55 protein-coding genes (1 of these 55 cut by a window edge) are annotated in these 55,162 nt (G+C 75.5%); 19 read left to right on the top strand and 36 right to left on the bottom strand.

Features of this window, described 5'->3' with window-relative positions; translation table 11 throughout:
• Positions 1-49 carry the final stretch of a histidinol-phosphatase gene (locus tag V1L54_RS26920; RefSeq protein ID WP_330120746.1) on the top strand. The gene continues 875 nt to the left of window position 1, outside the view, so 49 of the gene's 924 nt are visible here — the last part of the coding sequence; its start codon lies off the left edge, out of view; the stop codon is at positions 47-49.
• A 4-nt stretch (positions 50-53) separates the two neighbouring features.
• Here V1L54_RS26920 and V1L54_RS26915 read toward each other — a convergent pair whose 3' ends face one another.
• Positions 54-1,115, bottom strand: a complete 1,062-nt coding sequence (locus tag V1L54_RS26915; RefSeq protein ID WP_330120745.1) for a hypothetical protein — start codon at positions 1,113-1,115, stop codon at positions 54-56.
• Between the two features lie 329 nt (positions 1,116-1,444).
• Here V1L54_RS26915 and V1L54_RS26910 point away from each other — a divergent pair, with 329 nt between their 5' ends.
• A complete protein-coding gene (locus V1L54_RS26910) occupies positions 1,445-1,663 on the top strand; it encodes a hypothetical protein (RefSeq protein WP_330120744.1) in 219 nt (72 codons plus the stop codon).
• Positions 1,664-1,682: 19 nt separating this feature from the next.
• Here V1L54_RS26910 and V1L54_RS26905 read toward each other — a convergent pair whose 3' ends face one another.
• The 9 genes from V1L54_RS26905 to V1L54_RS26865 all read right to left on the bottom strand — a co-directional run bounded on the left by V1L54_RS26905 (position 1,683) and on the right by V1L54_RS26865 (position 9,147).
• The gene (locus V1L54_RS26905; protein WP_330120757.1) at positions 1,683-2,558 is read right to left on the bottom strand and encodes a phosphotransferase enzyme family protein; all 876 of its coding nucleotides are present in this window, start codon (positions 2,556-2,558) and stop codon (positions 1,683-1,685) included.
• A 274-nt stretch (positions 2,559-2,832) separates the two neighbouring features.
• Positions 2,833-3,423 carry a hypothetical protein gene (locus tag V1L54_RS26900; protein WP_330120743.1) on the bottom strand — a complete coding sequence of 197 codons (591 nt, stop codon included), beginning with the start codon at positions 3,421-3,423 and terminating at the stop codon, positions 2,833-2,835.
• On the bottom strand, positions 3,420-4,814 hold the full coding sequence (locus tag V1L54_RS26895) for a hypothetical protein (RefSeq protein WP_330120742.1): 1,395 nt from the start codon (positions 4,812-4,814) through the stop codon (positions 3,420-3,422). The genes V1L54_RS26900 and V1L54_RS26895 overlap by 4 nt, the downstream gene beginning before the upstream one ends.
• Positions 4,811-5,620 (bottom strand): ABC transporter ATP-binding protein, encoded by an 810-nt coding sequence (locus tag V1L54_RS26890; RefSeq protein ID WP_330120741.1) that lies wholly within the window; start codon positions 5,618-5,620, stop codon positions 4,811-4,813. Before V1L54_RS26890 ends, V1L54_RS26895 begins: the two co-directional genes overlap by 4 nt.
• Before the next feature lie 20 nt (positions 5,621-5,640).
• Positions 5,641-6,459, bottom strand: coding sequence for a zf-HC2 domain-containing protein (locus V1L54_RS26885; RefSeq protein ID WP_330120740.1), 819 nt, complete (start codon positions 6,457-6,459; stop codon positions 5,641-5,643).
• Complete coding sequence (locus V1L54_RS26880) at positions 6,456-7,016, bottom strand: RNA polymerase sigma factor (RefSeq protein WP_330120739.1); 561 nt, start codon at positions 7,014-7,016, stop codon at positions 6,456-6,458. Before V1L54_RS26880 ends, V1L54_RS26885 begins: the two co-directional genes overlap by 4 nt.
• A gap of 99 nt (positions 7,017-7,115) precedes the next feature.
• Positions 7,116-7,880, bottom strand: coding sequence for an alpha/beta fold hydrolase (locus tag V1L54_RS26875; protein ID WP_330120738.1), 765 nt, complete (start codon positions 7,878-7,880; stop codon positions 7,116-7,118).
• Positions 7,881-8,118: 238 nt separating this feature from the next.
• On the bottom strand, positions 8,119-8,538 hold the full coding sequence (locus V1L54_RS26870; RefSeq protein WP_330120737.1) for a CBS domain-containing protein: 420 nt from the start codon (positions 8,536-8,538) through the stop codon (positions 8,119-8,121).
• 219 nt (positions 8,539-8,757) lie between these two features.
• On the bottom strand, positions 8,758-9,147 hold the full coding sequence (locus tag V1L54_RS26865) for an ArsR/SmtB family transcription factor (RefSeq protein ID WP_330120736.1): 390 nt from the start codon (positions 9,145-9,147) through the stop codon (positions 8,758-8,760).
• Positions 9,148-9,242: 95 nt separating this feature from the next.
• Here V1L54_RS26865 and V1L54_RS26860 point away from each other — a divergent pair, with 95 nt between their 5' ends.
• Entirely contained in the window at positions 9,243-11,234 is a 1,992-nt protein-coding gene (locus V1L54_RS26860; protein ID WP_330120735.1) for a heavy metal translocating P-type ATPase, read from the top strand.
• Complete coding sequence (locus V1L54_RS26855; protein ID WP_330120734.1) at positions 11,231-11,674, top strand: (2Fe-2S) ferredoxin domain-containing protein; 444 nt, start codon at positions 11,231-11,233, stop codon at positions 11,672-11,674. Before V1L54_RS26860 ends, V1L54_RS26855 begins: the two co-directional genes overlap by 4 nt.
• A 152-nt stretch (positions 11,675-11,826) precedes the next feature.
• Here V1L54_RS26855 and rpsN read toward each other — a convergent pair whose 3' ends face one another.
• A complete protein-coding gene (rpsN, locus tag V1L54_RS26850) occupies positions 11,827-12,132 on the bottom strand; it encodes a 30S ribosomal protein S14 (RefSeq protein WP_330120733.1) in 306 nt (101 codons plus the stop codon).
• Positions 12,132-12,368 carry a 50S ribosomal protein L28 gene (gene rpmB / locus V1L54_RS26845; RefSeq protein ID WP_330120732.1) on the bottom strand — a complete coding sequence of 79 codons (237 nt, stop codon included), beginning with the start codon at positions 12,366-12,368 and terminating at the stop codon, positions 12,132-12,134. The genes rpsN and rpmB overlap by 1 nt, the downstream gene beginning before the upstream one ends.
• Before the next feature lie 69 nt (positions 12,369-12,437).
• On the opposite strand from rpmB, the gene rpmG reads away from it, so the two are divergent.
• Genes rpmG through V1L54_RS26830 form a run of 3 tightly spaced genes read left to right on the top strand, consistent with a single transcriptional unit; the run spans position 12,438 to position 14,051 of the window.
• A complete protein-coding gene (gene rpmG / locus V1L54_RS26840) occupies positions 12,438-12,602 on the top strand; it encodes a 50S ribosomal protein L33 (protein WP_330120731.1) in 165 nt (54 codons plus the stop codon).
• A 43-nt stretch (positions 12,603-12,645) separates the two neighbouring features.
• Positions 12,646-12,900 carry a type B 50S ribosomal protein L31 gene (locus V1L54_RS26835; protein WP_330120730.1) on the top strand — a complete coding sequence of 85 codons (255 nt, stop codon included), beginning with the start codon at positions 12,646-12,648 and terminating at the stop codon, positions 12,898-12,900.
• Positions 12,900-14,051: a CobW family GTP-binding protein gene (locus V1L54_RS26830; RefSeq protein ID WP_330120729.1), complete on the top strand. Its 1,152-nt coding sequence runs from the start codon at positions 12,900-12,902 to the stop codon at positions 14,049-14,051. The genes V1L54_RS26835 and V1L54_RS26830 overlap by 1 nt, the downstream gene beginning before the upstream one ends.
• A gap of 105 nt (positions 14,052-14,156) precedes the next feature.
• Here the strand turns inward: V1L54_RS26830 and V1L54_RS26825 are convergent, their stop codons facing one another.
• The 5 genes from V1L54_RS26825 to V1L54_RS26805 all read right to left on the bottom strand — a co-directional run bounded on the left by V1L54_RS26825 (position 14,157) and on the right by V1L54_RS26805 (position 21,849).
• Positions 14,157-15,770, bottom strand: a complete 1,614-nt coding sequence (locus V1L54_RS26825) for a peptide chain release factor 3 (protein ID WP_330120728.1) — start codon at positions 15,768-15,770, stop codon at positions 14,157-14,159.
• Positions 15,771-16,426: 656 nt separating this feature from the next.
• A complete protein-coding gene (locus V1L54_RS26820) occupies positions 16,427-17,164 on the bottom strand; it encodes a spermidine synthase family protein (RefSeq protein WP_330120727.1) in 738 nt (245 codons plus the stop codon).
• A 51-nt stretch (positions 17,165-17,215) separates the two neighbouring features.
• Positions 17,216-18,901: a ribonuclease J gene (locus V1L54_RS26815; protein ID WP_330120726.1), complete on the bottom strand. Its 1,686-nt coding sequence runs from the start codon at positions 18,899-18,901 to the stop codon at positions 17,216-17,218.
• Between the two features lie 489 nt (positions 18,902-19,390).
• Positions 19,391-20,503, bottom strand: a complete 1,113-nt coding sequence (locus V1L54_RS26810) for a Ppx/GppA family phosphatase (protein WP_330120725.1) — start codon at positions 20,501-20,503, stop codon at positions 19,391-19,393.
• 182 nt (positions 20,504-20,685) lie between these two features.
• Positions 20,686-21,849 (bottom strand): glycoside hydrolase family 12 protein, encoded by a 1,164-nt coding sequence (locus tag V1L54_RS26805; protein WP_330120724.1) that lies wholly within the window; start codon positions 21,847-21,849, stop codon positions 20,686-20,688.
• A 334-nt stretch (positions 21,850-22,183) separates the two neighbouring features.
• Between V1L54_RS26805 and V1L54_RS26800 the strand changes: the two genes are divergently transcribed.
• Both V1L54_RS26800 and V1L54_RS26795 read left to right on the top strand, forming a co-directional pair.
• Positions 22,184-22,561: an STAS domain-containing protein gene (locus V1L54_RS26800; RefSeq protein WP_330120723.1), complete on the top strand. Its 378-nt coding sequence runs from the start codon at positions 22,184-22,186 to the stop codon at positions 22,559-22,561.
• A 41-nt stretch (positions 22,562-22,602) separates the two neighbouring features.
• Positions 22,603-23,064: an SLATT domain-containing protein gene (locus V1L54_RS26795; RefSeq protein WP_330120722.1), complete on the top strand. Its 462-nt coding sequence runs from the start codon at positions 22,603-22,605 to the stop codon at positions 23,062-23,064.
• Positions 23,065-23,102: 38 nt separating this feature from the next.
• On the opposite strand, the gene V1L54_RS26790 is transcribed toward V1L54_RS26795, so the two are convergent.
• Positions 23,103-23,636, bottom strand: coding sequence for a sugar O-acetyltransferase (locus V1L54_RS26790; RefSeq protein ID WP_330120756.1), 534 nt, complete (start codon positions 23,634-23,636; stop codon positions 23,103-23,105).
• Between the two features lie 390 nt (positions 23,637-24,026).
• Between V1L54_RS26790 and V1L54_RS26785 the strand changes: the two genes are divergently transcribed.
• Positions 24,027-24,338: an STAS domain-containing protein gene (locus tag V1L54_RS26785; RefSeq protein WP_330120721.1), complete on the top strand. Its 312-nt coding sequence runs from the start codon at positions 24,027-24,029 to the stop codon at positions 24,336-24,338.
• 163 nt (positions 24,339-24,501) lie between these two features.
• Positions 24,502-24,918 (top strand): ATP-binding protein, encoded by a 417-nt coding sequence (locus V1L54_RS26780; RefSeq protein ID WP_330120720.1) that lies wholly within the window; start codon positions 24,502-24,504, stop codon positions 24,916-24,918.
• An 81-nt stretch (positions 24,919-24,999) separates the two neighbouring features.
• Here the strand turns inward: V1L54_RS26780 and V1L54_RS26775 are convergent, their stop codons facing one another.
• Entirely contained in the window at positions 25,000-25,560 is a 561-nt protein-coding gene (locus V1L54_RS26775; RefSeq protein WP_330120719.1) for an NAD(P)H-dependent oxidoreductase, read from the bottom strand.
• A gap of 113 nt (positions 25,561-25,673) precedes the next feature.
• Between V1L54_RS26775 and V1L54_RS26770 the strand changes: the two genes are divergently transcribed.
• Complete coding sequence (locus V1L54_RS26770) at positions 25,674-26,321, top strand: TetR/AcrR family transcriptional regulator (protein WP_443076804.1); 648 nt, start codon at positions 25,674-25,676, stop codon at positions 26,319-26,321.
• A 36-nt stretch (positions 26,322-26,357) separates the two neighbouring features.
• Here the strand turns inward: V1L54_RS26770 and V1L54_RS26765 are convergent, their stop codons facing one another.
• The 3 genes from V1L54_RS26765 to V1L54_RS26755 form a co-directional block, all read right to left on the bottom strand.
• Positions 26,358-27,257 (bottom strand): LLM class flavin-dependent oxidoreductase, encoded by a 900-nt coding sequence (locus V1L54_RS26765; protein WP_330120718.1) that lies wholly within the window; start codon positions 27,255-27,257, stop codon positions 26,358-26,360.
• 117 nt (positions 27,258-27,374) lie between these two features.
• Complete coding sequence (locus V1L54_RS26760; protein WP_330120717.1) at positions 27,375-28,004, bottom strand: MBL fold metallo-hydrolase; 630 nt, start codon at positions 28,002-28,004, stop codon at positions 27,375-27,377.
• Positions 28,001-29,089, bottom strand: coding sequence for an S-(hydroxymethyl)mycothiol dehydrogenase (locus V1L54_RS26755; protein WP_330120716.1), 1,089 nt, complete (start codon positions 29,087-29,089; stop codon positions 28,001-28,003). The genes V1L54_RS26760 and V1L54_RS26755 overlap by 4 nt, the downstream gene beginning before the upstream one ends.
• 161 nt (positions 29,090-29,250) lie before the next feature.
• Between V1L54_RS26755 and V1L54_RS26750 the strand changes: the two genes are divergently transcribed.
• Both V1L54_RS26750 and V1L54_RS26745 read left to right on the top strand, forming a co-directional pair.
• Positions 29,251-30,252: a phosphotransferase enzyme family protein gene (locus tag V1L54_RS26750; protein WP_330120715.1), complete on the top strand. Its 1,002-nt coding sequence runs from the start codon at positions 29,251-29,253 to the stop codon at positions 30,250-30,252.
• Between the two features lie 247 nt (positions 30,253-30,499).
• A complete protein-coding gene (locus V1L54_RS26745) occupies positions 30,500-31,363 on the top strand; it encodes a putative protein N(5)-glutamine methyltransferase (RefSeq protein ID WP_330120714.1) in 864 nt (287 codons plus the stop codon).
• A gap of 110 nt (positions 31,364-31,473) precedes the next feature.
• Here the strand turns inward: V1L54_RS26745 and V1L54_RS26740 are convergent, their stop codons facing one another.
• The 3 genes from V1L54_RS26740 to V1L54_RS26730 form a co-directional block, all read right to left on the bottom strand.
• Entirely contained in the window at positions 31,474-34,143 is a 2,670-nt protein-coding gene (locus V1L54_RS26740) for a glycoside hydrolase family 9 protein (protein WP_443076803.1), read from the bottom strand.
• Between the two features lie 252 nt (positions 34,144-34,395).
• Positions 34,396-35,664, bottom strand: a complete 1,269-nt coding sequence (locus tag V1L54_RS26735) for an NAD(P)-binding domain-containing protein (protein WP_330120713.1) — start codon at positions 35,662-35,664, stop codon at positions 34,396-34,398.
• Positions 35,665-35,735: 71 nt separating this feature from the next.
• Positions 35,736-37,073: a carboxylate--amine ligase gene (locus tag V1L54_RS26730; protein WP_330120753.1), complete on the bottom strand. Its 1,338-nt coding sequence runs from the start codon at positions 37,071-37,073 to the stop codon at positions 35,736-35,738.
• Between the two features lie 247 nt (positions 37,074-37,320).
• On the opposite strand from V1L54_RS26730, the gene V1L54_RS26725 reads away from it, so the two are divergent.
• Positions 37,321-38,496 carry a glycoside hydrolase family 26 protein gene (locus V1L54_RS26725; protein WP_330120712.1) on the top strand — a complete coding sequence of 392 codons (1,176 nt, stop codon included), beginning with the start codon at positions 37,321-37,323 and terminating at the stop codon, positions 38,494-38,496.
• 86 nt (positions 38,497-38,582) lie between these two features.
• Here V1L54_RS26725 and V1L54_RS26720 read toward each other — a convergent pair whose 3' ends face one another.
• The 9 genes from V1L54_RS26720 to V1L54_RS26680 form a co-directional block, all read right to left on the bottom strand.
• Positions 38,583-39,713 carry a GNAT family N-acetyltransferase gene (locus tag V1L54_RS26720; protein WP_443076805.1) on the bottom strand — a complete coding sequence of 377 codons (1,131 nt, stop codon included), beginning with the start codon at positions 39,711-39,713 and terminating at the stop codon, positions 38,583-38,585.
• A 74-nt stretch (positions 39,714-39,787) separates the two neighbouring features.
• Positions 39,788-40,687, bottom strand: a complete 900-nt coding sequence (locus V1L54_RS26715) for a YveK family protein (protein ID WP_330120711.1) — start codon at positions 40,685-40,687, stop codon at positions 39,788-39,790.
• Positions 40,684-41,961: a glycosyltransferase gene (locus tag V1L54_RS26710; protein WP_330120710.1), complete on the bottom strand. Its 1,278-nt coding sequence runs from the start codon at positions 41,959-41,961 to the stop codon at positions 40,684-40,686. The genes V1L54_RS26715 and V1L54_RS26710 overlap by 4 nt, the downstream gene beginning before the upstream one ends.
• Complete coding sequence (locus tag V1L54_RS26705) at positions 41,958-42,779, bottom strand: polysaccharide deacetylase family protein (RefSeq protein WP_330120709.1); 822 nt, start codon at positions 42,777-42,779, stop codon at positions 41,958-41,960. The genes V1L54_RS26710 and V1L54_RS26705 overlap by 4 nt, the downstream gene beginning before the upstream one ends.
• On the bottom strand, positions 42,769-44,463 hold the full coding sequence (gene murJ, locus V1L54_RS26700) for a murein biosynthesis integral membrane protein MurJ (RefSeq protein ID WP_330120708.1): 1,695 nt from the start codon (positions 44,461-44,463) through the stop codon (positions 42,769-42,771). The genes V1L54_RS26705 and murJ overlap by 11 nt, the downstream gene beginning before the upstream one ends.
• Positions 44,460-45,998 carry an O-antigen ligase family protein gene (locus V1L54_RS26695; protein ID WP_443076802.1) on the bottom strand — a complete coding sequence of 513 codons (1,539 nt, stop codon included), beginning with the start codon at positions 45,996-45,998 and terminating at the stop codon, positions 44,460-44,462. Before V1L54_RS26695 ends, murJ begins: the two co-directional genes overlap by 4 nt.
• 1 nt (position 45,999) lies before the next feature.
• Positions 46,000-47,556, bottom strand: a complete 1,557-nt coding sequence (locus tag V1L54_RS26690; RefSeq protein ID WP_330120707.1) for an exopolysaccharide biosynthesis polyprenyl glycosylphosphotransferase — start codon at positions 47,554-47,556, stop codon at positions 46,000-46,002.
• Entirely contained in the window at positions 47,553-48,827 is a 1,275-nt protein-coding gene (locus tag V1L54_RS26685; RefSeq protein WP_330120706.1) for a glycosyltransferase, read from the bottom strand. Before V1L54_RS26685 ends, V1L54_RS26690 begins: the two co-directional genes overlap by 4 nt.
• Before the next feature lie 71 nt (positions 48,828-48,898).
• The gene (locus V1L54_RS26680; RefSeq protein WP_330120705.1) at positions 48,899-50,002 is read right to left on the bottom strand and encodes a DUF3344 domain-containing protein; all 1,104 of its coding nucleotides are present in this window, start codon (positions 50,000-50,002) and stop codon (positions 48,899-48,901) included.
• Positions 50,003-50,294: 292 nt separating this feature from the next.
• Here V1L54_RS26680 and V1L54_RS26675 point away from each other — a divergent pair, with 292 nt between their 5' ends.
• Positions 50,295-50,540: a chaplin gene (locus V1L54_RS26675; protein ID WP_330120704.1), complete on the top strand. Its 246-nt coding sequence runs from the start codon at positions 50,295-50,297 to the stop codon at positions 50,538-50,540.
• A gap of 110 nt (positions 50,541-50,650) precedes the next feature.
• Here the strand turns inward: V1L54_RS26675 and V1L54_RS26670 are convergent, their stop codons facing one another.
• Positions 50,651-51,238, bottom strand: a complete 588-nt coding sequence (locus V1L54_RS26670) for a copper chaperone PCu(A)C domain-containing protein (RefSeq protein ID WP_330120703.1) — start codon at positions 51,236-51,238, stop codon at positions 50,651-50,653.
• Positions 51,239-51,394: 156 nt separating this feature from the next.
• Here V1L54_RS26670 and V1L54_RS26665 point away from each other — a divergent pair, with 156 nt between their 5' ends.
• On the top strand, positions 51,395-51,598 hold the full coding sequence (locus V1L54_RS26665) for a hypothetical protein (RefSeq protein ID WP_330120702.1): 204 nt from the start codon (positions 51,395-51,397) through the stop codon (positions 51,596-51,598).
• Between the two features lie 146 nt (positions 51,599-51,744).
• On the opposite strand, the gene V1L54_RS26660 is transcribed toward V1L54_RS26665, so the two are convergent.
• Positions 51,745-52,173, bottom strand: coding sequence for a hypothetical protein (locus V1L54_RS26660; protein ID WP_330120701.1), 429 nt, complete (start codon positions 52,171-52,173; stop codon positions 51,745-51,747).
• 114 nt (positions 52,174-52,287) lie between these two features.
• Here V1L54_RS26660 and V1L54_RS26655 point away from each other — a divergent pair, with 114 nt between their 5' ends.
• Both V1L54_RS26655 and V1L54_RS26650 read left to right on the top strand, forming a co-directional pair.
• Positions 52,288-53,166, top strand: a complete 879-nt coding sequence (locus tag V1L54_RS26655; protein ID WP_330120700.1) for a DUF72 domain-containing protein — start codon at positions 52,288-52,290, stop codon at positions 53,164-53,166.
• A 547-nt stretch (positions 53,167-53,713) separates the two neighbouring features.
• Positions 53,714-55,093 carry a transglycosylase family protein gene (locus V1L54_RS26650; RefSeq protein WP_330120699.1) on the top strand — a complete coding sequence of 460 codons (1,380 nt, stop codon included), beginning with the start codon at positions 53,714-53,716 and terminating at the stop codon, positions 55,091-55,093.
• Positions 55,094-55,162 lie beyond the last annotated feature (69 nt).

The raw sequence follows: 55,162 nt of genomic DNA, 5'->3' as shown, positions 1-55,162 counted from the left end.
GCCCGACCCGGACGACGACGGCGACTGGCCGCCGCCGGACGGTGCGTGAGCCGTCAGGCGGCCAGTCCCACGCGGACGGCGCCGCGCACCACCGGCGTCAGGACCGCGGCGGCCGTGGCGAACAGGGAGCGCGGTACGCGGTTGCGCAGCGCGCCCAGCGCCATGGTGCCCAGCGCACGGCGCCCCACCCGGGTGTCCATGCCTTCCGCCGCCTCGGACGCCCCGGCAGCGGCGGCACAGACGCCGAGTCCGTATGCCGCGAGCCACAGCTCCGACAGCAGATGTTCACCGATCAGCCGCCGAGCGCGCTCCGCGCGGGGCTCCCGGCTCAGGACGTCGCCGGCAAGCCGGAGGACGTGGTCCGCGTCGAAGCCGAGATCCGCGAGCGCCGCCAGGGCCGGCACCTTGCGCCAGCCCTCGTCCGCCGTCGGGTCGCGGAACCGGAAGTAGGCGCCGGGCTCGCCCCACCAGGCCAGTACGGGAACCGCGTCGATCCCCGTGACCGACCGCCGCAGGTCGACCCCGGACAGGGAGGTGGCGCCCGCGGTCCAGCAGGTGGCACAGCGCATGCCGTGACGGCTGTTGCCGGTCAGGCTGGCTGCGTCCCGGTGCTCGACCGCGTTGGGCACGGCGACCTGCGGGGTCAGGCCGGCCGAACGGAGGTAGCGGCGCAGCGTGACGTCGTCGGGCTCGTCCCCGCCCAGCGCCTCCTCGAACCAGGCGCTGACGTCCTTCGCGAGGGCCACCGGCATCACGACGGCCTGCGTCGGCACGTAGTCGTCGACAACCTCGGCCCAGCCCGCCCCGCAGAGCGCCGCGACGCGCGCCACGGAGGCGGTCCAGGACCCCCACTCGACGAAGAGGGAGGACACACCGTCCGGGCGGTGCTCGATCAACTCGCCCACGACGTCGAGGAAGTTGCCGGTCAACCGGACGTCGTCCTGCAGCACCAGATGATGGGTCGCCCAGGGCGCCGCCACGGCCCACGCCCTGCGGGCGGACCGCAGTGAGCCGCGCTCGCCCTGCGGACCGCTGTCGCAGACGACACGGATGTCGAGGTGCGGGTGAACGTCCCGCAGCCGTTCGGCCATGCCCAGCCGCAGCTCGTGGGTCATGACCGCGATGGATAACCGCCAGTTCCGCTCGGGCAACTGTCCAGCCTTTCGAGAGTGAACGACACCGGACGACCTCCTGATTATCGTGGCTCGGACCGTACCGGTGAAGGCGTGGCCGTGTACGCCGAGCCGGCCCGGCCTCCTCGGCCCGGAAGGAGGACTGTTCAACGCTGCCTTGGTCCCGGGTCTGGCACAGCTCCTGCCGCAGCCCCGACGACGACCGGCTCAACCGGGTCACCGACCGCCGGCGCGCCGTCCGCGCCCGCGTCCTCACCGAGGCCCTCGGTGTGGACGCGAGCATGGTGCGGGCCCGGCTCTGAGGCAGCGCCGTGGACGAGACGCCGAGCAGACCCGGCGAACCGGCCGACCGGTCCGGGAGGTGGCCGGCCCGGTTCGCCGCCGCGGCCGAACAGTACACCGCGGCTGTGGTCGCGGACCCCTTCGGCCGGGTCGCGTGGCTCGATGTGTACGGGCAGTCGGCCGGGCTGCGCGAGCCGGGCCGGCAACGGGCCTGGGCCACCGCCACGAGCACACCACCGGCCTGCTGACGGACGTGTTCCTCGCCGCCTACCGGACCGCCCCGCGACTGCGTGACCGCGCTGAGATGTCGTCCTCCCGATCGAGTGCCGCCCGGATCCGGCCAAGCCACTGTGTGCCCAGCCGGCGCCCGTCAGGGAGCTGGTCCTCCCGGTCCCAGCGCCAAGCCGTGACCACCGCCAGCACGAGGATCCGGCACTGGCGCAGCATGTCCTGGTCGGCCCCCGGGTAGTGCTCGCCGACTTCTTCGGGCGCGTGGGCGAGGTCGAACTCGACGGGCCCGCGGCAGCACGTCTCGAGGTCGACGAACAGCGGCCCGTTCTCCGTGCCGAGCACGTTGCCCGGGTGCGGCTCGCCGTGCAGCAACTGCTCGGCGCCGCCGCGCCCGTCGATCACCCGTCCCAGGCCTCGCAGCGTGTCGCCGAGCAGTTCCCGGTCCGCGTCGGCGAGTGCCGGAGTGCGGTCGCGGTCCGCCACGAGCCGCCGGGCCTGCCCGACCCGGTCCGTGAAGCGCGGCACCGGGACATCGACCTCGCGCATGCCGGCGTGCAGCCGCCCGAGCGCGTCGGCGTAGTCGGCCGGCGGGACCTCCCGGGGTGCCACGGGTCCGTAGTAGGTCCACAGCGTGACCACGAAGCCGTCCCGCTCATGGACGCGTGGCTCCACCCGGGGCTCGAGAGCGGCCACCGGGCACCCGGCTCCGGCGAGCCGCCGAGCGAGTTCGACCTCCAGCCGCGCGACCTGATCCGCCACAGGCGCCACCCGGGCCACGACATCACAGGGCAGCAGACGCAGCGTGAGCTTGTTCGAGTCCTGCAGAACGACCGTGTCGTCGGCTGCCAGGCCGAGCGACGCGGCGGTCGCCATGGCCGCGGCCACCGCACGCGGGACCTCGGATGCCTGCATCGTCGCCCGGCCCCTCTCTTCGGGCACCGCCGTGACTCCCCAAGTGGTGAGCCCGCGCACCCTACCAAGTTGTCGACGGGGAGAAGCCGCGGTCGGCCCGGCCTGCGTCACCCCGGCGGTGTGCCGGCGCCGGGGCGCCTCGCGGCGGGTGCGCCGGCCGCCGGCGCGGAACGCGAACGGCCGCAGAGAGGCGACGGAGAGGGAGCAGCGGCTCCGGTCACGCCCGGGCTCGCCAGTGCCACGGGCAGCGGCCTTCCGCTCGCCGCGGGGACGGTCAGCGGCCGGTTCCCGGGCCGTTCGGTCCCGCCGCCGCGTAGAGCAGGGTGCCGGTCACCGTCAGGGCCAGCGCGGTCCAGGTGGCCGCCGCCGTGCCGGGCGGTACGAGCAGCCAGCCGCTCACCTGCCCCGGAACGCCGGACGGGGGCGGGGCGAGGAGGGTGAACGCGAGCCAGCCGACCGGCAGGATCCACGCGTACGCCGCCCCGAACGCCGCCGCCCCGAGCGCGGCCAGACCCGCCAGGCCCGCGCTGTCCCGGACGACGAACGCGGCCGGGGCGAGTTCCGCCCCCAGCGCGTGCATGGCCAGCAGCACCGCGCCGACGAACGCGCCGATCGCCAGGACGTGTGCCGCCCGGCGGGGCGCCCACCGGATCGCGGCCGTCCGGTCCAGGGCGGTGTCCTGCCCGCCGAGCCCCGCGGCGGCGGCCGCCACCCCCGCGGCGAGGACCAGGGCCGGGACACGCGGGTCCGCCGGCTCCGCCCCGCCGCCCCCGGTGAGGGCCCACGCCGCCGACGCGGTGAGCACGACGGCGGCGACCGACGCCGGCACCTGCCGGGAGCGCGCGTACAGCATCAGCCATCTCATCGGGACGCGTCTCCCTTCAGGATGTCGAGCTGGTCGTACGAGCAGGACAGGGCGGCGGCGCGCATCCGGGCGATCCGTGCGCGCTGCTCGGCCGGCGGCAGCGCCGTCAGCCGCTGCCAGGCGACTTCGGCCTCCTTCCAGGCCTTGCGCGAGTACTCGTCGGCCTCGGGCTTCTCCAGCGGCTTCATCTCGGACTCGCCGAGGGCCCAGCTCGCGGCGATGCTCTGCACGACGACCTCGTGCTGTGTTCCGCTCTCCCGCTCGCTGCGCGGGTAGCAGTGGGGTGCCAGGCCCTGGGAGACCAGGACGCGGGTGAGCCGTTCACCCTCCGCACGGGCGATCAGCGGGTCGTCGAAACTGACGAGCACCGTGTCGCCGGAGAGTTCGCGTTTCTCGCCGATCGCGCGCAGCGCGGTCTCCTCCCGCACCGCGTCCGGCGCCCGGTCGCCGAGGGCGTCGTGCAGGACGCGCAGCGCCTCCTTGCCGCGCGGCGCGAGTTCGGACAGCCGCGACCGGTGGATCTGTGCCACGCACACCGGGCCGTCGCAGGCCGGGGCGGCGGCGGCCCGGTCGACGACGTAGGTGTCGCGCGCGTGGGCCGGGAGGACGAGCAGCGCGAGGGCCGCCCCGGCCAGCACGGGAACCGTCGCGAGCAGGCGTGCCCGGGGGGTGGCGGCGACCAGCAGCGCGAAGCCGGTGGCGAGCAGGCCGAGCAGCCAGATCGTCTGGCCGAGGTGCACGGTGCCGGAGAGGGTCAGCAGCACCTGCCGGGCCTCCGGGGTCGCCGGCGACAGCAGGGAGAGCCGGTTCGGGGCGAGTCCCGACGGCAGCCGGTCGTCCGTGTGCCGCACCAGCAGGACGGTCGCCGCCAGACCGGCCACCACCAGGGCCGGCGGGGTGAGGGCCGAGGGCAGCGCCCGTGCGACGCCCATGCCGAACAGGGCGCCCGCGACCAGGGCCAGCGCCCCCACCAGGGAGATCGGCAGCCAGCCGAGGTGCGTGTAGGCGGTGGGCCCCAGGGCCACCTGGACTCCGCCCCAGAGGACGAGGAGACCGAAACCCGATGCCAGCGTGATCGCCGTGGCGCCCGCGGGCAGCGCCGCGCGGCTCCAGGCCGGCCGCGGCGTGGTCGTCAGCAGCTCGGTCATCCGCGAGCGGGAGTCGCGCAGCCCCTGCAGCGCCCCGATCCCCACCGCGACCGGCCACAGGTAGAACAGCAGAGTACGAGTCAGCAGCGCCATCGACGTCCACTGCGACGTCCACCGGACGGTGCCGCGCCACCACATCCCGTCGATCAGGTAGAGGAACGCCAGAGCGCCTCCCGCGATGACGACGCCGGCCCACGGGGCGGCGGAGCGCCTGAGTTCGGTACCCAGTACACGACCGTTCACCAGGTGCCCCTCTCCTGGCCGGAGCCGTTGAGCAGCGCCGAGTAGCCGCGCTCCAGCGGACTGTCGCCCGGGTCCTCGGGGCCGCCCGCCGCGGCCAGGTCCCGCGGGGTGCCCTGGAAGACGAGCCGGCCCTCGGCGAAGACCACCACGTCGGAACAGGCGGCCGCGACGTCCTCGACCAGGTGGGTGGAGACCACCACGCAGGTGTCCCGCCCCAGTTCCTGCAGCAGTTCGCGGAACCGCATCCGCTGGGCCGGGTCCAGGCCGACCGTCGGCTCGTCAAGCAGCAGCACCGCCGGGTCGTTGACGATGGCCTGGGCGATTCCGGCCCGCCGGACCATGCCTCCGGACAGGGCCTTCATCCGCTCGTCGGCGCGGTCCGCCAGGCCCACCCGCTCCACGGCCCGCTGGACGGCCGCGGGGATGTCCGCCTTCGGCACCTCCTTCAACCAGGCCATGTACTCGACGAACTCGCGCACCGTGAAGCGCTTGTAGTAGCCGAACTCCTGCGGCAGGTAACCGATCCGGCGGCGCACGGACCTGAGGTCGCCCGCCCCGTCCACGGAGGTGCCGAACAGCTCCAGCTCGCCCGCGGCGGGGCGCAGCACGGTGGCCAGCGCCCGGATCAGCGTGGTCTTTCCCGCCCCGTTGGGTCCCAGGAGGCCGTGGGTGCCGGTGCCCAGCGAGAGGCTGAGCCCGTCGACGGCCGTCTTCTTCCGTCCGGCCCGCACCGTGAGGCCGGTGGCCCGGATCTCCCAGGCGTAGGTCTTCGGCGCGATGTCGGCCGCGCTCGGCGCAGACGTCATGCGGTGGTCCTTTCCAGTGGTCAACGAGAGCTCCCCAGCACCGAGTACGCGCTCCTGCGGACGGTCACCACGGCGGCGCCGAGCACGAGGAGCAGTCCCCAGGCGGGCAGCCGGTCCGGCTGCAGGGCGAACGGAGTGCGGCCGGCGGCCAGGGCCGGCGCCAGGATCACGGCCGCCCACCCGCCCCCCAGCGCGAGGACGGCGCGGCCGACGCCGATGACGCCGCCCAGCGCCAGGGCCGCCGTGGTGAGGGCCAGGGCGGGCAGCAGCCACTGCGCGACCATCACCCCAGTCAGCCATCCGCTCACCAGCAGCGCGGGAACGAGCACGGCGAGCACGGACGCGGTGCGGCACAGCAGCAGGTACAGCCCCGCCCGCGGGGCGGAGGCCGTCAGTTCGTGCGCCGGGTCCAGGCCGCGCGACCAGGCCCCGGCGACACCGAGCAGCGGCAGTACGGGAGCCAGCAGCAGCACCGGCGACACCTCGCCGGTGTCCGGGGCGGCGAGATCCAGCAGCAGCGCGATCAGGGTCAGGCCGACGGTCATGGCCAGCCACGGGGCCATCGCCGGTGTCATCCAGAGCGACAGCCGCGTCCGGCGCCGCCGCCGCGACGGTACCGGCGCCATGGTGTCCAGCCGGGCCGCCAGGCCGGACCGCACGGTGTCGAGGAGGGAGGTGACCGCGGGCGCCTCGGCGGCCACCGCCTCGGCCAGCCGGCCGCGGCAGGTCCCGCAGGTCTCCAGGTGGGCCTCCAGGGCCCAGACCTCGTCGGCGGCGATGCCGGTGTCACCGCGTACGTAGCCGTGGACGAGTCGCGCCGAGGCGTGTTCCGGGTTCATGTCAGTGCCTTTCGCATCGCGATCCGGGCCCGGCGGGCGCGGGTCTTGACCGTGCCCTCGGGCAGCCCGAGCAGGACGGCGGTCTCCCGGACGGAGAGCCCGTCGAGGACCGTGGCCTGCAGCACCTGCCGCAGTTCCGGTGCCAGCCGCCGCAGGGCGTCACCCACGTCGCCGCCGACCGCCCCGGCCAGCGCCACCTCCTCGGCGGCGGGCACCACCGCGCGCTCGGCGGCGGCGGTCGGCGGCTCGGCGTGGTGGGCGCGGCGCCGGAACGCGTCGACGAGGCGGCGTGCCGCGATCGTCCAGAGCCACCCGACGGCCGTGCCGCCCACCGCGCTCCCGGCGAACGCGCCCGCCGCGCGCCACACCGCCAGATACGTCTCCTGCATGACCTCGGCGACGATCTGCTCGTCCGCGCAGCGGCGGCGCAGCCGCACCGCCAGCCACGGCGACGTGCGCCGGTACAGCTCGTCGAACGCGCCGCGGTCACCCTTCGCCACCAGCCGGAGGAGGCGTTCCTCGTCCAGCTCGTGCGGTGCTCTCCTGCGTGATCTCACACCCGCCAGACGTCCGGCCCGGCGCACGGGTTCTCGGTTCTCCGTGACACGCGTCACAGCCGGGCGCCCGGGTGTCGGCGGTCCCCGGCCCGCGCGCCCTCAGCCGGTGCGGTCGGCCCGGCGGGCCGCCTGCGCGACCAGCGCGGCAGTCGGTCCGCCGCGCCGGAACGGGAAGTTGTGCGCGCCCGGCACGGTGGTGGACCACGCGTGGGGCGCGGCTGCCGCGAGCCGGTGCACCCATTCCCGCGGCGCGAGCGCGTCATGCTCACCCCGGACCAGCAGCACCGGGCAGCGGACCCCGGTGATGGTCCGTTCGGGTTGGTCGCGCCGGGCGGAGCGGATCAGCCGGGTCAGCTCGCGACGGCCGCCGCGCAGGTAGTACGGCACGGTCACCGGGAGCAGCCCGAGCGGCTCGTGCCGGGCGACGCGGACGGAGCCGCGCAACAGACCGGGGAGCCGCCGCTGTTCCGGCGGGAACGTCGGCCCCATCAGCACCAGGGCCCGTACTCGGCCGGGCTCCCGGGCGGCGACCCGAAGGGCGGCCTGGGCTCCGGTGGAGTGGCCGACGAGGACGACCGGCGCGTCACCGACCACCGCGTCCAGCCACCCCGACACCGTGTCGGCGATCGCGGGTATCTCGGCGGCACAGGGGCGCGGCGGCCGGTGCCCGAAGCCGGGCACGTCAAGTAGGAAGGAGCGTGCCCAGCCGGCGCATCCGGCCAGTGTGTCCAGCAGGTAGCCCAGCGCCCCGAGCCCCGGCACCAGGACCACGGCCGGGCCCCGGGCACGTTCCGGTCCCGCCTCCAGGCTCCGCACCCCGCCGTCCCATCGCAGGCGGTACGGCTGTCGTCGGCCATCCGGCACCGAGGCGCTCCCTTCCCCGTCCCCTCCGGAAGGGCTACCGCCCGCGGCCGGGCCCAAACCCGGCCGGGTCCGCCGCGCGGTGCCGGGTGACGGGGCCGGACGGGGGCGCGGCGGGAGCAGGTGCCGCGCTTGCGGGACCGGTGGCGGCCGCCGCGCGGCCCGGCGCGGAACCCGCCGTCCGGTCCCGGGACCTGTCGTCCCCGGCCCCCGTGCCGGTGGCTCCGCCCGGTGGCCGTGGTCAGCGGTTCGGCTCGGCGGCGCTGATGTCGCCCAGTGCGGAGCCGCGGTCCTGCTCCACGGCGAGGTCGCCGAGGCTGACCACTCCCACCAGGACGTCGCCGTCCAGCACCGGCAGCCGGCGCAGCGCGTGCTCCCGCATCAGCCGGACCGCCTCGGAGACGTCGTCGTGGGGGGAGCAGGTGACCAGGTCGGTGCTGCCCACGTCCTGCGCCGCGGTGGCCTCGACGTCGCGGGCGTCCGCCACGGCCCGCACGACCAGGTCACGGTCGGTGACCAGACCGCGCAGGTGGTCGTCCTCGGCGATCAGCACCTCGCCGATGTCCTCCTCCCGCATCAGCCGGGCGACCTCCACGATCGGGGTCTGCGGTGTGACGGTGGTGGGGTCGGCCGTCATGATCTCGTTGATCTGCTGGGCCATCGTTTCCTCCGGGCGATTCGCGGAACGGCCCGGCGGCTCGCACCGCCGGCGGGCCAGAGGTACCCGGCGGACGTTCCGGCCATGTCCGGGCCACTCCTTTCCCGGTCCGTTCGGGTGGCCGCGTCCGCGCCGCCGGGTGAGGCGGGGTCCGGCCGCACCCGGCGGCGCGGACAGCGGTGCGCTCCTCCCCCGCACCCGGCCGGGCGGCGGCGCGGCCGTTCAGGAGGCGGCGGTCGGCGCGGCCGCCCCGGCGGGAGGGTCGGCGAGGCCGAGCCGCAGGTGTTCTACGTGGTAGAGGGCCTGGTCGAGGAGTTCGGCGACGTGGTCGTCGTGCAGGGCGTAGACGACGGAGCGCCCCTGGCGGGTGCCGGTGACCAGGCCGAGGGTGCGCAGGACGCGCAGCTGGTGGGAGCAGGCGGACTGCTCCATGCCGACGGCGGCGGCCAGTTCGGTGGCGGGGCAGGGGCCTTCGCGCAACCGGGCCAGGATCAGCAGCCGGGAGGGGGTGGCCAGGGCCTGGAGGGTCTCGGCGACCTTCGGCGCGTTCCGCGCGGTCAGCCGGGCGCGCGGAACCGCGCTGTTCTCGGGGGGTTTCGCGCCATGGCCCATGGGGTCATCCTACGGAACCTTTCACATGAAAGACTGTTCAAGTGTTCCTGTATGGTGAGGGGCCGGAATCCCGCTCCACCGGAGGCCCTCCGCCGATGACCACCACACCGACCACGTCGGCCGCCCCGGCCGCCCCGGAACCGCCCGGAGAGCGCGCCGCCGGTGCCGCGCCGCGCCGGCGCACCCGGATCCTGGCCCTGTCCGAGGCCCGCTGGGCACTCGCGGCCCTGGCGCTGTTCCTGACCGCCCTCCCGCCGTACCTGCTGGGAGCCCCCGCCTGGCTGTGGGGCCCGCTGTTCGCCGCCGTCTACGTCACCGGCGGCTGGGAACCGGGCCTGGAGGGGCTGCGGGCGCTGCGGGACAGGACCCTGGACGTGGATCTGCTCATGGTGGCCGCCGCGCTCGGTGCCGCCGCCATCGGCCAGGTCCTCGACGGGGCGCTGCTGATCGTCATCTTCGCCACCTCCGGCGCCCTGGAGGCGGTGGCGACCGCCCGCACCGCGGACTCCGTGCGCGGTCTGCTCGACCTCGCCCCGGCCACCGCCACCCGGCTGCTGCCCGGCGGGGCGGAGGAGGACGTCCCGGCCGGGGAACTGGCGGTCGGGGACACCGTCCTGGTCCGGCCCGGCGAGCGGATCGGGGCGGACGGCCGGGTCGTGGCCGGGGAGAGCGAGGTGGACCAGGCCACCATCACCGGCGAGCCGCTGCCGGTGGGCAGGCGGGCCGGGGACGAGGTGTTCGCCGGCACGATGAACGGCACGGGAGCGCTCACGGTGCGGGTGGAGCGGGATCCGTCGCAGACGGTGATCGCCCGGATCGTGCGGATGGTCGAGGCGGCCTCCGAGACCAAGGCCCCCACCCAGCTGTTCATCGAGAAGGTGGAGCAGCGGTACTCCATCGGCATGGTGATCGCGACGCTGGCGGTCTTCGGCGTCCCGCTCCTCCTCGGCGAGGAGCTGCGGCCGGCGCTGCTGCGCGCGATGACCTTCATGATCGTGGCCTCCCCGTGCGCGGTGGTGCTGTCCACGATGCCGCCGCTGCTGTCCGCCATCGCGAACGCGGGCCGCCACGGTGTGCTGGTCAAGTCCGCGGTCGTCATGGAACGTCTGGGCCGGGTCGACACGGTCGCGTTCGACAAGACCGGCACCCTCACCGAGGGCACCCCGCGCGTCACCGAACTGCGTCCGCTGCCCGGCAGCGGTCTGGCGGAGGACGGGCTGCTGGCCCTGGCGGCCGCGGCCGAACGCCCCAGCGAGCATCCGCTGGCCCGTGCCGTCACCGGCGCGGCCCGCGAACGGGGCCTTCCCCTCCCCGGGGCGACCGGTTTCACCGCCGCCCCCGGCCAGGGGGTGAGCGCCGTCGTCGGCGGCCGTACCGTCCGGGTCGGCTCCCCCGCCCGGATCCTGCCACCCGGCACCGGCCCGGTCCACGCCACCGTGCGGGAGCTGGAGGAGGCCGGACGGACCGCGGTCGTGGTGCTCCGCGACGGGAACCCGGTCGGCGTGCTGGGGATCGCCGACCGGCCGCGGCCGGACGCCACGGCCGCCGTCGCGGTGCTGACCGGGTCGACCGGACGGCCGCCGGTACTGCTGACCGGCGACAACGAGCGCGCCGCGAAACGGCTGGCCGCGCAGGTCGGCATCACCGACGTCCGCGCCGGGCTCCTCCCGCAGGACAAAGCCGCCGCCGTCCAGGCGTGGGAGCGGCAGGGCAGGAAGGTGCTGGTCGTCGGGGACGGCGTCAACGACGCCCCAGCGCTGGCCGCCGCGCACTGCGGCGTCGCGATGGGCGAGGCCGGTTCCGATCTCGCCCTGGAGACGGCCGACGCCATCGTGGTCCGCGACGAACTCGCCGCCGTGCCCGCCGTGGTGGAACTGTCCCGGGCCGCCCGCCGGCTGGTGATCCAGAACCTCGTCATCGCCGGCACGTTCATCGCCGTCCTCGTGGCCTGGGACCTGATCGGTACCCTTCCCCTGCCGCTCGGGGTCGCCGGGCACGAGGGGTCCACCGTCGTCGTCGGCCTCAACGGTCTGCGCCTGCTGCGCGAGACCGCCTGGAAGAACGCCTCCGCGGAAGGACTTCGATGAGCAGGCGCAACCGCCGCACCGCCACCGCTCCGCCGACGGGAACGGGAACGGGGGCGGGAGCGGGAGCGGCACGGTGCACCGTCACCGTCTGCCGCGGCTGCTGCTGCGGCAGCGCCAAGGTTCCCGGCCTCGACCACGGCGCCCAACTGCGCGATCTGCGCCGGGCCCTGGACGGCATCGCAACGGTGCGGGTCACCGACTGCCTGGACGCCTGCGAGCAGGCCAACGTCATCGTCGTCCAGCCCTCTCCCGCCGGACGCGCGGCAGGCGGACGGCCGGTCTGGCTCGGCCTGGTCAACGGCCCCGGCACCGCCGACGACATCACCGACATCACAGCCTGGGTCGAGCGGGGCGGCCCCGGCCTCGCCGATCCGCCCGGCATCCTCGACCTCCACGCCTTCACACCCTCCCGCCGGATACGGGGACGGCTGACGGACTGAGACGGCGCGGCAGCCGACCCGCACGTCCCCGCGCCGGGGCAGGACCGCGGCCCACCCGCCCGGCTTCCGGACGGTCCGGGGCCTGCCGGAGGATTTCCGTCGGCCGGTCCTTCGCGGCGGGGCGGCCGGCCGCCCCGCCGCGAGGAGGCGCGTCACCAGGAGGACTTGGTGACCCCGGGCAGGAAGCCGGCGTGCGCCTGCTCGCGCATCCGCACCCGGGACAGCCCGAACTTGCGCAGATGGCCGCGCGGCCGGCCGTCCACGGCGTCGCGGTTGCGCACCCGGGTCGCGCTCGCGTCGCGCGGTTGGCGCCGCAGCTCGGCCAGGGCGGCGGCGCGCTCGTCCTCGGTGGAGGACGGGCGGCGGACGATCTCCTTCAGTTCCGCGCGCCGGGCCGCGTACCGCTCGACGGTCGCCCGGCGCTTCTCGTTCTTCGCGGTCCTGCTCTTCTTCGCCATCAGACCTTCCCTCCCCGCGCCCGGATGCGGGCCACGGCGGCCTCGATCCCGATGACGTCGACGGTCTTGATGCCCTTCGTGCTCAGGGTGAGCCGGACATGGCGGCCCTCACTCGGCAGCCAGTACCGCCTGCGCTGGATGTTGGGGTCGAAGCGGCGGGAGGTGCGCCGGTGGGAGTGGGAGATCTTCTTGCCGAAGCCCGGCGTGGCGCCGGTCAGCTGACAGTGGGCGGACAAGGCGGGTCCTCTCTCGCGGGGAACGGCTCCCTTTTTGATAATGGAAACCATTGTCATATACTAGTGGGCATGGCACGCAACGAACTGCGCCCGGTCATCAAGCTCCGCTCCACCGCGGGGACCGGCTACACCTACGTCACCCGCAAGAACCGCCGCAACGACCCCGACCGCATGGTGCTGCGCAAGTACGACCCCGTCACACGGCGACATGTCGACTTCCGCGAAGAACGCTGACCCCCGGCACCCGCCCCGACCGCACGACCGGAGGAACACCACCGTGAAACCCGGAATCCACCCCCCGTACGGCCCCGTCGTCTTCCGCGACAAGAGCGCCGGCTTCGCCTTCCTCACCCGCTCCACCATGAGCAGCGACAAGACGATCGAGTGGGAGGACGGAAACGCCTACCCCGTGATCGACGTCGAGGTCTCCTCGGCGAGCCACCCCTTCTACACCGGCACCCAGCGGGTCCTGGACACCGCCGGACGCGTCGAGCGCTTCGAGCGCCGCTACGGAACGCGCGGGGCACACTGATGGCGGCCGGCCGCGCGCTCCCCGTGGTGATCGTCGCCGGGCTGCACTCCGACGCCCGCCGGCAGACCGTGGCCGGGCTGCTGCGCGCCCTGCCGGACAGTGTCGCGCTCCACCACGACCTGTCCGGCGCCGCCGACGGCACGGTACGGCGCACCGTGCGCGACGCCTCCGGCGAGCTGGGCTCCGCCTCCGTGCCGCTGGTCCACGACTGCGCGTGCTGCGCGCTGCGCGAGGACCTCGTCCCCGAGCTGGAGCGGCTGGCCGACGGCGGTGCGGCCCGGGCGGCGGTGGTCGAACTGTGGGACTCCGTCGAGCCGAGGGGCATGGCCGAGGTGATCGCCGCGCACGGCGGCGACACGCTGCGGATCACCGCCGTGCTGACCGCCGTCGATCCCGCGCTCGTCCTGCCCTGTCTGGCCAACGGGGACGACCTGGCCGACGCCGGTCTCGCCGCTGCCGCCACCGACCGGCGCACCGTCGCCGACACCTGGGCGCGGCAACTGGAGTACGCCCCCGTGCTCGCCCTCGCCGACAGCCCGGAGGCCGACGAGGCCGATCACGCGCTCCTCGCCCAGCTCCACCCCGCCGCACGGCGGACGGCCGTCGGCTCGGCGGAACTGGCCCGGGCCGCCCTCGCCGGTTTCGACGTGGCGATGGCCGCCGCCGCGCAGCACCCCGCCTGCGCCCGGCTGCCGCACGAGGCGGACGAGGCCGGGGTGGGCACTCTCGTCTGGCGCCGCCACCGCCCCTTCCACCCCGAGCGGCTCCACGCGGCCCTGGAGGACCTCGCCTGCGGCGCCGTCCGCAGCCGCGGCCGTTTCTGGCTCGCCGACCACCCCGACACGCTGCTGTCCTGGGACGCCGCCGGCGGCGCGCTGTGCGTCGAAAGCGCAGGCCCCTGGCTGGCCGCGCTGCCGGACGCCGCCTGGGAGATGGTGGACCCCCTCCGCAGGGCGGCCGCCGCCCTGGACTGGCATCCCGAGCACGGCGACCGCTGCCAGCACCTGGTCTTCACCTCGCCCGGCCTGGACCGCGAGGACCTGGTAAGCCTGCTCGACTCCTGCCTGCTGACCGACGCCGAGTACGCCGCCGGGCGCGAGGCGTGGCGGCGCCTCCCGGCCGCCTTCGACCCGCTGCTGGACCTCGCCTGAGCCGCCGGGCCGGGCCGTCGTCCGGTCCGGCCGTTCTTCAGGTGCCGGGCAGCCGGTGCCCGGCGGGCGGGGACGGCCCGTCGGCTTCCCGGTGTCCGCCCGGGGTCATTCGTGGGCGGCGATGAGGGTCTCCAGGCGGGTGCCGGGGAACTCCCGCGCGAAGGAGTCGGCCTGCCACCGGTTGGGGAACAGCGCCAGATGCGCCTTGTCCCGCAACCGGACGAAGGACTCCCCCTTCACCAGCCGGGTGCGGTCCAGCTTGTCGGCACCGGCCGCGTCGGTGGCCCGGGCCAGATGGTAGTCCAGCGGCTCCAGCCGCACCGGCGAGGAGAACTCGTGCGCCATCCGGTGGGCCACCACCTCGAACTGCATCGGCCCGACCGCCGCCAGCACCGGCGCCTGCTCCCCACGCCGGTCGGAGACCAGCACCTGCACCACCCCCTCCTCGTCCAACTGCGCGATCCCGCGCCGGAACTGCTTGGAACGGGCGATATCGGCCGGGCGCGCGACGGCGAAGTGCTCCGGCGCGAAGGTCGGCATCGGCGGGAAGACCGCCGGCTGCCCGGCGTACAGGGTGTCGCCCACCCGCAGCGCGGCGGCGTTGACCAGCCCCACCACATCACCGGGATAGGCCACATCCACCGAGGAGCGGTCCTGGCCGAAGACACTGTGCGCGTACTTGGTGGCGAACGGCCGCCCCGAGGCGGCATGGGTGACCGTCATGCCGCGCTCGAAGACCCCCGAACACACCCGCACGAACGCGATCCGGTCCCGGTGGGAGCGGTCCATGTTGGCCTGCACCTTGAACACCAGCCCCGAGAACGGCGCGTCCACCGGGCGTTGCCCGCCACCGGCCAGCTCCCGCGCACCGGGCGCCGGCGCCAGGTCCACCAGCGCGTCCAGCAGCAGCCGCACCCCGATGTTGGACACCGCCGCACCGAAGAACACCGGCGTGGACCTCCCCGCCAAGAACGCGGACCGCTCGTGCTCGGCGCCATCGGCCCGCAGCAACTCCAGCTCCTCGGCCGCCCGCTCCCAGTCGGCACCCTCCTCCACCGCCGCCCGCCCGGCCGCAACCGCCTCCTCCACCGCCGCCCGCGCCCCGCCCGGGGCGCGGGTGTAGCGCAGCATCCGGCCCGGCTCGCGCACATCGACCAGCCCCCGCAGACGGCCGGCCTCCCCCACCGGCCACGTCACCGGCGCGGGCTGGAGGCCGAACTCGGACTCGATCTCGTCCAGCAGCTCCAGCGCCTCCCGGCCGGGCCGGTCCCACTTGTTGACGAACGTGATCACCGGAACGCCGCGGTGCCGGCACACGTCGAACAGCTTGCGGGTCTGCTCCTCCAGCCCCTTGGCCGCGTCGATGAGCATCACCGCACAGTCCACCGCCGCCAGCACCCGGTAGGTGTCCTCGGAGAAATCCGCGTGCCCCGGCGTGTCCAGCAGGTTCAGCACATGGTCGCGGTAGGCGAACTGCAGCACCGCCGAGGTCACCGAGATCCCCCGGGCCCGCTCCATCTCCATCCAGTCCGAGGACACCCCCCGCCGCCCGGCCTTGCCGTGCACCGCACCCGCCGAAGTGATCGCCCGCGCATGCAGCGCCAACGCCTCGGTCAGCGTCGACTTCCCCGCGTCCGGATGACTGATCACCGCGAACGTCCGCCGCCGCACCGCCTCACCGGCCGCACCACCAGCCGCCTGCCCGCCGGCCCCGCTCACCGCACCCCCTCGGCACCGGCCACCGCAGCGGCGCCCTTCGCCCGCGTCGGCTCCCGGCACGGGATCCCGCACCGTGCGTCCGCCTCGACCCAGTACCTGCGCAACCGTCTCACCAGTTCCTCGTGTGCCTCTCCGTCGGTCCCCGTCGTCCGGTGACCGCTCCGGCCTCTCCCGCAGCGCCCGGGTCTCCTCTGGGCGGGGCCCGGGGCCCGTGTCCGGCGTACCGGCGCCGGTCTTCCCGCGGGGACGGATCGCGTGCGGGGGCGGCTTCGCCTACCCCCGAAGACCTCGCCGATACGCATCAGCCTCTCATCCACGGCCCCCGCGTCCCCGCCCCGGCCACCGGAGGACCGGGGCGCTCCCGGCCCGGGCGGGCCCGGCTCGGGACGGTGCCCGCGCCGACGGTACATCGCCCGAAAGGGCGGGGACGCGTCCGGGACCGCGGGTGCCCCCGCCCGGGAACACCCTACCGAAACGTAACGGTCTGATCCGAACGCCGCCCGACCTGACGGGGAAATGCCTGGTGATGGACAACTCCCCGCTCCTCGGTGCCGGATGTTCGCCAGCAGCGCCTTCCGTGGTGTCAGAGTGTGATCGCTCGTCCACCCCGGCGACCGGCACCGGCCGTGCGGCGGGCCCGCCGCACGGCCGCCGTCTCACGTCCCGGGCCCCTTCCTGGCGACATAGACGGTGTTGGCCGCCGTCCCGTCCTGGAAGGGATTGTCGAAGTCGACGACATGGGCCTCCGCCGCGGCGAAGACCTCCGCCAGGACGGCGGTGAACTCCTCGTCCGGCGGATCGTTGGACCACAGGGCGAAGACACCGCCGGGGTGCAGCTGCCCGGCCAGGGCGCGCATTCCCCCGCTCCGGTAGAGCGCCGCGTGCCGCGGGTGCAGCACATGGCGCGGCGAGTGGTCGATGTCCAGCAGGATCGCGTGGAAACGGCGGTCCGGCCGTGCGGGGTCCAGCCCGCGGGGGTCACCGGCCAGCGCGAAGAAGTCGCCCTGGACCAGTCGGCAGCGCCGGTCCGCCGTCAGCCGGGCCCCCAGTGGCACCAGCTTCTCCTCGTGCCACCGGATGACGTCGGGAAGGGCGTCGATGACGATCAGCGAGCGCACCCGCGGGTCGTCCAGCGCCGCCCCCGCGGTGTAGCCGAGACCGAGGCCGCCCACCACGACGTCCAGTTCGGCGCCGGTGCCGGCGTCCGGCAGGGCCGCCAGGCCGAGCCGGGCGAGCGCGATCTCGCCGGCCGTGAAGAGGCTGGACATGAGGAACTCGTCACCGAGCTTCACCTCGTGCACGTCCTGGCCGGTCACCGGGTCCCGGCGCCGCCGCAGGCTGATGTCGCCCATCGGCGTGGGGCGCCAGTCGATCTCCTCGAAGCGCGGGCTCATGCGGCCGCCCCTCCACTGTCGGCGGGACGGTGCTCCGCTCGCCGGAACCGGTCAGGCATCGATGATGACGGGGATGATCAGCGGCTTGCGGCGGTAGGTCCGGAAGGCCCAGGAGGCCACGGCGCGGGTGATGAGCTGTTCGAGCTGGTGCGCGTCCCCGACCCCCTCCTCGGCCGCGGCGGCCAGGGTCTTCTCGATCACCGGGATGACCGGCTCGAAGGTCGCCTCGTCGTGGACGAAGCCGCGGGCCAGGAAGTCCGGGGGCTCGGCCAGCGCCCCGGTGTCGGCGTCGACGATGGCCACGACCGTCACCACGCCCTCGGCAGCGAGGGTGCGCCGGTCCTTCAGGGACGCCTCGGTGGCGCCGCCGACCTCCATGCCGTCGACGTAGACGTTGCCCGCGGGCACCTTGCCGGTGATGGCGGCGCGTCCGTCGACGAGGTCGACCACGACACCGTCCTCGGCGATGACCACCCGGCCGGGATCGACCCCGGTGCGGACGGCGAGGTCGGCGTTGGCCTTGAGGTGCTTCCACTCGCCGTGCACCGGCATGACGTTGCGCGGCCTGACGATGTTGTAGCAGTAGACGAGCTCGCCGGCGCTGGCGTGGCCGGAGACGTGCACCTTGGCGTTGCCCTTGTGGACGACGTTCGCGCCCCACCTGGTCAGCCCGTTGATCACCCGGTAGATGGCGCTCTCGTTGCCGGGGATGAGGGAGCTGGCCATCAGGACCGTGTCCCCCTTGCCGATGCGGATCATGTGGTCCCGGTTGGCCATCCGGGACAGCGCCGCCATCGGCTCGCCCTGCGATCCGGTGCACACCAGCGCGACCTGGTCGTCGGGCAGTTTCTCCATCTCCTTCATGCCGACCACCAGGCCGGACGGCACCTTCAGATAGCCCAGCTCGCGGGCGATGCCCATGTTCCGGACCATCGAGCGGCCCACGAAGGCGACCTTGCGGCCGTGCTGGTGGGCGGCGTCCAGCACCTGCTGGATACGGTGCACGTGGCTGGCGAAACTGGAGACGATGACCCGCCGGGGCGCGGTGCGCATGACCTGCTCGATCGCGGGGTTCAGATCCTTCTCGGCGGTGGTGAAGCCGGGCACCTCCGCGTTGGTGGAGTCGGTGAGGAACAGGTCGACGCCCTCCTCACCGAGGCGGGCGAAGGCCCGCAGGTCGGTGATGCGGCCGTCCAGCGGGAACTGGTCCATCTTGAAGTCGCCGGTGTGCAGCACGAGCCCGGCGCCGGTGCGGATCGCGACGGCGAGCCCGTCCGGGATGGAGTGGTTGACCGCGACGAACTCGCAGTCGAACGGCCCCAGCCCGCGCCGGTCGCCCTCGCGCACTCGTACGGTGCGCGGCTTGATGCCGTGTTCCTTGAGCTTGGCCTCCAGGAACGCCAGCGTCAGCCTGGACCCGACGACGGGGATGTCCGCCCGCTCGCGCAGCAGGTACGGCACACCCCCGATGTGGTCCTCGTGGCCATGGGTCAGCACCACGGCCACCACGTCCTCCAGACGGTCCCGGATGGAGGTGAAGTCCGGCAGGATCACGTCCACGCCGGGCTGGGTCTCCTCGGGGAACAGCACGCCGCAGTCGACGATCAGCAGCTTGCCGCCGTACTCGAAAACGGTCATGTTGCGGCCGATCTCCCCCAGGCCGCCCAACGGGGTGACGCGCAGGCCTCCCTTGGGCAGGGCGGGCGGAGACTTCAGCTCAGGGTGCGGATGGCTCATACCCCGACGCTATCGGAGGGCCGCGGGATCGATCCATCGAGCCCTCCACCGGTCGGCCCGTGCCGTACGGCGGAACGGGCCGGTTTCCCTCCCCCGCCGCGGCCGCTCCCCGCGGTTCCCGGCACCCTGACGGGCCGCACGGCCCGGCGCCGGACGTGGTCGGTGACGCCGGTCCGCGGCTGGGCGTGTGATTCTGCTCCGTCCCCGTGCGGGTGACCCCCGGATGACCGGGACCGCGCCGGCCGGTGTTCCGGCCGGCGCCGTGGCCGGCCTGGACGCCGTCCCCGGGCGCCCGACCCGTACCGGCCGTGCTCACCGTCGGCGGGCCTGTCGGCCGAACCGGAGAACCGAGGCCGTCTGCGGCCGGAGCGGCGTGCCGGGACGCTGCCGCCGGAGCTGCCGGCGCCGGCCCGGGTGCCCGGGGCGGCGAGGCGGTACGGGGGTTGCGGGGCACGGGGTCACGGGATCCCGTCCCGGAAGGGCCCGGGTTCAGGAGGTGTGGCGGGGCTCCGGCACCGCGGCGGGGGGCCGGCCGGCGCCGTCCGCCTCCGTCCTGCGGGCCCCCTCCCGGGCACGGGGCGGGGGGCACGGCCCGCTCCCGGCGTCCGCCGCCCGGTACGGCCCGATCACCGCACCCGCCGTACCCGCAGCACCCGTACCCACCGTGCCGCGCCACAGCGGCACCTGCTCCCGCAGCTGCCTGAGCATCACCCCCTCGCGCAGCGCCCAGGGGGAGAGGGTGACGGACTCGATCTCCAGACAGCGCATGGCGGTGTGCGCGACCACGGCCCCGGCCAGGGACTGCCGGGCGCGGGCCGGGGAGATGCCGGGCAGGTCGGCGCGGGCCGCAGCGGGCAGGGACGCGAGCCGCTCCACGGCCGCTCCGAGGTCGGCGCGGGTGAGACGGCGGGTGACGAAGGGCCCCTTCTTCCCCGGGGCGGCCCCGCACAGCCGGGCCAGCTGCTGGAACGTACGGGAGGTCGCGACGGCCGTACGGGGGCTCTCCCAGCGGAGCCGGACCGCCACGTCCCGCAGCTCGTGGCGCACCCGGCGGCGCAGCTCCCGGACCGCGCGGGCCGGCGGGGGGTCGGACTCGGTGAGGTACTCACGCGTCATACGGCCCGCGCCCAGCGGCAGCGAGGCCACGTAGTCCGGGGTCCGGCTGCGGCCGAAGGCGACCTCCAGCGATCCCCCGCCGATGTCCAGCAGCACCATCGGGCCGGCCCGCCAGCCCATCCACTGCCGGGCCGCCAGGAAGGTCAGCTCCCCTTCCGTCACCCCCGACATGACGTACAGGGGCAGCCCGGTCTCGCGGTGCACGGTCTCCAGCACCTGGTGGCGGTTGGGCGCGTCCCGGATGACCGCGGTGCCGAAGGCGAAGGGGTCGCGCACTCCCCAGCGGCCGGCCTCCTCCTTCACCGAGGCGATCGCCGTCACCAGTTCCTTCACCGCCCGTTCGCCGAGCCGCCGGTCGGGCCCGACGTGCTCGGCGAGCCGCAGCCGCCGCTTGGCGGTGTGCACCGGCAACGGCACGTCGCCGTCGCCGTCGGCCACCGCGAGCCGTACCGTGTTGGATCCCACATCCACTACCGCCAGACGCATAGGGCCCTGATGCCCCCGCCGCCGCCCGGCATGCCGACGGGTTCTCCGGCGCGGCCGTGTACCGCGGCGCGGTCCCCCCACCTCGCCGGGGCCGCCGCCGGGACGCGGGCGGCCCCGCGCACGGCGGGGCCGCCCGGTGATGTCCCGTCCCGGAGTCGCTCCGGGTCACACCCCGGTCCGGGTCACTTCAGGGTGCAGACGGTGCCGTTCAGGGTGAAGCGGGCGGGTTCGCCGAACGTGCCGCCCGAGTAGGTCCCCTGGAAGCCGAACGACCGCGTGGCACCCGGTGCGATGACCGCCTCGGGGCCGGTGCCCCGGGCCGTCACCGTGTTTCCGCCGGTGGTGACCGAGGCGTTCCAGGAGTTGGTGACTGACTGACCGTCGGGCAGGGCGAAGCTCAGCTCCCAGCCGTCGATCGGTGCGGAGCCGGTGTTCCGCACGGTGGCGTCGGCGGTGAAGCCGCCCGGCCAGGAGTTGGTGCCGTAGGTCACCTCGCAGCTCCCGGGCTGCCCGCCCGGCTGCGGGTTGCCGCCGCCGCTCCCGCCGCCGGTGTTGACGGCGGCGGAGAAGGAGTTCACGCCCAGCCCGGCGCCGCCCTCCCAGGGCTCGAAGCCGGCCTGGATGCTGGTCAGGTACCAGGAGCGCTGGGCCATGCCGCGGTTGACCGTCTCGTCGACGAAGTCCATCACGTCGAAGTTCAGGCTCGCGATCGCCGAGGGGGCGACGAAGGAGATGACGTTGTTGGCCCCGTTGCTGCCGGTCCACACCTCCCAGGTGCGGCCGCCGACATTCGCGGTACCGGTCTGCGAGCCGATGGGCTGGATCGGGCCCACCCGGTTCAGCCAGATCATGATCTCGGTCCGGTTGACCCCGTTCGTCCTCGGCTCCGGGTCCAGCCAGATGTCGTACGAGGCGTTGTAGACCGCGTTGCTGACGTAGTTGTAGGAGATGCCGGTGGGCGCGCTGCTGATCGAGTCGACCCGCGCCGGCAGGTTGGTGCCCGGGGAGCAGTTGGCGTAGTGGCAGCCGACGTAGATCGACGGGTACGACTTCGGGGCCCCGTTGGTCGGGACGGAGCCGTCGGCCTGGGTGATCCGGAACCCGCTGTCGGTCACGTTGATGCACTGGGTGGCGGCGGTGCCCCAGCGGTTGTTCTGCACCACGTACCGGCCCTGGACGGTGGTGGTCCCGTACCTGTCGCAGATCTGTTCGTCGGCCCGGGCGGACGTGGCGGTGCCCGCCAGCGCCGTTAAGACCCCGGCGACCAGCAGCAGGGCGAGGAGGGCGGCGTGCGTCCGGGAGGGGGGACGGGAGAGGGATGATGCGGAGAGTTTCACGGCTTCCATGACTTCCCTTCGGAAGGAGCGGGGCAGGGGATTATGGGAGCGCTCCCATGGACTGCGCGGCGGACTCTATGAGCATCGCGGGTTCATGACAAGACGAGACGCACGAACAACCCGGCCCGCCGCTCCCCCGCGAGCCGACTCCGGCGCCGGCCGCCCGGACAGCGTTTCCGCCCGGATTGTCCGGGCAGCCGTCTACGCTGCGGGGTGTCGGCACTCACCCGGGCGCCGGCACGCGAGGCGGCGGAGCCCCGCCGGCCGCGGCAGGCCGCGTCCTCCGGCGGATCCGGGGGACGGACGCCGGCCCGGCCCCGTCCACCCTCCAGGAGCACCACCAGTGAGCGACGAACCGCAGTTGGCCGTTGAGCACGTCGGCGACACCGCCACCGTGGTGGCCGTCACCGGTGAGATCGACTACCACTCCTCCCCCGTCCTGCGGACCGGTGTCGGCGAAGTGATCACGGAGGGGCACCACCATCTGATCCTGGACATGTCAGGGGTCTCCTTCTGTGACTCCTCCGGGCTGAGCACCCTGGTCGGCCTCTGGCACCGGGCACGGGCGGCCGGCGGGTCCCTGACCCTGACCGCCGTGTCCGACCGGCTGGCCCGGCTGCTGCGCATGACCGGGCTCGACCAGATCCTGGTGGTCGACGCCGGCACCGAGGAGGCACTGGCCCGTCTCCGCGGCACCGGCGGTGGCGGGAGCGACGGCTGACCGGTCGCCCGGCGCCGTCCGGCATCGGGCACCATGGCCCTGTGCTGACACGGAGAGCGACACCGCCGGAGCCCGGAGCGGACGGCGGCGACCCGCTGCTGGAACACGCCCTGGCGGAACTGGCCTGGTACGCGCGCATCCGTGACCGCTCCCGCCGCTGGCACTGGGCCGTCGAGCTGACCGCCCTGCTCACCGGAGCCGCCACCGTGGTGGCCGCGGGGCTGCGCGCCCCCGCCGCCGTCACCGCCTGTCTGGCCGGGGCGGCGGTCTTCATCGGCGGCTTCCGGCAGGTCTTCAACCACGCGGAGCGCTATGTGCTGGCCGCGGAGGCCTGGTCGAGACTGCGGACGGCGATCCGGCGCTACCGGCTCGTCCCCGGGGCCGACCGGGACGAGGAGGTCCGCCGCCGGCTGCTGGAGGAGGTGGAGGCGGTGGCCGCGAGCGAGCTGCGGAACTGGGCCGCGAGCCGCCGCGGCGGGCAGCCCGGCCCGCCGCTGCCGTAGGGTCCCGCGGGGGGCGGTTCCGCCCGCGCGGCCGGGAGTCAGGTCTCGCGGACGACCCGGGCCGGGTTGCCGACCGCGACCACGTTCGCGGGCAGGTCCCCGGTGACGACGGCGCCCGCGCCGACGACGGTGTTCTCCCCGATCGTCACACCGGGGCAGACGATGACACCGCCCCCGAGCCACACGTTGTCCCCGATGGTGATGGGCCTGGCCGCCTCCCACTTGGCGCGGCGCGGCTCGGGGTCGACCGGGTGGGTCGGGGTCAGGAGCTGGACGTTCGGGCCGACCTGGACGTCGGCGCCGACGGTGATGGCGGCGACGTCGAGCATGACCGCGCCGAAGTTGACGAACGTGCCGGGCCCCAGGGTGATCTGGCACCCGTAGTCGACGTACAGCGGCGGCCGTACCTCGGCGCCCTCCCCCAGTCCGCCCAGCAGCTCGGCGAGCGCCGCCCGGCGACCGGCGGGGTCGGCGGCCGGCCAGGTGTTGAACCGCTCGCTCAGTTCGGCCGCGCGCCGCAGGTCGGCGGCCAGCTCGGGGTTGTCGGCGAGATAGAGCTCTCCGGCGAGCATGCGTTCCTTCTGGCCGGCCTGCCGGCCGGTCCGTTCACTGGTCACTGGGGGCTTCCTCCGTCCGGTGCGGCGTCCCGGCGCGGCGGGTCACCGTGCCGGACGGTGCCGCACCGCCCAGTGTGCCCGCCGGCCGGCGGGCACCGGGTACCGGACCGGGGCGGCGTCCGGCGGGCGGGCCGGAATGGCCGTACCTACCCCACCGGGCGTACGCGCCGTCCGTAATTTGGGGCAGGGATGGTGGCGCGACACAGCGGGGTGTGTGACGGTGGGGGGAAGCCGTCCCGCCGTCTGGCCGGGGCTGCTCGCTCGCCCACCACGACCGGGGCCCGGCAGCACACGGACGCACCGGTCGACACGGGCTGATCAACCCCGGAAGGGGGTCGAACGGCCATGCGCACCCTGTCTGTCGCCGTCAGCCACAACCAAGGAACCGTCGTCCTGCGCCCGCACGGCGATGTCGACCAGGACAACGCCCCCACCCTGACGGGAGCCCTGGAGAAACTGGAGCAGCCGTGCCGGAGTCTGGCCGTGGACCTGTCGCAGGTCCCCTTCATGGACTCCGCCGGACTGCACGCGCTGCTCTTCCTGGAGCGCCGCTGCCGGGCCCAGGGCGCCCGGCTGATCCTGACCGGGGTACGGGACCAGCCCGCCCGGCTGCTGGACCTGGTGGGACTGACCGGGCACTTCAGCATCATCCGCTGACCGGCCCACCCGCGCGCCCGCGCACACCACCCGGTTACTGTGCCTGCTGCGGCCGGCCGCCACAGCGGGGCGGACAGCGGCGCGCGGCGCTGGGGAGCGGCGTATGTTGTGCGCGCCAGCGGGCAGACGAGACACAGATACCGCTGCGTTTGGGGAACCGGCGATGGAAGTGCTGACGGAAGGCCTGGGCGCGCCCCACCTGCGCGCCGACTTCGACGGCCAAAGCGGCACCATCGCCCAGGCCCGGGACGCCGCCGACAGCTTCCTCACCACCCTCTCGGAGGACACGCCCCCCGACCGGGAGCGTTCCCGCGACGATGTGCTGCTGGTGGTCTCCGAGCTGGTCACCAATGCCGTACGGCACGCCCCCGGTCCGCTCACCCTGTGTCTGGCGCCCGCCCCCGACGGCGTCCAGATCACCGTCCGCGACGGCAGCCCCGAGCCGCCCCGGCCCCGCCCCTCCGACCTGAACGGCGGCACCGGCGGTTTCGGCTGGTCCATCGTCCAGCGCCTCGCCCACCGGATCGAGGTCCTTCCCCGGCCGGACGGCAAGGAGATCCACGTCTTTCTGTCCTGGTGAGCGGTCCCCGCCCGGTCCCGGCCGCCCCGGCCCGTCGCGGTACGGCCGGGCCGTACCGCGACGGGCCGCGCACCGGCCGGGTCAGGCCGCCGCGGGCACCACGGCGGCCGAGAGACCGGTGAGGACTCCGGTGAGCTGCCCGGTGACCTCGGCGTCGTCGGCCGGGTGGAGTTCGGCGAAGCGGCCGACCGAGTCGGGAATGGACAGCCTGACGTCCTCCAGGACGGTGCCGCCCGCGATGCCCGCGGCCTTGCGTGCCTCGTCCTGCGCCCACACGCCGCCGTACCGGCCGAAGGCGGTGCCGATGACGGCCACCGGCCTGCCGGAGAGCGCGCCGGCGCCGAAGGGGCGGGAGAGCCAGTCGATCGCGTTCTTCAGCACGGCCGGGATGGTGCCGTTGTACTCGGGCGAGAACAGCAGGAACGCGTCGGCCTCCCCGGCCGCCTCGCGCAGCCGGGCGGCAGCCGCGGGCACCGAGCCCTCGGCGTCGATGTCCTCGTTGTAGAAGGGGACGCCGGCCAGGCCATCGTAGAGGACGAGGTCGACGCCCTCGGGGGTGAGCTTCACCGCCGCCTCGGCGAGCTGGCGGTTGTGCGAACCGGCGCGAAGGCTGCCGACAAGGCCGAGGATGCGAACGGTCATGGTCTCTCCACAGGTCGGGTCAACTCGGATCGGGAAAGCAAACGGACCATGGTCCGTTTACTGCCACACGATAACCGGACTGCAGTCCGCTTTCTTCCCGTCCCGGTAGGCTGATGTCCGTGACCTCAGCCACACCCACCGACGACACGGGCGGCGTCCACCCGGAACGGCCGTTGCTGCCGCTGGTCGGCCCGCGCCCGCCCGAGCGGGCGGACGCGGCCCGCAACCGGACGCGCCTGCTGGAGGCCGCCGCCCGGCTGGTGGCCGAGTGCGGTCCCGAGCAGCTGACGATGGAGGCCGTCGCCGCCGCCGCGTCGGTCGGCAAGGGCACCGTCTTCCGGCGCTTCGGCGACCGCGCCGGCCTGCTCATGGCCCTCATCGACCACTCCGAGCGCCGCTACCAGGAGTCCTTCCTCTTCGGCCCCCCGCCACTGGGGCCCGGCGCGCCCCCCGTACGGCGCCTGGAGGCGTTCGGGACCACCACCCTCCGGCACCTGGCGGCCCACCGGGATCTGCTGCTGGCCGCCGAGCAGGAGGCGTCCAGACGCCACGACTCCCCGCCCCACCGCGTACGCCGCGCCCATCTCGCCATGCTGCTGCGGGAAGCCGGGGCGGGCGGCGACACCGAGCTGCTCGCCCACACCCTCGCGGCCTATCTGGACGTGACACTCCTCAACCACCTCACCCGGCAGCGCGGCATGGCGCTGGAACGCCTGGAGGACGGCTGGCTGGACCTGGTGGCCCGCGTCGTCCGCCGCTGACCGCCGGGGTCCGGGGTCCGGGGTCCGGGGTCCGCCCTACGGTCCGGCCCCGGCCGTACCGCGTCCGGCCGCGACGGCCTCCCGCAGCGCCGGGGCGGTCTCCCGGGCGAAGGCCTCGAGCTGCGCCGGGTCGTCGGAGCCGAGGACGAACGTGCTGACCCCGTCCTCCAGGGCCAGGGGCAGCAACTGCTCGGCCCATCCGGCGACCGGTCCCCGCAGCGGCCCCTCGGGGCCCGCGGCCACGAGGTTGAGCAGCCGGCGGATCCGGCGCGGGTCCCGGCCGGCCGCGACGGCCGCCTCGTCGATGATCCCGTTGCCCCGGGCGAGGTCCGCCGGGCGGAGGTAGCCGAGGCTGGGCAGCCAGCCGTCGGCCCGCTCACCGACCAGCCGCAGCATCCGCGGCTTGTACGCCCCGAGCCAGATCGGCACCTCGTGCGCCGGCGCCGGACCGCGTTTGGCCCCGACGACCCGGTAGTGGTCGCCGGCCACCCGCAGCGGGCGGCGCTCCCCGGCGTCCCAGATCCCCCGGATCACCTCGATGGCCTCGCCCAGCGCCGCGACGCTCTCCCCGGGGGTCAGCCGCCGCCCGCCCATCGCCTCGATGGCGTCCCAGAAGGCCCCCGCCCCCAGGGCCAGTTCGACCCGCCCGCCGGAGAGCAGGTCCAGGCTCGCCACCGAGCGGGCCAGCACCGCCGGCGGGCGCAGCGGGAGGTTCAGCACGTTGCCGGACAGCCGTACGCGCCCGGTCCGGGCGGCCACCCAGCTCAGCAGCGTCCAGGTGTCCAGATGGCCCGGCTGGTAGGGGTGGTCCTGGAAGGTGACCAGGTCCAGTCCGGCGCGCTCGCTCAGCAGGGCGAGTTCGACCACCTCCGCCGGCCGCCGGTTCCGCGGGGTGAGGAACGATCCGAACCGCAGGTCGTGTCCGTAGTCGGGCATGAACTCCTCCTGCCGGTGCCGCCCGGGCGCGTCCGCGCGCCGGGTTCCCCGCCGGAGGCGCGCCAACCACCCGGCCCGTCCGCCGCCCGGCGGACGGGCCGGTGCGGACGGGCCGGCTCAGTGGCCGCGGTCGATCCACTCCTGGAGGTGGGGGGCCTCGTCGCCGATGGTGGTGGAGTCGCCGTGGCCGGTGCGCACCACGGTCTCCGGCGGGAGGGTCAGCAGCCGGGTGCGGATGGACTCGACGATCGTCGGGAAGTGGGAGAAGGACCGCCCGGTGGCGCCCGGGCCGCCGGAGAAGAGGGTGTCGCCGGTGAAGACCGTGCCCAGGGCGGGGGCGTGGAGGCAGACCGCGCCGGGGGCGTGGCCGGGAGTGTGCAGCACGGTCAGCTCGGTGCCGGCCACGGTGATCGTCTGCCCGTCGGACAGTTCCCCGTCGGGTGCGCGGTCCGGGTGGGTCAGCTCCCACAGCGGCAGGTCGTCGGGGTGGAGCAGCACGGGCGCGCCGGTGGCCGCGGCCAGGGCGGGTGCGGCGTCGATGTGGTCGTCGTGGGCGTGGGTGCACACGATCGCGCGCAGGGTGCGGCCGGCGAGCGCCGCGGCGATGGCGTCGGCGTCGTGGGCGGCGTCGATGACGACCGCCTCGTTCTCGTCGCCGACGATCCAGACGTTGTTGTCCACCTCCCAGGTGCCGCCGTCCAGGGAGAAGGTGCCGGAGGTGACCAGGTGGTCCACGCGGGCGGTCACAGGACCACCACCGAGCGCAGGACGTCGCCGTGGTGCATCTTGCCGAAGGCCTCCTCGACCTGGTCGAGCCCGATGGTCTCGGTGACGAACGCGTCCAGGTCCAGGCGGCCCTGGAGGTGGAGGTCGACCAGCATGGGGAAGTCCCGGGAGGGCAGGCAGTCACCGTACCAGGAGGACTTCAGCGCGCCGCCCCGGCCGAAGACGTCCAGCAGCGGCAGCTCCAGCCTCATCTCGGGGGTGGGCACCCCCACCAGGACCACGGTCCCGGCGAGGTCGCGGGCGTAGAAGGCCTGCCGGTAGATCTCCGGGCGGCCCACCGCGTCGATGACGACATCGGCGCCGAAGCCGCCGGTCAGCTCGCGGATCGCCTCGACCGGATCGGTGGCGCGGGAGTCGACGGTGTGGGTGGCGCCCAGCCCCAGCGCCGTCTCCAGTTTGCGGTCGTCGATGTCGACCGCGACGATCCGTGACGCGCCGGCCAGGTTCGCGCCCATCACCGCGGCTCCGCCGACCCCGCCGCAGCCGATCACGGCCACCGAGTCGCCCCGGGTCACGCCTCCGGTGTTGAGGGCGGCGCCCAGTCCGGCCATCACCCCGCAGCCCAGCAGCCCGGCCACCGCCGGGGAGACGGACGGGTCGACCTTGGTGCACTGCCCGGCGTGGACCAGGGTCTTCTCCGCGAACGCCCCGATGCCCAGCGCGGCGGTCAGCTCGGTGCCACCGTCCTCCAGGGTCATCTTCCGCGTGGCGTTGTGGGTGTCGAAGCAGTACCACGGCCTCCCCCGGCGGCAGGCGCGGCACTGCCCGCACACGGCGCGCCAGTTGAGGATCACGAAGTCGCCGGGCGCCACCTCGTCCACGCCCTCGCCGACCGCCTCCACCACGCCCGCCGCCTCGTGCCCCAGCAGGAACGGGAAGTCGTCCGAGATCCCGCCCTCGCGGTAGTGCAGGTCGGTGTGGCACACCCCGCACGCCTGCACCTTCACCACCGCCTCCCCCGGGCCGGGATCCGGCACGGAGATCGTCTCCACGGTGACCGGCTGGTTCCTGCCCCGGGCGATGACCGCCCGCACCTTCTGTGACACGTCTGTGCCGCCTCTCCTGTGGTCTTCGGCCCGCCGCCCGGACGGTTCCCCGGGCGGCGGGGTGCCCTGCATCGTTACCCCGGACCGCTTCCGCCGACCCGCCGCGCGGCGGGCCCGGTCTCCGGGTGGGGGAACCGGCCGGACCGGATAGGTTCGGCCGTATGGAGGTACCGCCCGAGGACATCGACGAGTCCGCCGTGCGGCGCGCCCTGCGCGCCTGGGGCATCGACGCCGTGTCGGCAGCGTACGCGCCGGTCGGCTTCGGCGACCACCACTGGACCGCGGCCGGCGCCGACGGGCGGCGGTGGTTCGTCACCGTCGCCGATCCGGCCGGGAAGGAGTGGTGCGGCCGGGGCCGGGAGGCGGCCTTCCGCGGGCTGCGCCGCGCGATGGACACCGCGTCGGAGCTGCGGGCCCGGGCGGGGCTGGAGTTCGTGGTGGCGCCCCTGCGGAGTGCCGGGGGCGAGACGGTGCGCGGGCTCGGGGAGCGGTACGCCGTCAGTGTCTTCCCGTACGCCGACGGCCGCCCCGGCCGTTTCGGCCGGCCGCTGGCCCCCGGGCGGCGCGACCGGGTGGTGGAGACGCTCGCCGCGCTGCACCGGGCCGCTCCCCCGGCCCGGGCCCCCGTCCACCGGCCGGAGCTGCCGGGCCGCACCAGGCTGGCGGAGGCGCTCGACGGACTCGGCTCCCCCTGGCGGGGCGGCCCGTTCTCCGAGCCCGCCCGGGCCCTGGTCGCGGACCGCTCCCGCGCCCTGCGCCGGCGGCTGGCGGAGTTCGACCGGCGGGCCGGCGAGCTGCTGCGGAAGGCCCCGGAGCCCGTGGTCACGCACGGCGAGCCGCATCCGGGCAACCTGCTGTGGCGACCGGACGGCCGGCCGCTGCTGGTCGACTGGGACACCGTGGGGCTGGCGGTGCCCGAACGGGACCTGTGGCTGGTCGCCGACGGGCCGGACGGCCTCGAGCGGTACGCGGAGGCCACCGGCCGCGCCCCCGATCCGTCGGCCCTGGCGCTCTACCGTCTGCGCTGGGCCCTCGACGACCTGACCGCCTTCCTGGACTGCTTCCGCTCGCCCCACACCCGGACGGCCGACACCGAGACGGCCTGGCGGGGGCTGGCCGACACCGTGGCACGGCTGGCCGGGGACGGTGCCGCGCACCCTTAGCGGCGGTCCCGCCGCCCGCGCGGGTGCGGCCGTGCGGAAGTCCGGGGCAGCCGCCGGCGGCCCGGTGCTCCGCGCGGTGACGCCCCCGCCCCCCTTCGGCTAGGGTGATCGCGTCAACCGCAGTGGACGCGCCGGGAGGTGAGACCCATCAACGCCAGGTCCAACCGGGCGCTCCCGTCTCCCACCCCCGCGGCCCCCTCGGCGTAGGCGGCCCGGAGAGCGCCCTTCGGCATCCCGAAAGGCCACCGTGTCGTCCTCTCCCTCCTCCCGCCCCTCCTCCCCACCCTCCACGCTGTCTCCGTCCGCCGTCGCCGGCCGGCTCCGGGCCGGGGGCTGTGTCTTCGCCGAGGACGAGGCGCGGCTGCTGATCGCCGCGGCCCGCACTCCGGACGAGCTGGCCGCCATGGTGGAGCGGCGGGTCGCCGGCCTGCCGCTGGAGCAGGTGCTGGGCTGGGCGGAGTTCTGCGGGCTGCGGATCACCGTGGACCCGGGGGTGTTCGTGCCCCGGCGCCGCACCGAGTTCCTCGTCCGTACCGCCGCCGCCCTGGCCCGCCGCGACCGCGGCGGGGCCCCCGGCCCGGCCCGCACCGTCGTGGTCGACCTGTGCTGCGGCTCCGGCGCGCTGGGCGCCGCGCTGGCCGCCGTCCTGGAACGGGACGGGGTGCCCGTCGAACTGCACGCCGCCGACATCGATCCGGCCGCGGTGCGGTGCGCCCGCCGCAACGTCGCCGCCTTCGGCGGCCGGGTGTACGAGGGGGACCTGTACGCCCCGCTGCCGGACGCGCTGCGCGGCCGGGTCGGGGTGCTGGTCGCCAACACCCCCTACGTGCCCACCGGGGAACTCGGGCTGCTGCCCCCGGAGGCCCGGGTGCACGAGCCCCGTACGGCACTCGACGGCGGTACGGACGGGCTGGCCGTGCAGCGGAGGGTGATCGCCGCCGCCCGGCGGTGGCTGGCACCGGGCGGACGGCTGCTGGTCGAGACGGGCGGGCACCAGGCGGCCCGGACGGCGGCGGCCGTCGCCCGCGGCGGGCTGGTCCCCGAGGTGACCGGCTGCGGGGAACTGGAGGCCACCGTCGTCGTCGGCACCCGGCCGGCCGCCGCGGGATGACCGCGCCCGGGCGCGGCGGAGGGCCGGGACGCCCCTCGCGGGGTGTCCCGGCCCTCCTGTCAGGCGGTCCGGAGCGGTTCCGGCGGTGTGGTGCGGTGTGTCAGGTCACCTCACTTCACCGTGCACTTCTGCCCGTTCAGGGAGAAGGACGCCGGGTCGGCCGCCTGGCCGCCGGCCGTGCCGTTGAAGCCGAAGCTCACGGTCGTGCCCATCGGGATGCTGGTGTTCCACTGCGCGGGCTTGGCCACGACGTCACGACCCGTCTGGGTCACCTCGGCGCTCCATGCCTGGGTGATCTTCTGGTCGTCGGGGAAGGCCCAGGCCAGCTCCCAGCCGCTGAGCGTGGCGGCCCCGGTGTTCCGCACGGTCACCGTGCTGCTGAAGCCGCCGCTCCAGCGGTTCGAGGCGTACTCGACCTCGCAGGAGGCCGTCTCGCCCGGCTCCTCACCGGGGTTCTCGCCCTGGTCGCCGCCCTGGCCGAGGTCGTCCGCGTAGGAGGCGATCCAGGCCAGCGGGGCGTTCCAGTTGATGGTGATCTCGTTGGTGGCCCAGGACTCGATGTCGTCGATGTAGCACATCGCCGGGGCGCAGCCCTGGAGCTTCTCCTGGGCGACCGGGTCCTGGATCTCGACGTTCGGACCGCCCGCGACCGAGCCGGGTGCCGGGTTGGGCAGGTCGGGGTCGAGCTGGTTGGCCCAGAACCGGTGGTGCTGGTTGCGGGAGTCCCGCTCGCCGTAGCCGGTGACGTACGACTGGTTGAGCGGGTTGCGGCCCAGCAGGTAGTCCAGGCCGCGCAGCACCGCGTCGCGGTAGGCGGTCTCACCGGTCAGGTCGTGCGCGGTGGCCAGGACGACCATGTTGTTGAGCACCTGGCTGTTGGAGCCCCACACGTAGTGGTTGTTCTCCGGGGCGTAGGGCACGCCGTAGGCGGCGCCGCGGGAGTCGGCGGCGTAGCCGTCGGCGGCCTCGGTGACCATCTCGCGCACCTGCCGGAGCTGGGCGTCGGTGAGGTCGTTGGGCACGGTGGCCAGACTCAGGGCGCCCAGACCGGCGGTCGCGCCCCAGGACATGCCGCCGCGCGGGAAGACGGCCCCGGTGTCGCCGTGCAGCTCGGAGTTCAGGACCTCCTGGCGGTAGGCGTCCTTGCCGGTGGTGACGAACAGTTCGGCGGCCGCCCAGTAGAACTCGTCGCTGACCTCGTTGTCGCTGTACGCGCCGCCACCGGTGCCGTCGTTGGGGTCGGCGAGCATGTCCGGGTGCGCCTTGGCGGCGGCCCAGGCGGTCTCGGCGGCGTCCAGGCAGCGGGCGGCGAAGTCCGCGTCGTACTCCTCGAACAGGCGGGCGCACTGCGCGGCGGAGGCGGCCACGTTCAGGGTGGCGGCGGTGGACGGCGGGTGCAGCTCGCGGGGCTGCGGGTCCTCGTGCGGGAGCAGCGGCAGGCCCGTCCACTCCCGGTCGTGGATCTTGTGGTGCGCCATGCCGGCGAGCTCCTCGCCCTCGGGCACCATCATCTTCATCAGGAAGTCCAGCTGCCAGCGGGCCTCGTCCAGGATGTCCGGGACGCCGTTGCCGCGCTCGGGCACCCGCAGCTTCCCGTCGCCGAGCTTGTCGCCGCCGGTGTTCTCGGTGGTGAGGGTCCGCTCGAAGTTGGACATCACCTGGGCGACGGAGATGCCGCCGTTGACGACGTACTTGCCGTGGTCACCGGCGTCGTACCAGCCGCCGGAGACGTCGAGGGTGTAGTCGCACACGCCCTCCTGGCAGGGCACCTCCAGGTCGCCCTGGTTGGGCTCCACGCCCACGTGGCCGGCCGGGCGGGCGTACTCCTCGCCGACGAGGTCGGCCTCGATCTCGATGCCGCTGCGGTTGTGGTAGAAGTACGCGAGCGCGTCCGAGCGCAGCGAGGAGTACAGGTCGTCGCCGATGTCGAACGGCTCGCTGGTCTCGCCGTCGACGCTGATCGTGTAGCCCTCGCCGGCCTCGGTGAAGTCACTGAAGTCGAAGGTGTGGACGTTCTGGAACGAGGTCGGGTCGGTGCCCTGGGGCTCGGTGGTCCCGGACGCCTGCTCGCTGCCGTCGGCGTCCTTCAGGGTCCAGGTCAGCGGCTCGGTCTTCTCCGTCACGAAGGTGCCGCTCTTGGGGCCCTCGGTGAGGTAGCCGACCTGGTTGACCCGTACCGGTGAGCCGGTGTCGGGCTCGTACCTGGGCGGCTCGGCGCCGCCGCGCAGCGAGACGTCGTCCACGCAGAAGGTGTACGCCTCGTCGCTGCCGCCGATCTGGAAGGCCAGCTGGGCGGCCTCGTGGTCGGCCTTGGCGGTGAAGACGTGGGTGAAGGTCTGGGCCTCCTCGGTGATCCGGTCCGGCGCGGCGAGCTCCGTGGCCCACGGTTCGACGGCCATCTGCACGTTGGTGCGGATGGTGACCGGTGAGGTGGCGCTCGCGGTGTAGGACAGCTCGTAGCCCTCGCCGAGGGTGAGGGGGAGGTCGTTCTGACCGACGATGGCGTCCCACGGGTTCTGGGTGCCGGCGGGGACCTCGGCGCACAGCCGCCCGTCGACGACGCGTGCGGGGCTGTTCTCCGTGGACCACCATCCGGTGGTGCCGGCGGCGAAGTCGCCGTTGGTGATCAGCTCGGGGCCGTCCGCCGACTCGGCCGCGAGGACGGGCGCTGCTAAGGCGCCGGCCAGCAGTCCGGCGACGGCCAGCACGACCGGCGCGCGGCGCCTGCCGCGGCGTGGCGGGCCCGACGCGTGGGGCTGACGGGACGGATGGGATGTCACAGTTCGGTCCTTCCGGCGTGGGGAAACGGGCAGGGAACAGTGCGACAACATGCCGGGACAGCACTCCGACGTGGGGGGTGGGAGCGCTCCCATGCATCGTGGAGTGCGCGGCACAGGGCGTCAAGATGCGCGACGGCACTAACAGTTCCGCGCACCGGGCGCGCCGGCCTCCCGCCGCTCAGCCGGGACCGGCCCGGGTCCGTCCGCCGTACGGCGCCGGACGGCGGACGGACCCGGAGTCCCCCGCGGCCGTCAGCCCAGCGGGGCGGCGGCGCGGGAGCGGCGGCTGCGGGTGCCGGGCACGGGACGCCGGGTGGCGGGCGGCTGCGCGGCCAGCCGGCGCCGCACCCCGCGCACCAGCCGCTCCGCCGTGAAACCGGCTCCGTGGACGAACCGCATGGCGGGGCCGAAGGACGGCGCCGTGAGCAGCCCGGCGAAGAACAGCCCCGGCAGGGAGGACTCGAAGCAGCCGCCCACCTCCGGCGCCCGGCTCGTGCCGGCCGTCCGCAGCACGCCGCGGACGGCCGGGTCCAGCAGTTCCAGCCGCCCGACGTCCGGCCGGAAGCCGGTGGCGGCCACCACGTGATCGGTCTCCAGGGCGGTGACCGTCCCCCGGCTGCTCTCCAGGGTCAGCCGCACCGTCCCGCCGGTCTCCACCGCCGCCCGCAGCCGGTGTCCGAGCAGTACCGGGATCCTGCTCTCGACGCGGTCGCGCAGCCACCAGGCCCCGGCCGGGCCCAGGGCCGTGTCGGCGATCCGCGCCCGCAGCCCGCCGGGCAGCCGGCGCACCGCCCAGGGCAGCTCGGCCCACACCCAGCTGGACCAGCCGGTGCCCAGCCCGCTGTGCGGCTCGCGCAGCGAGCGCAGCGGGCCGCGCCGCAGGGGCTGCGGCGGGGTGTTCCAGTTGACGCGCTCGGCGCGGGCCACCACCCGGGGATGGGCACCGCACTCGGCCAGCAGCGCGGCGGTCTCCAGGGCCGCCTGCCCGGCACCGAGCACCGTGACGTCCCGGCCCCGGAAGACGGACAGGTCGCGGTGGTGGCTGCTGTGCGTGGCCAGTTCACGGGGCAGTGCGCGCAGCGCCCCGGGGACGTGGACGAACGGCATCACCCCGACCGCCAGGGCGACGGTCCGCGCCCCGTGCGCGACGCCCTCCGCCGTCTCCACCAGGAAGCCGTCCGGTCCGCGCCGCACACAGACGATCCGCTCCTCGTCGACCCGCGGTACGGCCCGCTCGCCGAACCACAGCCCGTAGTCGGTGAAGACGTCGAGCGGCAGCGGTCTGCCGTGCTCGGCGCGCAGCCCCCGCCGGGCGCAGTAGGCGGCCAGGGTGTGCGCCCCGGCCGGGTCGGACAGGTTGGAGGACCAGGGTTCCGACTTCAGGAACATCCCCTCGGGCATGTGGTCGCGCCAGGAGGCCATCGGCCTGCCGAACGTGCGCACGGTGATTCCGGCCGCCGCCGCGTGGGCCGCGATCGACAGTCCGTAGGGGCCCGCGCCCACCACTACCAGGTCGTACATGATCGTTCCTGCTCTCTTGTCGTGCGGGAGGGTGTCGTTCGGGGGCGCCGGGGCCGCGGGCGACGGCGGCGTCAGGAGGGCTCCGGCCGGGCCGGTTCCGCCGCCGGCACGGCCCGGCGCTGCCGGGGTGGGTGCAGGACGTGCCACCGGGTGCGCCGCAGCGCCTTCCAGCCGCCCTGTCCGAGCCAGGCGGCGGTCATGGCCAGGAAGGGCGCCGGGTCGTCGGGGGCGAACCAGGCGGTCTCCATGTCCCGGCGGACGTCCCGGTCCGGACGCGTACGGGCGCGCCGGGCGGCGGGCGGCCCCGGCGGCGAGGACAGCGAGGACAGCAGAGCGTAGTTCTCCACCACGAACGTCCGGCCCGGCACGGGACCGGCCGGGGTGACGGCCCGTCCGGTGAGATCCAGGTGCAGGGCCCGTACGACGTCCAGCCCGGACCGGTCGGCGAACAGCCGGAACTGGGCGCCCGGGCGCGGATTGAAGTCGAGCAGCTGGTAGGTGCCGGTGCCGGTGTCGAACCGGAAGTCCAGGTCGAGGATGCCCCGGTAGCCCAGGTGCCGGGCCAGCCGGTGGGCGGCCTGCTCCACCTCGGGGTTCGGCAGCCACCGGCCGACGGCCGTCAGACCCGCGTCCACCGGCCAGGCCCGCTCCTTGCGCCCGGTGCCGCCGGCCGGGCAACTCCCGTCGGCGGTGAAGCAGCCGTGGAAGAACCAGTCGGTGCCCCGGCCGCCGGGCACCCGCCGCTGCAGCAGCAGCGGACAGCCCGCCTGTGCGGTACGCGCGTACAGGGCGCGGGCCTGGTCGGCCGTCGTGACCACGGTGGTGCTGCGCAGCCCGCTGCCGCCGGGCAGCAGCCAGGGGCGGCTCCACTTGGCCACCAGGGGCAGTCCCAGCTCCACCGCGGCGGCGGCCGCCTCGTCGGAGCTGCGCGGCACCACGGTCGGCGGGTGCGGCACTCCCAACTTCCGGCACAGTCCGGCGAGTTCCGCCTTGTCGGCCACCCGCCGCGGCAGTCCGGGCGGCTGGGCGGGCAGCAGGAAGCGCCCGGCGAGCCGCCCGGCGAGCCGGGCGGCGGCGATGGCACCCAGATCGTCCATCGGGATCAGGACGGACGGCCTGCCGATGCGACCGGAGATCGTGCGGAGCGTCTGTTCGAGCCGGCCGTCCGACATCACGCCGTCGGTGCCGGACGGGAGGCGGCCGCCGTCCCCGCCGTCCACCGGCAGCCGGTGCCCCTGGCGCAGATGGCGGGATCGGCTGATGGGGCCGTACGGGGACTCCACGACGGCGTGCACCTCGACACCGGCACGGCCCAGGGACCTGATGGCCCCCAAGGTGCCGTGGTGGAAGGGGTTCTGGTCCAGTCTCAGCAGCAGTACGGGTACGTCGGTGTCGAGCGGTGGCGGCATGGGCACGGGAATTCCTCGGTTCTCCCTGGTGGTTTCCGGACGGTTTTCCGGTGGGGCGCCGGTGGCGCCCCGGATTTCCTCCGGCCCGCTGGTCCGAGCGGGCGACGAAAACAGCGAACGGGTTATCAGAAAGCAGTCGGGCGGCCGATTTCGCAGATCCTCCGATTAGTGTCTGAATTCCGGGGGGAATTCGCGCGGGGGCGGGGAGGGCGCGAGAAGGGTTCCGGTGAAGCGGCAAGGAGACACCATGCGCCAACGACACGGCGGACCGCGCGGGGCCGGACGGCACCGCAGGCCGGCGGCACCCGGGCGGCGCCGGAGGCTGACGACCGCCTGCGTCGGGGCCGCCGTCGCCGGAGCACTCGTCGCGGGCGGCGCCCTGGCGACCGACGTGCTGCGGGAGGACGGCCCGCGGCCCCGCCCGCCGCGGGCGTCGTCCGGCACCGCCGTGGGCGCCTTCCTCGGCTCGGACTCCGCGGGGGTCCGGCGGATCGCCGGACTGCAGAAGTGGCTCGGCGGCACGCGCCTGCGCGTGGGGCACACCTACCTGCCGGGCGACCGCTGGGTGAACATCGAGGGCAGGCCCGGCTTCCTGCGGCCCTGGGCACAGTGGCGGCGGGCCGAGGCCGACCGGCTGTTCGTGCTCAACGTGCCGATGCAGGAGCGCAACGAGGAGAACGTGCCCGACCACGAGGTGCGCCGGCTGCTCGCCCGGGGGGCCGGGGGCGAGTTCGACCACCACTTCCGCACCCTGGCCGGGCGGCTGGTATCGCTGGGGGTGCCCGACACGGTGATCGTGCTGGGCTGGGAGATGAACGGCACCACCTACACCCACCGCTGCGCGCCGGACCCGAAGGCGTGGAAGGCGTACTGGCGGCGCATCGTCACCGCCATGCGGTCGGTGCCCGGGCAGGAGTTCCGTTTCGACTTCGCCCCCAGCCGCGGCAGGGACGCCATCGGCTGGACGGAGTGCTACCCGGGGGACGACGTGGTGGACATCATCGGGATGGACTCCTACGACCAGCCGCCCGGCGAGACCTTCGACGACCAGGTGAACCAGCCCTACGGTCTGCGGCACCAGGTGGAGTTCGCCGCCGCGCGCGGAAAGCCGGTCTCCTACCCCGAGTGGGGGCTGTTCCGCCGGGGCGACAACCCCCAGTACGTGCGCCGCATGCTGGAGTGGATCGAGGAGCAGAAGCCGCTGTACCACACCATCAGCGACTACTGCCCCCACGGGGTGTGGCGCTGCGCGGAGCATCCGAGGTCCTCCGCGGTGTTCCGGTCGGCGCTGCGGCCGGGGCCGGGCGGGCCGCCCCGGCCCGGCCGGCCGGAGTACTGCCTGGACCTGGAGGACTGGCTGGGTGCCTGGTTCGGCGGACGGCGGCTGTGTGTGACCCTCTCCTCGCGGGAGGGGGGCCGGTGACGGGCCGGCCGGGGCGCGCACCGCTCGCCGCCGCGGCCCGCCCGGCCGCCTGACGAGGGCATCCGCCGGGGCGGCGCGTACCGCCCTCACCGCACCCCGGCCAGGATCGCGCGCCAGCGGTTCAGCCGGGACCACCAGACGCCCGGCACGGGGCCCCGGCCGCGTACCGCTCCGGCCAGCCGGACGCGGGCGGCCCACCGGGCGGCGTGGAGCCGCAGGGCCGGGGCCATGACGGGGCGGGCCAGCAGCAGCCGCCGGTTGGTGACGGTCTCGGGCCGCCAGTGGAGCTTGTACGGTTCGGTGCCGCGCAGCAGGCCGATCACTCCGCGGCCGGTCGCGGCGGCGTACTCCGCGTCGTGCCGCAGCAGCATGGCGGAGACGTCGACCCGGGCGCGCAGCCCGGGGTGGGCGCCGTGGAGGTAGCCGCCCAGGAAGTCCTCCGAGAGCAGGACGGCGTCGACGGCCACCACCCTGCCGTCCAGCCGGTACTCGGTGACCCGGGCGGTGCCGTCGCGCACCATCGCGGTCAGGGCCCGGACCAGATGCCCCGCGAAGCGCGCTCTGAGGTGCTCTGGGGTGATCCCGCGGCCCCGCCACTGCAGGACGTGCAGCCTCAGCAGGACGGCGACCGCGGCGGGCACCTCCCCGGCGGGCACCGCCCGGTGCTCGACGCCCGCGCGGTCGAGCCGGCGGACCTTGCGGCGCAGCCGGCGGGCACTGGTGCGGGGCAGCCGGGCGAGCAGCCCGTCCAGGGGGAGGCCGGGGAGTTCCAGGCACGCCGAGTCCGCCAGTTCGCGCCGGGGGCCGGACCAGTGCCGGTACAGCCGCTCGGCGCAGCCCCCGGGGCGCACCTCCCGCAGGTCCACCACGGCGGTACGGGCCGCCCGGCGCAGCCCCGCGGCGAGCGCGGCGGCCGCGGCGTCGGCACAGGAGTCGTCCAGCAGCACGTCGCAGTGGTCGGAGATGCCCGTGCCCAGCGGGACCAGGACGGGGAACGGCCGGAAGGCCAGCATCAGCGGCGCGGCGCCGACCAGTTGTCCGGCCCGGTGCACCAGCACCAGGCGCAGCCGCCCGGGCAGACCGTAGGACAGCCACCACGAGTGCAGCCAGGGGTGGGTCTGGAAGGGCGTCGCGGCGCGGCAGCGGCGGTGCAGGTCGGCCCACCGCGGGCCCAGGGCGGCGAAGCGCGCCGGATCGCGGCACAGGGTCACGGACAGCGCGGTGGCCGGTTCCGGGCCGTTCGCGGGCGGGGCGTTCGCGGGCCGGGCCGCCGCGGCGGGTGCCGGGCCGGTCACCGGACGGTCCGGCGGGTGCGCTGTCCGCGACCGCCCCGCGCCTTCGCGGCGGACGCGGCGGCGGGCACGGCGGCGGGGGCGGCGGCGGGCGCGGGGTCGCCCGCCGTGCCCCGGTCCGCCGCGGTGCCGTCCCCGGCGGTATCGGCGCGCGTATCGGCGCGCGTATCGGCGGGCCCCGGCGGCACGGGCCGGCGGTGGTCCGGACCGGGGGCGGGTGCCGGTACGCCGGGGAGCGCCGCCGCCGTCCGGCGGGGACGCGGCGCGGCGAGGAGGGCGAGGGCTCCGACGAGCCCCCCGGCGCAGCCGCCCACCGCGGCGGCGAGCGCCGGGGAGGGCGAGGTGGGCTCGTCGGGGGCGAACGCCGAGGAGAACGACGACAGCCGCACCCCGGTGCCGTCGGCGGCCCGGTTGCCGGTCCGGGTCAGGGCGTCGGCCACCGCGTTGGCGACGGCCGCGGCGCGGTCGGGGTGGGAGGCGGTCCCGGTGATCTCCACCATGGGGGCGTCCGGCGAGGTCGCCGCCCGTACGGCGCTCCGCAGTTCGCGCACCGGCATCCTCGCCGTCTCCCCCGCCGCGGCCAGGACGGTGCCCTCGGTGGCGACCCGGCCGTACGCCTGGGCGAAGCCGAGGGCCGCCGTCGCGTCGGACCGCTCCCCGGGGACGACGACCACATAGCTGGTCGCGGTGTACCGGGGGGTGGCGAGCGTCCCGTAGGCCGCCCCGCCGAGCAGCCCCAGCAGGGCGCCCAGGGCCAGCGGCCACCAGGCGGGCGGTGCCGGGCCCCACCGCGCGGGGCGCGGGAACCGCGGCGGGCCGGCGGACCGGGAGGGCTCCGCGGACCGGTCCGCGGGCTCCGTGGGCTGGGCAGTGGGCCGCCTGGTCAATGCGGTGCTCACCTCTTCGTCCTCGTCGTCTTCGGCGGTGTCTTCAGTGGTGTCTTCAGTGGTGTCCTCGGCGGCGTTCCCGGCGGCGTTCTCGCCGGGTTCGCCGGCGCGGGCAGGACGGGCAGGCGCAGGGTGAGCGTGCGCTCGGCGCTGCGCCCGTGGAGGTCCTCGTACAGGTCCATGAGCAGATCGGCGCTGCGCGCGACGTCGTAGTGGCGCACGGCCTCGCAGACCGGCGCGCGGCGCCGCCCGGCCGGTACCGACGAGGGCTCCCGCAGCGCCGCCGCCAGGCTCTCCGCCCCCGGCCGCACACGGTGCGCCCCGGGCGCCTGTCCGGCGGGCAGCTCGTCGATCGCCGGGCAGGTCACATGGAGCACGGGCAGCCCGGCCGCCAGCGCCTCCAGCACGGCCAGCCCGAAGGACTCCTCGGCGGACGGCGAGACGAAGACGTCCATGGCGCTGAGCAGTCCGGGGATGTCCGGTCCGGCGCCCGGCCCGGTGCCGTCCCCGCCCCCCACCGCTCCCCCGCACTCCCCCAGCAGCCGGACGCGCTCGGCGATGCCGAGCCGGTGGGCCAGCCGCCACAGCCGGGACCGCTCCGGGCCGTCGCCGGCCAGCACCAGATGGGCCCCGGGCAGCCGCGCGACGGCCCGGAGCGCCACGTCGAAGCGCTTGCCGGGCACCAGCCGGCCGACTCCGCCGACCACCAGGGCGTGGGCGGGCAGTTCCAGCCGGGTGCGCACGGCCGCCCGCGCGATGGGGTCGAAGCGGAAGCGCGCGGCGTCGATGCCGTTGGGGACGACCCGGATCCGGGAGCCGGGCACGCCCCAGTGCCGCAGCCGGGCGGCGACGGTGGCGGAGACCGCGACGGTGGTGGTGCCCAGCCGCTCGGTGGCCAGGTACAGGGCACGCACCCCCGGGGTGAGCGGACGGCCCTCGATCAGCCGCTCGCCCAGCGAGTGCTCGGTGGCGACCACGGTCCGCACCCCGGCCAGCCGGGCGGCGAGGCGGCCGTAGACGCAGGCCCGGTACAGATGGGTGTGGACGATGTCGTAGCGGCCGGCGCGGATCAGCTCCACCAGCCGGGGCAGGGCGGCCAGATCGCGGTTGCCTCGCATGCCCAGGCAGGTGACCCCGGTGCCGTCGGCCTCGATGCCGTCGGCGACCGCGCCGGGGTTGGTGAGGGTGACGACGTCGCAGCAGATCGGCAGCCGGCGCAGCAGCAGCCGCAGTTGCTGCTCGGCGCCGCCCGCGCCCAGCCCGGTGATGACGTGCAGCACCCTCATCGGCCGGCCCCGGTGAGTCCGGTGCGGAAGCCGCCGGCGGCCGGTGCGGCGGCGGGACCGGGCACGGGGCGGCGGCGCAGCGGGTGCAGCAGCCGTTTGACGTGCAGCCGCCAGGCGGTGTCCGCCTCGCCGACGTGCACCCGGGGCAGGGCGTACGTCCCGGTCAGCGGACCGGGGTCGATGGCGCAGGCGTAGCCGTAGCCCGCCGCGCGCACGGCCCGGGCCACCCGGCGGTCGACGGTGCCGTAGGGGTAGCAGAACCCCGGCACGGGGCGTCCGGTGAGCTCCTCCAGCAGCCGCCGGCTGCCCTCGGTCTCGCGCCGCAGGGCCTCGTCGCCGATCCCGGTCAGCTCGATGTGGAGCATCCCGTGGGAGCCGATCTCCATTCCGGCGCCGACCGCCGCCCGGATCCCGGTCTCGGTCAGCAGCGGCTTGCGTGGACCGAGCGGGTCCCACTCGTTGCCGCCGCCGAGCCGGCCGGGCAGGACGAACACGGTCGCGGTGCAGCCGTGGCGGCGCAGCAGCGGTACGGCCTCCCCGATGAAGTCGGCGTAGCCGTCGTCGAAGGTCAGGCCGACCAGGCGGGCGCCCCGTCCGGCGGCGCGCTCGCGCAGCAGCTCGCCCACCCCCACGCCGCGCAGGCCGCGCCGCCGCAGCCAGCGCAGCTGGCGGTCCAGCCGGGCCGGAGAGACGGTGACGCCGTAGGGGTCCTCGGTGCGTTCGGCCACCGAGTGGTACATCAGCAGCCAGGGGCGCGCCGGGCGGGGCCGGCCCGGCGCGGCGGACGGGGCGGGTGCGGACGTCGGATCAGCGGGCATGTCGGAACCTTCGTGTGACGGCGGTGAGCAGCTGGGGTACTTCGGGGGCGCGGACGGCGAGCGCCACGGCGGTGAAGACGGCCGGGACGACCAGGCAGCCGGCCAGGACGGTGGGGAGCGGGGCGGGGACGAGCCGGGCCGCGGCCCAGCCGGCCGCGCAGGCGGCCGCGGCGGCCGGCACCAGCCGGCCCAGGCCGGCCGCCACCCGGCCCACCCGGACGGGGAGCACCCGGGTGCCCAGGCCGTGCAGGAGCAGCAGCGCGGTGGCGGTGATCCCGGCGGCGTTGGCCGCGGCGATGCCGTGGACACCCCAGCGGGGCGCGGCCAGCGCCCCTGCCCCGACCGTCAGCAGCAGGCCGACGGCCATCGCCCCGGCCGGGTACCAGACGGGCCGGGCGGCGGCGAAGAACGGCCGCACCAGGGCACCGGCCAGGCAGTGGCCGAGCAGACCGAGGGCGTACACCCGCATGACCGAGGCCGTGGCGGCGGTGTCCGCCGCGCCGAACGCCCCGCGTTGGAAGAGGAGTTCGATGATCTGGGGGGCGTAGGCGATCACGTAGGCGGCGCCGAGCAGCACCACCACGGCGGCCAGCACCAGATCGCGCTCCACCCGGGCCCTGGCCCGCTCGGTCCGGCCGTCGGCCATGGCGCGGGCGACCAGCGGGAAGGTGACGGTGCACAGCAGCAGGGAGAAGGTCATCGGCAGCTGGGCGACCTTCTGGGCGTAGTTCAGGTGCGAGATGGCGCCGGGCGGCAGCGAGGAGGCCAGGAAGCGCTCGACGAGCACCTGGGACTGGCGGGAGAGGGCGAAGACGGCCACCGGCGCGAGCACCGCGCCGCCCACCAGCACCGCCGTGCGCGGACCGGTGCCGCGCCGCCGCCCGCCGCGCCGCGGGCGCGCGCCCGGACGTACGGACAGGCGTACGGACAGGCGTACGGCCGGGCGCATGGGCAGCCGCCGCCAGAACGCCGGGAGCTGGACGAGGACCATCGCGGCGCTGCCCGCGGCCACCCCGAGCGCGGCGGCGCGCACCCCCCACCGGGCGTGCAGAACGAGGACGGCGGCGATGATCGTGAGGTTGTAGGCCAGATAGACGGCCGCCGGGGGGACGAAGCTGCGGTGGGCGCGCAGCGCCGCGCTGAAGTACCCGGCCGTGCCGAAGCCCAGCACGGTCAGGGCGGTCAGCCGGGTGCACTCCACCGCCAGGGCCGGATCGGCCAGCCCGGGCGCGAGGCCGCGCACCAGCAGGGGGGCCAGGAGCGCGGTCGCCCCGGCGGCGCACGCCAGTGCCAGCAGCAGCCGGGGCAGCGTCGCCGCCAGCAGGGCCCGTACGGGATCGGGGGCGGGGCCGGAAGCGGGTTCCGGCCCGCCGCCGCGTGCCGCGGCCCGGCGGGAGAGCGCGAGGCTGAACGCGGGCACCAGCACCAGGGCCATGGCGTCCTCGATGAGGAGGGTCGCGGCGAACTCCGGGACCGTCCAGGACACCAGGAACGCGTCCGTGTCGCTGCCCGCCCCGAACAGGTGGGCGACGGTCTGGTCCCGCACCAGGCCGAGGAAGGAGCCCGCCGCCGTCAGGACGGCGGTGGCGCCGGCGGCCCGGGCGACGAACCGGCCGCCCGGTGCGCGGTCCGCCGGCGCGTGCGGACCGGGGGGCGGCGGGGGCGCGGTGGGTGCGGTGGTCACCTGGCGTCCGTCCCCTTCCCGGCGGGTTCCCCGCCGCCCCGCGCCGCCCGTACCGCCGCCCCCGGTGCCAGTGCCCACCAGGCGGCCAGTCCGAAGGCCACGGCGGTCAGCACGGTCGAGGGGCCGCCGATGTCGGCGTACAGGAAGTCGGTGAGGTGCAGGACCAGCAGGCCGACCGCGGCCAGCCCGCAGTCGGTGCCCCGGTCGCCGTACGGCCCCGCGTCCGGCCCGGGTGCCGGGTCCGCCGTCCGGATCCGGCGCAGTCGCCGCACCCCGAGCACCAGGAGCGCCGCCCAGCCGCCGAGGACGGCGGTGGCGCCGGCCAGCCCCTGCTCGGCCAGGACGAGCAGGTACATGTTGTGCGGGGACAGCAGCGGCTGGCGGTGGAAGTCCCGCCCCGCCCCGGCGGTGTCGCTCGCCGAGGACAGCGCGAGGGAGGCATGGGTGTCGCGGTGTCCGGCGAAGCCCCGGGGCCCCACCCCGGTCACCGGATCCGCGCGCCACATCGCCACGGACGCGGCCCACAGGGCGTAGCGGTCGGTCACCGAGCTGTCGGGGGCGTCGGCCACCTCGGTGATGCTGCCCGCCCGCCGGGCGAGCTGCTCGCCGCCCGTCCCCGCGCCGCCGGCCAGGACCGCTCCGGCGGCCGGCGACACCACCAGCAGTACGGCCAGCAGTACGGCCAGGGTGCGCAGTGCCGTCCGCGCCCCCGCCAGGAACAGCACCGCCGTACCGGCCACCGCGGTGGACAGCCACGCCCCCCGGCTGAAGGAGAGTGCCAGCGGCACCAGCAGGACGGCCGCGGACGCGAGCGCCGCGGTCCGCAGCCGGCGGGACGTGCCGGGCGGCGGGGCCAGGCCGAGGGCCAGGGCCGCGACGACGCCGCAGGAGACGGCCGACGACATCCCCATGACGTCCAGCGGTCCGAAGGTGCCCACGGCGCGGACGTTCTCCCCCTGGTAGGAGGCGCCGGTCCCGGTGAGGTACTGGTGGACGCCGACCGCGCCCTGCACCAGGGCGACCGCCACCAGGGCGGCGAGGACCAGCCGGGCGCACCGGTGCGAGCGCAGCACCAGCACCAGGGCGGCCGGAACCAGCACGAAGACCTGGAGCAGCCGTACGAGGCCGGGCAGCGCGGCCGCCGGATCGTGGGCGGCGACGGCCGACAGCGCGAACGCGGCGGCGGGGACCGCCAGTACGGCGACGGCCGTACGGTCCAGGGGCCGGTCCCGGGCGCGCAGCACCAGCAGCGCGCAGCACAGCACCAGGATCCCGGAGGCGGCGTCCGCGGCGGTGGCACCCGTGCCCGCGGCACCGGGGGCGGGCTCGGTCCCGGCGGGTACGCACACCAGCGCGACGGTGGCGAGGACGGGCAGCACCGGCCAGTGGGCGGCGGCTGCCCGGAGCCGGCCCGGTGCTCCGTCCCGGGTGCTCTCCCACCGGTCCGGCCGGCCGGACCGCCGCTCGTCCCGCAGCCCGTCCCGGGTCCGGCCGTACGCGGCCGGGGCGGCGGGGGCGGGGGCGGCCGGGGGCACCTCAGCGCCCTCCCAGCCGGAGCACGGAACCGGCGGTGCGCAGCAGGAGCCCGATGTCCTGCCACAGCGACCAGGTGTCGATGTAGTGGTTGTCGAACCGCGCCCGGTCCTCGATGGAGGTGTCGCCGCGCAGCCCGTGCACCTGGGCCAGTCCGGTGATCCCGGCGGGCATCCGGTGGCGGGCCGCGTAACCGGGGTGGAGCCGGCTGAACCGCTGGACGAAGTAGGGGCGTTCGGGCCGCGGGCCGACCAGGCTCATGTCGCCGCGCAGGACGTTCCACAGCTGCGGGAGCTCGTCGAGCGAGGTGCGGCGCAGCGCCCGGCCGACCGGGCTCATCCGCCGGTCGTCGGCGACGGACCACCGGGTCGCCGACTCGTGCTCGTCACGCGGGCGCAGGGTGCGGAACTTCAGCACGGTGATCGGACGGCCCGCCAGCCCGACACGCTCCTGGCGGAAGAGCACCCCGGGGCCGTCGGCGATCCGCACGGCGAGCGCGCAGGCCAGCAGCAGCGGCGCGAGGGCGACCAGGGCGGTGGCGGCGACCACCACGTCCAGGGCGCGTTTGCGGCGCGGTGTGCCGGTGCGGTGCCGGGGCGGCGGGTCCAGCCGGCGGCAGGCGAAACCCCACAGGTGGTCGCCGCCGCGGAGCCGCCCGGCGGTGTGCGGGGCGGACGGGCCGGCCAGCCACACGGTGCAGTCCAGTGCCGCCAGGAGCGGGACGAGTTCCGCGGCCGCCGGGTCGGAACGGGGGTCCTGGGTGAGCACCACGTCCCGCACGGCGTTCTGGACGGCGGCCCGGACGATGTCCTCCTGCCCGGTGAGCACCGGCACGGGGATGTCGCCGCCCGGTTCGGCGTCCGGCCCGGTGTCCGGCTCGGGAAAGGGATCGGGGAGGGAGTCGGCGCCCGGCTCACCGCCGGGATCGGCCAGGCCGACCGGGCGCATGCCGTACTCGGGGTGGGCGTGCAGGGCGGCGGTGATCCGCCGGGCGGTCCGGCCGGTGCCCACCACCAGGGTGGAGCGGGGCCTGCGGCGGCCGGCCCGGCGCAGCGCCAGCCGGACCGTACCGCGCGCGGCGCAGGCCAGCACCGTGTGGGCCGCCACCGCGACCGCCAGGGCCGTCCAGCCCAGGGCCCGGCCGGGGGCGGTGGCGGCGAGCAGCGCCGCCGCCACGCACCAGGCGAGCGCCGCCCTGCCGAACAGGGCGGGCAGCTCGTCGAGCGCGACGGCGGCCGGAGCGGTGCGGTACAGGCCGCCGTGCGCGTTGAGCGGGACCGCGGTCGCCGGCAGCACGGCCCACAGGACCGCCGCGCCGGGCGAGCCCGGCGCGGCGGTGGCCGCGGTGATCACGGTGACCGCCGCGACCGCCGCCAGGCAGTCGGCCGCCACGAGAGGGGCGGCGGTGCGGGGGCCGCGGCGGAGCCTGCGCGGCCGGGGCGGCATCCGCCGCGGGAACGGGCCGCGCCGCGGGGGCGCGGGGACCGCCGGGCGGACGGTGGACGGTGGCGGGGTGAGGACCTGGTTCGGGTGGGATGTCCCGGTGTTCTCCGCGGTCATCGCCTGGTGCGCTCCATGGGTGCGGGGTGGGGGTGAGGCTGGGACGGGGAGTGGGGCAGGGGGCGGGGAGGCTCTCCGGCGGTGCGGCGGCCGGGCGGTACGGCGGGCCGCCCGGCCAGCACCTCGTCGTACAGCTCCATGACCCGCGCCGCCGTCCGCCGTACGTCGTGCGCGGCCCGCACGTGCTCGCGGGCCCGCCGTCCCAGGCCGTCGCGCAGTTCCGGATCGGCCAGCAGGGCGGCCAGCGCGCCGGCCAGGGCACCGGGATCCTCCGGGGGGACCAGGCAGTGGCCGGCACCGCCCGGCGGGAGGCTCTCGGCGGCGCCGGCCACGTCGGTCACCACCACCGGGCGCCCGCAGGCCATCGCCTCCAGCGGGACGAGGGCCATGCCCTCCCAGCGGGAGGGCAGCACCACCGCGTCGGCCGCCGCGTACCAGGGCGCCGGGTCGGCGGCGGCCCCGGCGAACAGCACCCCTTCGGGTGCCGCCGCGCCCAGGGCCCGCCGGTCCGGACCGTCGCCGACCAGGACCAGCCGGGCGCCGGGGATCCGGGCGGCCACCTCAAGCCAGGCCCGCAGCAGGACGTCCTGGCCCTTCTGGCGGCACAGCCGGCCGACGCAGACCGCCAGCGGGGCGTCCGGCGGCAGCCCGCCGAGCCCGGGCAGGGCGGCCCGGACGGCGGCCCGGGCACCCCCGGCGGGACCGTCCGCCGGGCGGAAGCGTCCGGTGTCCACGCCGTTGGGCACCACCGCCCAGCGGGCGCGCACACCCGCCGCCGCGCCGCGCCGCCGCTCGTCCTCGCTGACGCACAGCACCCGGTCCGTCCAGCGGGCCGCCAGCCGCTCCCAGCGCCGGGCGAGGAGGGCGGTGGCACCGCCGACCGCCTCGAAGGACCAGGCGTGCGGCTGGTGGACGGTGGGGACCCGGCCGCGGACGGCCAGCCGGCCGGCCAGCCCCGCCTTGGCGCTGTGCGTGTGCACCAGGTCGGGGGCGGTGTGCCGGATCAGGCGGGCGGCCCGGGCGGTTTCCCGGCACAGGCCGGGGCCCGGGGCACGCCGGGCGGGCCAGTCCAGCACCTCGGCACCGGCCGCGGCGGCGTCCCGGCCCAGTGTGCCGCCGGGCGGGCAGGCCACCACGGCGCGCAGTCCCGCGGCGGTCTGGGCGCGCACCAGATCGGTGACGACCCGGGCCACGCCGCTCCCGGCGGGCTGGGACAGGTGCAGCACCGTCCGCACCGTCCCCGGCTCCGTCTCTGTTCCGTTCTCAGGCACGCGACAACTCCCCACACGGTTCCGGTCCGACGCCGCTCCGGCCCGGCACCCGGAGGGCGCCGGGCCGCGCCTCACCGGCGCGCGTCGGTCTGCAGGAAGACCGCGCCCAGCTGGTAGCCCTCGCCGCGGTCGGTGAAGCGGAGCGTCACCGAGTCGCCGCCGCGCCGCAGCGCGGGCGCGATGTCGTAGACGTCGGAGTCGTAGCCGAGGGTGTTGGCGTGGGACGGGACCCGGCGGGTTCCCGGCCGCCCGTGGTCGGTGATCGTGGAGTTCATCAGGTCGCCGGCGGGGTTGGCCCGGTCGCGCACCCCCGCCTCCGGCCCGGTGCCCGCGCGCACGGCCAGCGACTCGCCGCCCTTGCCGCGGTCGCCGTTGTAGGCCACCACGCCCACCGAGCCCGCGGCCCCCGGTGGCACCGGCAGGTCGCCGGCGGTGAACCGGAGGGTGTCACGGGCGGTGGTGGTGGCCTCGTAGCCGTCCATGACCACCAGATGGCGCAGCGGCTCCCGCCGGTGCTCGTAGGCGGTCACCAGTGTCCAGCCGCCCCAGGCCCCGGCGGGCGAGTGGCCCCGGGCGACGTTGAGCTGGGCGACGGTGTAGAGGCCGCCGCCGGACCGCGCGACGAGGCCGGTGACGTCGGCCGAGGCGGTGTAGCCGTCGGTGAGCCGGGTGCGGCGGTGGCCGACGAGGGTGTCGGCGAGGACCTCCTTGTACCGGCCGCCCGGTTCGGCCACCAGTACCCGTCCGTTGTCCGCGGGGGGCTTCTGCTCGCCGACCCGGAGGTTGCCGCCCCAGTACAGCCGGGCGTAGGTGACCCGGGCCCCGGCGGGCAGCCGCAGCTCGGCGCGGCTGGAGTTGTAGGTGTTGGGGTCGTCGTCGACGTCGACGTACGTCATCTCGTAGTCGCCGTTGGTCCCCGTGCCCGTACCCCGCTGGACCGCCGGGCAGGACGGCGCCCCGGCGCTGACGGGCGAGGCGCAGGTGGCCGCGGAGTTGGCGGCGCGCACGATGCCGCCGTGCTGGGTGGCGCGGTAGCGCTCGGCGAACGGGACGCGCGGTGCCTCACCCGGTGTCGGCGCCGGCGCGGCCGCGGACGGCGACAGCGTCATCGCCAGGGCCGCGGATGTCAGTGCGCACACCACGCCGCGGCTGGTGAACCCCACGGAAAAACGCATGGATCTTCTCCGATCGATGCCGATCAAATCGGAGCAAACCATGACAGAGAACCGGCTTGCCGCCGGAGAGACGCGCGGGGATTGCGCCGGGTGTGTGATCACTCCGACGGGCTGGAAGAAGGTGCGGAAACGGCCCGCGGCCCCTTCGTTCGGAGTTCCGTCCGGAGCACCTTCCGGGCCGCCGTACACCGGATCGGCGGACAAATAAGCCTATCGAGTGATCATGCGTATCCCTTCTCTCCGGCCCGGCGTTGGGAGGGTGTCCCATTCACAACCTGAAAGGAGTACGGCGATGATCCGTATCGCCAAGGCCGCCTCCCTCGCCGCGGCGGGCTGCGCCCTCGTCCTCGGCGGCGCGGGAGCCGCGGCCGCCAGCGACGGCGCCCACGCCCAGGGGGCGACCATCGGCTCCGGCGGCATCGCGAGCGGCAACGTGGTCCAGGTCCCGGTCCACGCGCCGGTCAACGTCTGCGGCAACACGGTGAGCGTCATCGGCCTGCTGAACCCGTCCTTCGGGAACACCTGCCTCAACGCGTGACCCGGGGCGGCGGCCGCCGCTCCTCCCCCGCCGCCCACGCGGGTGGAAACCGGCCGGGCCCGGTGGGATCCCCTCCCACCGGGCCCGGCCCCGTGCGGGCGCACCGCCCCTCAGCCGAAGGGCGGTGGCGCGGCCAGGTCGTCCCGGGGCTCCTCGGGAGGCTCCTCGGTCTCCTCGGTCTCCTCGGGCAGGACCTCCTCGGGGGACTCACCGTAGGTGGGCGGCTGCGCCTGGACGTTCAGTTCCAGGGATCCCACGGGATCGAACTCGAAGGTGACCGGGACGAAGTCACCACCCCGGATGGTCTGTTCCACATCGCGCAACACCAGGTGCACCCGGCCGCGCTCCAGTTCCCGGAAGCCGTCCGGCGGCACGGTCACCGCCTGCGGCGCTTCCTCCCCCTCCGGCGCGACGATGTCCACCGACGCGGCCACCGGGGACTCCGCGCCGACCAGCCGGGCGTCCTCCCCGCCCGGTTCGTTGTCGTTGTAGACCCACAAGTACAGCGGGACGTCGTCGCCCTCCCGCCACGGCTCGCCGTCCCGCGGCTCCGCCAGGTGCGCGTACCGCACGTCGACGAAACCGACCTCCCCGTTGGCACCCGGCTGGTTGTAGTTCTCGGGCAGGGCGCACCCGCCGAGGAGGAGGGCGGTCAGCGTTCCGACCGCGAGGGCCCTGACCGGTGTGCGGGGCGGCATCGGCGGCTCCTGTTCCAGAGGCTTCCCGTGCTCCGTTCGGGACGGTCGGCGTCCTCGGGTGCCACAGCGGCGGACACGGGAAACCGCCCGGAGAGGTCACGGCGCCTGTTTCACCCCAAGGGCCCCGGGAACCCGCCGCCGCGGAGGTGAACGGACATGCCCGAACCCGGCAGCAAGGAGTACGACAAGCAGCGCGCCCGGCGCCGCAAGGAGGCCGAGCGGAGCGGCATCCCCGACCGGCACGCGAACGAGGAGGCCAACCGGTCGCTGCAGGAGGACCCGCACTGGCGCTCCTCCGGACCGCGGACCGAGCGAGGTCTGGGGCCCAAGGGTGAGCGGCCGGAGTCGGAGGGCGGCTGACCGGCCGTCCCGCGGCGCCCCGCGCCCCCGCCGTGCGGCGGGGGCGCGGGGCGCCGCCGTACACGCCGCACGCCCCGGAGGACGTCAGGGACCGCCCGCCGCGCCCCGGAGGACGTCAGGGACCGCCCGCCGCGCCCCGGAGGACGTCAGGGACCGCCCTCCTCCTTCTGCCGCCGCACCGCGTCCCGTTCGCCCGCCGCGTCCCGGGGCAGATCGCCGCCCTTGGGCGGGTCCACCTCCACCGGCGGGATCCAGGGACCGCGCTCCGTCCTCTCGCCCGGCTGCATGCCGGGGACCGGCCCCTCGGCGATCTCGGGCTGCTCGATGTCGGGGCCCGACACCGCGTGGACCCCGCCCTTGCCCTGCGGGGACGGGCGGGGCGGTTCCGCACCGCTCCGGGCGGGCCAGTGGCGCTCACCCGTCCCCGGGTCCTCCCCGCTCACCCCGGGAACGGCGTTCCCGGGGTTGCGGGTCCGCTCGGCCTCCTCGGCGATCTCCCGGGCGCGCCGCTCCCGGTCCGCGCCGCCCGTACCGCTGTCCCGGTCGCCCTGCCTGTCCCTGTCCGCGCCGGTCATGGCTCGCTCCTTCCTGAGTGTTCCGGGACGCACCCGGCATCCCGTGTGCCTCCGGATGCCGCCGGTGCCTCCTGACGGCGGATCGCGCCGACGCCGCGCGGGTACCCCGTGCACATGGGAAGCATTCTGGTGGGCACCTGCTCGTGGACGGATCCCGCGCTGGTCGCCGGCGGCTGGTACCCGCCGGACGCCCGGGACGCGGAGGGCAGACTGCGGTACTACGCGGGGCGGTTCGGGCTGGTGGAGGTGGACGCCACGTACTACGGGCTGCCCAGCACCCGCAACAGCGAGCTGTGGGCGGCCCGCACCCCGCCCGGCTTCGTCTTCGACATCAAGGCGTTCTCCCTGCTCACCGGCCACTCCACCCGGATCGGCGCGCTGCCGCGGCAACTGCGTCCGGCCGGGTCGGAACGGGCGTGGGTGCGGCCCGGGGCACTGCCCCCGGCGACCGTGGAGGAGGTCTGGCAACGTTTCGCGGAGGCCCTGGAGCCGCTGCGCGCGGCGGGACGGCTGGGGGCGGTGCTGATGCAGTTCCCGCCGTCGCTGCGTCCCGGCCCCGAGGCGGAGGAGTTCGTGGCGCGCTGCCTGGGACGCGCGGGCGCGCTGGGCTGGCGCACGGCGGTGGAGTTCCGGGACCCGAGGTGGTACGAACCGGAGCGGTCCGCGCGGACGGCGGCGCTCGCCGGGCGGCACCGGTCCGCCCTGGTGGCGGTGGACACCGCCCGGGGCCTGCCCGCCTCCGTGCCGCCGGTGGCCGTGGCGACCACCCCGGAGCTGTCGGTGGTCCGGTTCCACGGCCGCAGCCCGCACTGGGGCACCGGCGGCAAGGAGGACGCCTACCGGCACCGGTACGCCAAGGAGGAGCTGATGGAGTGGGTCCCGCGGATCCGGGCACTGGCGGAGCGCACCGAGCAGGTCCACGTCCTGTTCAACAACTGCTGCGGTGACGCTGCGGTCGGCGCCGCCGAGACCATGGGCTGCCTGCTGGCCTGAGTCCCCGCCCGGGGCTCGGGCCGGCCGGACCGGGGAGGAACGGCGGACGAACGGTGCGCGGCCGAGGGGCGGGAGGGCCCGGAACGCCACAACGGTGCGCGTACCGCCGGACCGCCGCGCCCACGAACGGGCGGGCGACACCCCCGGCACCCCGGTGACGGCGGCCCGCGCGCTGTCCGACGCCGGGAGGGCCGGGCGCCGGACGGCCGGCTCCGGTGCCCCCGGACATCGGCCCGGCCGGGACGGACGTCTTTCCGGCCGGGGTGCGGCGGGTCCGGTGCGCGCCGGTCCCGGCCGGAAGGCGGCCGGCGAAGTACGCGCCACCGCTGCGGAATCGTGGATTCCGCTTCCCTTTCCGAGCTGTCCGGAAGGACATTTCACGCGGTCGTGCGCCGCCTCCGGTGCGCCCCGGGGGGTTTCCACATCCCAAAGGCGACCCTTGCCGGATTGCGACGGGGGTGTTTATCTTTGGCGCGCTCACCAACAGCTTTCTCTGAAAGCTCAACTGACGGAGCGCCGGGTTTCGGCGTAAGGGGAGGGACCGGCTGTGGCCGGACGTGGTCGTCATCGCCGCTACAAGCCCAACGCGGTTTCCCGGGCATCGCTGACCGTCACCGCGGGAGGCGCGGGAATCGCCATCCCCCTGGTCGGCGCCAGCGCGGTCCAGGCGGCACCCCAGGAGATCTGGGACAAGGTCGCCGAGTGCGAGAGCAGCGGCAACTGGAATATCAACACCGGCAACGGCTATTACGGCGGGCTGCAGTTCAAGCAGAGCACCTGGCAGGAATTCGGCGGCACCGCCTACGCCCCGCGCGCCGACCAGGCGACCAAGCAGGAGCAGATCGCCGTCGCCGAGCGGGTGCTGGACGGACAGGGCCCGGCCGCCTGGCCGGTGTGCTCCTCCCGGGCCGGGCTGACCTGGGAGCACCGCGACTCCCCCGAGGACCGGGCCCCCGAGCGGACGTCCGAGCGCCGCACCGGGCAGCAGGCCGGGCCGGCCGAGGAGCGGGCCGAGCGGCAGGCCAGACCCCAGCAGCAGACCGGATCCCAGCAGGCCGCCCCGAAGGCGCCGCGGACCGCGCCCGCCGACGCGCCCGCCGACGCGGGCCGGGCGTACCAGGTGACCAGCGGTGACACCCTGTCGGGGATCGCGGACGAGCACCAGGTCCGCGGCGGCTGGCAGGCGCTGTACGAGAGCAACCGCACGGTCGTCGGCGACGACCCGGATCTGATCTTCCCCGGTCAGCGGCTCCAGCTCCAGCAGAGCGTGCGGGCTCCGGAGAGGACCGAGCGCCGGGCGGAACGGCCCGCCGCCGAGCCGAAGGCCCCGCAGAAGCCCGAGGCGCAGAAGAAGGCCGGGACTCCGGAGAAGGCCACGGGTCGGCACCGGGCCCAGGAGAAGCCGAAGGCCCAGGCCGAGCCCGAGGCCCGCAAGGAGGTCAGGGCCCAGGCCAAGCCGCAGGAGGACCGCAAGCCCCCGAAGGCCGCCCCGGAGCCGGCCCCGAAGGCGGAGAGCGGCACGTCCTTCCACGCCCCCGTCTCCGGAGCGGGCCCGAGCACCGCCTACCGGCAGTCGGGCGGCAGCTGGTCCAGCGGTTACCACACCGGTGTCGACTTCCCCGTCTCCACCGGCACCCCGGTGAAGTCCGTCGGCCGCGGCGAGGTCGTCTCGGCCGGCTGGGGCGGCGCGTACGGCTACCAGGTCGTCATCCGGCACACCGACGGCCGCTACAGCCAGTACGCCCATCTGTCGGCGATCTCCGTACGCACCGGGCAGCAGGTCTCCGGCGGCCAGCGGATCGGGCGCTCCGGCTCCACCGGCAACAGCACCGGCCCGCACCTGCACTTCGAGATCCGCACCGCCCCCGGCTACGGCTCCGACATAGACCCGCTGGCCTACCTGCGCAACCACGGCGTCCGGATCTGAGTCCCGCTCCTGTTCCCCGTTGTTCCCCGCTGTTCCCACCCGCGGTCCTGGGGGCGGCCCACCGGCCCG

Origin of the sequence: Streptomyces rubellus, assembly GCF_036323805.1 — a bacterium.
Lineage (GTDB): Bacteria > Actinomycetota > Actinomycetes > Streptomycetales > Streptomycetaceae > Streptomyces.
The sequence above is the reverse complement of the archived record's forward strand: the minus strand, read 5'-3'. Positions and strand labels throughout refer to the sequence as shown.

What these genes read in the sequence shown, in the direction of transcription:
- V1L54_RS26865 (WP_330120736.1), bottom strand. Translation starts at nt 9,147, where the DNA reads ATGGGCCATGGCGCGAAACCCCCCGAGAACAGCGCGGTTCCGCGCGCC.
- V1L54_RS26655 (WP_330120700.1), top strand. Translation starts at nt 52,288, where the DNA reads ATGGGAAGCATTCTGGTGGGCACCTGCTCGTGGACGGATCCCGCGCTG.
- V1L54_RS26690 (WP_330120707.1), bottom strand. Translation starts at nt 47,556, where the DNA reads ATGACCGCGGAGAACACCGGGACATCCCACCCGAACCAGGTCCTCACC.
- V1L54_RS26820 (WP_330120727.1), bottom strand. Translation starts at nt 17,164, where the DNA reads ATGAGCCCGCGCTTCGAGGAGATCGACTGGCGCCCCACGCCGATGGGC.
- V1L54_RS26815 (WP_330120726.1), bottom strand. Translation starts at nt 18,901, where the DNA reads ATGAGCCATCCGCACCCTGAGCTGAAGTCTCCGCCCGCCCTGCCCAAG.
- V1L54_RS26780 (WP_330120720.1), top strand. Translation starts at nt 24,502, where the DNA reads ATGGAAGTGCTGACGGAAGGCCTGGGCGCGCCCCACCTGCGCGCCGAC.
- V1L54_RS26680 (WP_330120705.1), bottom strand. Translation starts at nt 50,002, where the DNA reads ATGCGTTTTTCCGTGGGGTTCACCAGCCGCGGCGTGGTGTGCGCACTG.
- V1L54_RS26890 (WP_330120741.1), bottom strand. Translation starts at nt 5,620, where the DNA reads ATGACGTCTGCGCCGAGCGCGGCCGACATCGCGCCGAAGACCTACGCC.
- V1L54_RS26750 (WP_330120715.1), top strand. Translation starts at nt 29,251, where the DNA reads ATGGAGGTACCGCCCGAGGACATCGACGAGTCCGCCGTGCGGCGCGCC.
- V1L54_RS26660 (WP_330120701.1), bottom strand. Translation starts at nt 52,173, where the DNA reads ATGACCGGCGCGGACAGGGACAGGCAGGGCGACCGGGACAGCGGTACG.
- V1L54_RS26885 (WP_330120740.1), bottom strand. Translation starts at nt 6,459, where the DNA reads ATGAACCCGGAACACGCCTCGGCGCGACTCGTCCACGGCTACGTACGC.
- V1L54_RS26790 (WP_330120756.1), bottom strand. Translation starts at nt 23,636, where the DNA reads ATGCTCGCCGGAGAGCTCTATCTCGCCGACAACCCCGAGCTGGCCGCC.
- V1L54_RS26765 (WP_330120718.1), bottom strand. Translation starts at nt 27,257, where the DNA reads ATGCCCGACTACGGACACGACCTGCGGTTCGGATCGTTCCTCACCCCG.
- V1L54_RS26775 (WP_330120719.1), bottom strand. Translation starts at nt 25,560, where the DNA reads ATGACCGTTCGCATCCTCGGCCTTGTCGGCAGCCTTCGCGCCGGTTCG.
- V1L54_RS26870 (WP_330120737.1), bottom strand. Translation starts at nt 8,538, where the DNA reads ATGGCCCAGCAGATCAACGAGATCATGACGGCCGACCCCACCACCGTC.
- V1L54_RS26855 (WP_330120734.1), top strand. Translation starts at nt 11,231, where the DNA reads ATGAGCAGGCGCAACCGCCGCACCGCCACCGCTCCGCCGACGGGAACG.
- V1L54_RS26900 (WP_330120743.1), bottom strand. Translation starts at nt 3,423, where the DNA reads ATGAGATGGCTGATGCTGTACGCGCGCTCCCGGCAGGTGCCGGCGTCG.
- V1L54_RS26770 (WP_443076804.1), top strand. Translation starts at nt 25,674, where the DNA reads ATGTCCGTGACCTCAGCCACACCCACCGACGACACGGGCGGCGTCCAC.
- V1L54_RS26830 (WP_330120729.1), top strand. Translation starts at nt 12,900, where the DNA reads ATGGCGGCCGGCCGCGCGCTCCCCGTGGTGATCGTCGCCGGGCTGCAC.
- V1L54_RS26735 (WP_330120713.1), bottom strand. Translation starts at nt 35,664, where the DNA reads ATGTACGACCTGGTAGTGGTGGGCGCGGGCCCCTACGGACTGTCGATC.
- V1L54_RS26675 (WP_330120704.1), top strand. Translation starts at nt 50,295, where the DNA reads ATGATCCGTATCGCCAAGGCCGCCTCCCTCGCCGCGGCGGGCTGCGCC.
- V1L54_RS26860 (WP_330120735.1), top strand. Translation starts at nt 9,243, where the DNA reads ATGACCACCACACCGACCACGTCGGCCGCCCCGGCCGCCCCGGAACCG.
- V1L54_RS26665 (WP_330120702.1), top strand. Translation starts at nt 51,395, where the DNA reads ATGCCCGAACCCGGCAGCAAGGAGTACGACAAGCAGCGCGCCCGGCGC.
- V1L54_RS26905 (WP_330120757.1), bottom strand. Translation starts at nt 2,558, where the DNA reads ATGCAGGCATCCGAGGTCCCGCGTGCGGTGGCCGCGGCCATGGCGACC.
- V1L54_RS26710 (WP_330120710.1), bottom strand. Translation starts at nt 41,961, where the DNA reads ATGAGGGTGCTGCACGTCATCACCGGGCTGGGCGCGGGCGGCGCCGAG.
- V1L54_RS26810 (WP_330120725.1), bottom strand. Translation starts at nt 20,503, where the DNA reads ATGCGTCTGGCGGTAGTGGATGTGGGATCCAACACGGTACGGCTCGCG.
- V1L54_RS26730 (WP_330120753.1), bottom strand. Translation starts at nt 37,073, where the DNA reads ATGCCGCCACCGCTCGACACCGACGTACCCGTACTGCTGCTGAGACTG.
- V1L54_RS26670 (WP_330120703.1), bottom strand. Translation starts at nt 51,238, where the DNA reads ATGCCGCCCCGCACACCGGTCAGGGCCCTCGCGGTCGGAACGCTGACC.
- V1L54_RS26785 (WP_330120721.1), top strand. Translation starts at nt 24,027, where the DNA reads ATGCGCACCCTGTCTGTCGCCGTCAGCCACAACCAAGGAACCGTCGTC.
- rpsN (WP_330120733.1), bottom strand. Translation starts at nt 12,132, where the DNA reads ATGGCGAAGAAGAGCAGGACCGCGAAGAACGAGAAGCGCCGGGCGACC.
- V1L54_RS26705 (WP_330120709.1), bottom strand. Translation starts at nt 42,779, where the DNA reads ATGCCCGCTGATCCGACGTCCGCACCCGCCCCGTCCGCCGCGCCGGGC.
- rpmG (WP_330120731.1), top strand. Translation starts at nt 12,438, where the DNA reads ATGGCACGCAACGAACTGCGCCCGGTCATCAAGCTCCGCTCCACCGCG.
- V1L54_RS26805 (WP_330120724.1), bottom strand. Translation starts at nt 21,849, where the DNA reads ATGGAAGCCGTGAAACTCTCCGCATCATCCCTCTCCCGTCCCCCCTCC.
- V1L54_RS26915 (WP_330120745.1), bottom strand. Translation starts at nt 1,115, where the DNA reads ATGACCCACGAGCTGCGGCTGGGCATGGCCGAACGGCTGCGGGACGTT.
- V1L54_RS26725 (WP_330120712.1), top strand. Translation starts at nt 37,321, where the DNA reads ATGCGCCAACGACACGGCGGACCGCGCGGGGCCGGACGGCACCGCAGG.